The sequence below is a fragment of the Alloactinosynnema sp. L-07 genome, from assembly GCF_900070365.1.
Classification (GTDB): Bacteria; Actinomycetota; Actinomycetes; order Mycobacteriales; family Pseudonocardiaceae; genus Actinokineospora.
This window is the reverse complement of the sequence record NZ_LN850107.1, coordinates 788,143-844,687: the sequence shown is the minus strand read 5'-3', so window position 1 is coordinate 844,687 and position 56,545 is coordinate 788,143. Positions and strand designations below refer to the sequence as shown.

Sequence of the window (56,545 nt, the reverse complement as noted above, 5' to 3'; positions counted from 1 at the left end):
CTGGTCGTAGCTGCCACGACGAAAGGGGATGACCCGAATAGCGATCTCAGGGCGCTTCGCCATGTCGATGAGCCAGCGGATCTGTTCCACCATCGCGTCCCTCCCACCAAACGGCCGCCGCAACGACGCCTCGTCCATGAACGCGGTGTAACGCGGCGGAACGATCCGGTGCAGGGTCGCCTGGCGCTGCATGCGCTCACCTACCCTCCGCTCGACCTCGGTGCGTTCGTAGGGAAACGACCCCATGACGGCCCTGGCATACGCCGGGGTTTGCAATAGCCCAGGTACGGGGCCTGATGAGTAGTTCACGATCGAACTCGCCTGGGACTCGAAGTAGGCCAGCTCATTGACGGGCGTGCCGGTCACACGGTTCAGGTGCCACCAGCCGACTGTGTGCACGTCCTCCGCCATGTCCATGATGCGTTTCTGCTCTGGCCCTACCACTTTGTAGACCGCCAGCAGCGCCGCGACCTGGGTGACCGAGGCCATCCGCCGCCCGGTCTCTCTCCGACTCAGGCTGGCGATGGAGATCCCCACCTGCGCGGCGACTTCATGGAGGTTCAACCCGGATGCCTTGCGCTTCTCTCGCAACTCCCGCGCCAACGCGCGTGACCGTGCCGATCGCTGTTCGCTCATATGACCATGAGACCAGGCTCACCGCGCATCCGGCACTCACTCGATCGGTGGAGCTGTTTCTCCTTGTGAGACACCATCAATCCGAATGCTCGGCGTATCCGGCCACGCGCAGTCGAAAGGATCATCGGCGCCGAACACTTCATCATCAGACTCGCGTTGCCGATACCACCGTTGCGCATCCATAGGCGGCAGCCTGCGGAACGCCGCCTGCGCTTCACCCAGGGTTCGCCGCCTCGGCGCGGCCCCTGCTTCGGGCGGCATGATCTCGGCGTTGGCGTCGCGACCACTGACCGGACTCATGAAACCACCGTAGATGAGCTACAGATGCGCCACCGACGGCAGGTGCACCGTCACGCTCAACCCACCGCCCGGCACCGGCTCAGCGGTCACCTGTCCCCCATGCGCCCTCGCCACCGCCCGCACGATCGACAGCCCCAACCCGGTCCCCGTGTGCGCGGTCCGGTCCACCCCACCCCGACGGAACGGCTCGAACAGCTCCGCCACCCGGTGCGGATCCACCGCCTGCCCCGACGACGTCACCGTCAGCGTCGTCCACTGTGGACCCCGGCTGGTCCGCACGTCGATCCAGCCGCCGTCCAGATTGTGGCGGACCGCGTTCTCCAGCAGGTTCCCCGCGACCCGTTCCAGCAGGGCCGAGTCGCCGATGACCGTCGGGTTGCCGTCGTGGAAGGTCGCGGTGATGCCTCGTTGTTCAGCTTCCGTGCGGGCCGAGCGCCAGGCACCGGCGATGACGGTGGCCAGGTCGACCGGGCCGGTCGCGCCGACGCCCAGGCCGTCGGTGCGGGCCAGGACCAGCAGCGCCTCGACCAGTTCGCCCGCGCGCAGGGTCGCCGCGCGGACGACCTCGGCCATCCGGCGCAGCTCAGCCTCGTCGGCGTCGGGGTCGGCCAGGGTGACGTCGAGTTCGGTGCGGATGACGGCCAGCGGGGTGCGCAGCTCGTGGCTGGCGTTGGCGACGAACTGGCGTTGGGTCGAGAACGCCGCTTGCAGCCGGTCGAGCATGGCGTCGAACGTGTCGGCGAGTTCGGCGACCTCGTCGCGGGCGCCGCGATGCCCAATGCGTTCGCCGAGGGACTCGACCGACAGCCGGTGGGCGGTGGCGGTGACCTCACGCAGCGGCCGGAGCACCCGCCCGGTGACCAGCCACGCCAGCAGGGCCGTCGCGGCGACCACGCACACGAACGCCACCGAGCCCGCCAGCAGAACCCGCTCGCGCGCGTTGTCTGCCAGGACTTCCGCGAGTTGCTCGGCCCGCACCCGCACGCCGTCGACCACCACCGTGGTCCCATCGGGCAGCGACGGAACCGATGCCACCACGCCGCCGGCCAGGAGCCAACCGAGCCACAACAGCAGCACACTGACCACGGCCACCAGCCCAGTGGCGAGCAGGGTGACCCTGGCCCGCAATCCGGGACCGCGACGGCGTCCGGTCACCGCACGGCGGAGGACGGCACGCGGTAGCCGGAGCCGACGACCGTGTCGATCACTCCGGGCTCACCGAGCTTCTTGCGCAGGGTCATGACCGTCACCCGGACCGTCGTGGTGAACGGGTCGGCGTTCTCATCCCAGACCCGCTCCAGCAGCTCTTCGCTGCTCACCACCGACCCGCGCGCCGACAGCAGGACCTCCAGGACCCCGAACTCCTTGCGGGTGAGATCGATCTGCTGCCCAGCCCGCGACACCGTCCGCCGCGCCGGGTCCAGCTCGACGTCGCCCGCCACCAGCACCGGCGGCGTCACCGGCGTCGCCCGGCGGGCCAGGGCCCGGACCCGCGCGACCAGCTCGGGGAACGCGAACGGCTTGGCCAGGTAGTCGTCGGCCCCGATCGACAGCCCCTCGACCCGATCGGCGACGGCGTCGCTGGCCGTGAGCATCAGCACCCTGGTCAACGCCCCGGACGCGACGATCTCCCGGCACAGCTCGTCGCCGTGCATGCCGGGCAGGTCCCGGTCGAGGACCACCACGTCATACCGGGTCACGGACGCCTTCTCATGCCCGTCGTTCCCGTCATAGGCGATGTCGACCGCCATACCCTCCCGCCGCAGCCCACGCGCCACCGCGTCGGCCAGGGGGGCTTCGTCTTCCACGATCAGGATCCGCACCCCTACAACGGTGCCACACCCCCGCCGACAAGGTCGGACAGGCCGTCCTCGGCGGACAGCGAGCACCTGGAAACCGAGGTGCGGGAACAGATCCACCTGAGGCACTGTGAGCTGAGTCCCTCAGCACAGTCAGGTGGTCCGTTGTCCGTCTCGAAGCTGCACGCCGACGAGGTCGAGATCGACAGTTCTCTGGTCGGCGGCCTACTGGCCGCACAGTTCCCGCGGTGGGCCGACCTTTCCCTGACCCTGGTGACCAGCCAGGCCGGGACCTCCAACGTCCTCTACCGCCTCGGCGAAGACATGGTCGTGCGCCTTCCCCGCACCCCAGGCGCGGCCGACAGTGTGGCGCTGGAGTCTCGGTGGCTGTCGCGGCTCGCCCCGGAGCTGCCGTTCGCGGTGCCGGAAGTCCTCGGCGAAGGACTCCCGACAGACGGATATCCGCTTCAGTGGTCGGTCTGTCGCTGGCTCGACGGCGATGACGTCCTCACCAACCCCGACGTGGACGAGCACCACGCCGCGATCGACCTCGGGCGGTTCATCGGCGCCCTACGGAAGGTCGACGCGGAGGGGCCGCCCGCGTTTCGGGGTGGACCGCTGGCGACGCGCGACGCCGGGGTTCGGGCGGCGGTCCGGGATCTGGGCGGCACGATCGACGCGGCGGCGGCGACCGCGGCCTGGGAGAAGGCGCTGGCGACGCCCGAGTGGACGGGCGACCCGGTCTGGCTGCACAGCGACCTGCTGCCCGGCAACCTGCTGGCCCGCGACGGCAGGCTCACCGCGGTCATCGACTTCGGCGCGTGCGGTGTCGGCGATCCGGCGTGCGACACAATGCCCGTCTGGACAGTCCTGTCGGCCGAGACCCGCCCGCTGTTCCGCGCCCAGGTCGACGTCGATGACGCGACCTGGGCGCGGGGGCGTGGGTGGGCGTTGTGCTTCGGGCTGGGCGCGGCGGACTACTACGAGGTACGGAACCCCGTGTTCGCGGCGCTCGGCAGGCGGGTGGTCGGCGAAGTCCTCGCCGACTAGGGCCTAACTCGGCCGGGCTCTTCCTCCGACTCGGCGGTCTCGCTGCCGAGCAGGTCCGACGCCCAGCCGGTGACCCGGCGGGCCACGTCCTGGGCCGTCAGGCCAAGGCGGACCAGGACCTCGTCGCGCGAGCCGTGGGCGTGGAACTCGTTGGGGATGCCCAGGTCACGCAGAGGGACGTCGACGTCGCTGTCACGCAGCAGAGCGGCCAATGCCCAGCCGAAACCGCCGTGGCGGCCACTGTCCTCGACCGTCACCACGAGTCGGTGCTTCGCCGCGAGCTCGACCAGCTCACGCGGGACGGGGGCGACCCAGCGCGGGTCGACCACCGTCACGCCGATGCCCTGGTCAGCCAGGCGCTCGGCCGCGGCCAGGCCCAGTTCGGCGAACGAGCCGACCGTCACCAGCAGCACGTCGGAGCTGTCGCCTCGGCGCAGCACGTCGACCGGGCCGACCCGTTCGACGGCGGTGATGTCGTCGCCGACGGTGGCCTTGGGGAAACGCAGGACCGACGGGCCGTCGTCGATGGCGACCGCCTCCCGCAGCTCCTCGCGCAGCGTGGCGGCGTCGCGGGGGGCGGCGATGTGGATGCCGGGGATGACACCGAGGATCGACAGGTCCCACATGCCGTGGTGGCTGGCGCCGTCCGGGCCGGTGATGCCCGCGCGGTCGAGCACGACCGTGACCGGCTGCTTGTGCAGCGCGACGTCCATCAGCAGCTGGTCGAACGCGCGGTTGAGGAACGTCGAGTAGATCGCGACCACCGGGTGCAGCCCGGCCATCGCCATGCCCGCGGCCGAGGTGATGGCGTGCTGCTCGGCGATGCCCACGTCGAAACACCGCTCGGGGAACCGCTCGGCGAACGGGGCCAGACCCGTCGAGCGCAGCATGGCCGCCGTGATCGCCACGACGTCCTCGCGCTCGGCGCCGATGCGCGCCAGTTCGTCGGCGAAGACGCTGGTCCAGACAGTGCCCTTGGACTTGCGCGGCTTGCCGGTGACCGGGTCGATCGGGTCGGTCTGGTGCATCTGGTCGAGCTCGTCGTTCTCGGCGAGCGGATAGCCGTTGCCCTTGCGGGTGACGGCGTGCACGATCACCGGCCCGCCGAAGTCCTTCGCCCGGCGCAGCGCGGCCTCCAGCGACTCGAAGTCGTGGCCGTCGACCGGGCCGAGGTACTTCATGCCCAAGTCCTCGAACATCGCCTGCGGCGCCAGCGCGTCCTTGATTCCGCGCTTGGCCGCGTGCAAGGCCGCGTAGAGGGGCTTGCCGACGACCGGCGTGCCCTGCAGAACCCGCTTGCCGCCTTCGAGCGCGCGCTCGTAGCCCGGACGCAGCCGCAGCGCGGCCAGGTGGTCGGCGACACCGCCGATGGTGGGCGAGTAGCTGCGGCCGTTGTCGTTGACCACGATCACCACAGAGCGGTCGGTGCCCGCGGCGATGTTGTTGAGCGCCTCCCAGCACATACCGCCGGTCAGCGCGCCGTCGCCGACCACGACCACGACGCTGCGCTTGTCGCCGCGCAGCTCGTAGGCCTTGGCCAGGCCGTCGGCGTAGGACAGGGCCGTCGAGGCGTGGCTGTTCTCGACGTGGTCGTGCTCGCTCTCGTCGCGGCACGGGTAGCCCGAGATGCCGTCCTGCTGCCGCAGGTCGTCGAACCCGTCCCGGCGGCCGGTGAGGATCTTGTGCACGTAGGCCTGGTGGCCCACGTCGAACACGATGGCCTCACGGGGCGAGTCGAACACCCTGTGCAACGCGATCGTGAGTTCCACTACCCCCAGGTTGGGCCCGAGGTGGCCACCGGTCTTGGTGACCTTGTCCACGAGGAAGGAGCGGATCTCGGCGGAGAGCCGGTCCAGTTCCTCCGGCGTGAACCGCATCAGATCAGCCGGTTCGTGCACGGAATCGAGCAGCGTCACCGCGTCGTCACCTCGTCATCGTCGGCTGTTCCCGCTCGATCCAGTCTACGAGTGGGGCTCCGATGATCGCCCGAGGTGTCCGACACATGCACGACACCATCACCGATCGTGCACATGTTCTCCCCCACAGCGGTAGTGTCTCTTCGCAGCCAGGGGGATGTTTGCTAACGGGGGAACGATGACGGAGTCGGTCATGGAACCGGTCGAACAGGACCGACTGACCAAGGAGGTCGGCCGCGCTTTGGTGCGCGTGGCCGGGCAGCACTGGCAGCGCATTCGCGCGTCCTACCGCTCGGCCGGGCGGCATGTCGAGGTCGACGTCACGGTGTTGGGCGCGGATGGTCATGACCACGTCATCCGGCCGCCTGGGGAGGTCGTCTCCGGGTTCGCCCGGCTGCGCGGCGGGATGTACCGGGCGGGCCGGGGAACGTGGATCTCGGCGACGTACTCGATCGAGCCTTCGGGGACTTTCGAGGTCGAGTTCGAGCCGGACGTGGAGCCCGAATGGCGACGGGTGCCGCCGCCGATCGGGTTCCTGGACGAGTTGAGGTTCTTTCCTAGGTCGGACGAGCACATCCCGGACTGGCTGCGGGTTCGGGCGGGGATGCCGCCCGCGGTGACAGCCGAACAGCAGGCTGCCCACACTCCTCCGGGAGGGCTGCCCGCGCAGCCCGCACCACCGCGCTCCGGTCCGGCAACGCCTGGTGGGCTGCCGCCCGTTCCAGGGGGTCCGCCGCCGCATCCGGGTCCGCGGATGCCGCCGCCGGGTCCGCCGCCGCGGCACCCCGCTCCGGGTGGGTTTCAGCCCGGCCGTCCTGGCGCGGTGCCGCCGATGCCCTATCGGGGCGGGCCTCCCGGAGGCCAGCGCTAGCGCTCGAGCAGCGCGACGCTTTCGACATGGTGGGTCATCGGGAAAGTGTCGAAGGCCCTCAGGTTCGTCAGGCGGTATCCGTGGTCGGCGAACAGGGCTATGTCACGCGCCAGGGCCGCCGGATCACAGGCAACGTAGACCACACGTTTTGGTTCTCGGTCAGCGATTGCTTCGACCACCTCGCGGCCCGCGCCCTTTCGGGGCGGGTCCAGGACGACTACGTCCGGGGAGGGGAGGTCGGCGCCCAGTACGTCCTCCACTCGGCCCGAGAACACGCGTACTTGGGGTAGGTCTCGTAGGTTCTCGGCGCCGTCTTCGGCTGCCTTGCGGCCGGATTCGACGGCTACGACTGTCCCTTGTGGACCGACCTGGTCGGCCAGCACGGCCGCGAACAAGCCGACGCCCGCGTAGAGGTCCCAGGCGCATTCGCCGGGGGTGATGCCCGACCACTGTTCCACGACCTCGGCCAGTACATCCGCGGCATCTGGGTGGACCTGCCAGAAGCCCTGGGCGTCGAGTTTCCACTCGCGGCGGGCGGCGCGTTCGGTGACGGTGGCCGAACCGATGACGCGGTGGGCACGGGGTTGTCTGCGGCCCTTTTCCTGAATGAGTTCGCTGACGTGGGTGTAGCCGTTGGCGTCGACAGCGACGTCCAGTTCAGCGCCCGGGGTCCAGCGGTTGGGGACGACAGCGTCGACGGTGCCGGGGGCGGCGATGACGCAGTCGGTGACCGGTACGACCCGGTGGCTGCGGTGGGCACGGAAGCCCGCCTGGCCGCGTCGGTCGACGGCGAGGCGAGCGCGGGTGCGCCAGTGGGTCAGGCCGCCCGCCAGTTCCTCGACCTCTCCATCCCACGAGAGGCCCGCCAGCCGCCGGAGTTGTTCGGCCAGTACCGCCTTCTTCAACGCGCGCTGGGCGTTCGCTGTCGCGTGTTGCCAGTCGCAGCCGCCGCAGCCGCCGGGGCGGGCCAGGGGGCACGGTGGTTCGACGCGGTCCGGGGACGGTGTCTGGATCTCGACGGCGTCGCCGCGGCAGAAGGATCCGCCGCGGTCCTCGGTGATCTCGACGACGGCCCGCTCCCCCGGCAGCGCGTGCCGGACGAACACGACCCGGCCCTCGACCCGCGCGACGCAGTGGCCGCCGTGGGCGACGGCGCCGACCTCGACCTCGACCCGGCGCCCAGTCCAGTCCGCGGCGGGTTCAGTTCCGGTCATCGTCGCTCGGTCTCCTCATCGATTGCCAGGCCGCGCCGGATCAGGCCGGGCGCCACCACCTCGGGCTCGTGCACGCCCTCCGACGACTGCAGCTGCCACGGCACGCTCGTCACCATCACGCCGGGCTGGAACAGCAGCCGCCCCTTGAGCCGCAGCGCGCTCTGGTTGTGCAGGAACTGCTCCCACCAGTGCCCGACCACGTACTCCGGGATGAACACCGTGACCACGTCGCGCGGGTTGTCGGTGCGCATGCGCTTGACGTAGTCCAGGACCGGTTTGGTGATCTCCCGGTAGGGCGATTCGATCACCTTCAGCGGGACCTTGAAGTCCTGCTTGTCCCACTCGGCGACCAGGCGCTTGGTGTCGACGTCGTCGACGTTGACCGTGATCGCCTCCAGCACGTCCGGCCGGGTCGCGCGAGCATACGCCAGGGCTCGCTTGGTGGGCAGGTGCAGCTTGGAGACCAACACGATCGTGTGGATCCGCGACGGCAGCACGAACGGGTCCTTGCCCTCGGCCTTGGCCAGTTCGTCGCTGACCCGGTCGTAGTGGCGGCGGATGCCGGTCATCATCGCGTAGAGCGCGGCCATGGCGGCGATGGCGATCCAGGCGCCGAGCAGGAACTTGGTGACGAGCACGACTACCAGCACCGCGCCCGTCATGGCCAGACCGAAGGCGTTGATGGCCTGCGAGCGGCGCATACGGCGGCGCTCGGCTGGGTCGGTCTCGGTGGCGAGGTGCCGGTTCCAGTGCCGGATCATGCCGGTCTGGCTCATCGTGAACGAGACGAACACGCCCACGATGTAGAGCTGGATGAGCTTGGTGACCTCGGCGTCGAAGGCGATCACCAAGACGATGGCGAACGCGGCCAGGCCGATGATGCCGTTGGAGAAGGCGAGGCGGTCGCCGCGGGTGTGCAGCTGCCGGGGCAGGTAGCGATCCTGGGCGAGGATCGAGCCCAGCACCGGGAAGCCGTTGAACGCGGTGTTCGCGGCGAGCACGAGGATCAGCGCGGTGACGATCGTGATGAAATAGAAGCCCGCCGAGAAGTCGGAGAACACCGCTTGGGCGATCTGGGCGACCAACGTTTTCTGCTCGTAGCCCTCGGGGGCGTTGACCAGCTGAGTGTCCGGGTCCTCAGCCAACTTGACGTCGGTGAGCTGGGCCAGCGTGATCAGGCCCATCAGCATGACCACCGAGATCAGGCCCATCAGCAGCAGCGTCGTGGCCGCGTTCTTCGACTTGGGCTTGCGGAAAGCTGGCACGCCGTTGCTGATCGCCTCGACACCGGTCAGCGCCGCGCAGCCCGACGAGAAGGCGCGCATGATCAGGAAGACCAGGGCCAGGCCCATCAGCTCGCCGTGCTCGGCGTTGATCGTCAGGTTCGCGCTCTCGGCGGGCATCTCCTCGTCGAGCACCAGCCCCCGGAACAAGCCGAAGCCGATCATCACCATCATGCCGGCCATGAACGCGTAGGTCGGCACCGCGAACGCGGCGCCCGACTCGCGGATGCCGCGCAGGTTCATGGCGGTGAGCACGACGATGGCCGCCACCGCGAACCACGTCTTGTGCTCGCCGATGTAGGGCACGGCCGAGCCGATGTTGGCCATGGCCGACGCGATCGACACCGCGACGGTGAGCACGTAGTCGACAAGCAGCGCGCTGGCCACTGTCAGGCCCGCCCGGCGCCCCAGGTTCACGGTGGCGACCTCGTAGTCGCCGCCGCCGGACGGGTACGCCCGCACGTTCTGCCGGTAGCTGGCGACCACGGTGAGCATCACCACCACGACCACGAGCCCGACCCAGGGCGCGAAGACGTAGGCGGACAAGCCCGCCACGGAGAGCATCAGGAAGATCTCTTCAGGCGCGTAGGCCACCGAGGACATCGCGTCCGAGGCGAACACCGGCAGCGCGATGCGTTTCGGGAGCAGGGTGTGCGCCAGGCGGTCACTGCGGAACGGCCGTCCGACGAGCAGCCGCTTGGCCGCCGTTGAGAACTTGGACACGGGTGCACAGCGTAGGCGGTCGCGTCACCGTTTCGGAGCAGGCACCGGTAGGTTCATCAGTGTCGCTCGCCGAGAAGTCGACGGGTGTCCGTTTCGCGTGAATACAGCCAGCGAGGAGGCTGCTCGTGCACGTGGTGATCATGGGCTGCGGACGCGTCGGGGCCTCGATGGCCCACGCCCTGGAGCGCCTGGACCACACCGTCGCCGTGATCGACAAGGACCCGCAGGCGTTCCGGCGCCTCGGTGCCGACTTCCACGGTCAGCAGGTCGTCGGGCCCGGATTCGACCGCCAGGTGATGATCGAGGCGGGCATCGAGCGCGCGGGGGCCTTCGCGGCGGTGTCCAGCGGCGACAACTCCAACATCATCTCCGCCCGCGTGGCCAGGGAGACCTTCGGCGTCGACCACGTCGTGGCCCGCATCTACGACCCCAAGCGGGCCGAGGTCTACGAGCGGTTGGGCATCCCGACCGTGGCGACGGTGCCGTGGACGACCGACCGGCTGCTGCGCACCCTGCTGCCCGACGGCGTGGCGTCGGCGTGGCGGGACCCGTCGGGCAAGGTGGCGCTGCTGCAGGTGCCGGTGCACGAGGACTGGGTGGGCCGCACGGTCCGGGAGTTCCAGTCGGCGACCGGCTGCCGGGTCGCGTTCATCATGCGGTTCGGCACTGGCGTGCTCGCCGAGTCGAAGACCGTCATCCAGGCCGACGACCAGGTCTACGTCGCGGCCCTGTCCGGCACGGTCACCGAGGTCACGACGGCCGCCGCCCAGGCGCCGGAGGAGGGTCACTGATGCGTGTCGCGATCGCCGGGGCAGGCGCCGTCGGCCGCTCCATCGCCGCGGAACTGGTGGGCGGCGACCACCAGGTGATGCTGATCGAGCGTGAGGCCAAGCAGTTCGAGCCGCACACCGTCGAGCAGGCCGAGTGGGTCCTCGCCGACGCCTGCGAGCTGGCGTCGCTGGAGGACGCGGGCATCCAGCTGTGCGACGTCGTGATCGCCGCGACCGGCGACGACAAGGTCAACCTCGTGGTGTCGCTGCTGGCCAAGACGGTTTTCGCGGTCCGCCGGGTGGTGGCTCGCGTGAACGACCCGTCGAACGAGTGGCTGTTCACCTCGGCCTGGGGCGTGGATGTCGCCGTGTCGACCCCGCGCGTGCTCGCGGCGATGGTCGAGGAGGCGGTGAGCGTCGGCGGGCTGGTGCAACTGCTGACGCTGCGCCAGGGGCAGGCGAACCTGGTGGAGATGACGCTGCCGGAGGACACGCCTTGGGCGGGGCGGCCGGTCCGGGAGGTCAAACTGCCTCGGGACGCGGCGTTGGTGACGATCCTGCGGGGCGGGCGGGTGATCGTGCCGCAGGCGGACGATCCGCTGGAGGGTGGGGACGAGCTGCTGTTCGTCGCCTCGGCCGATGTGGAGAACGAGATCCGCAAGGCCCTGGGGCACTAACGCATCTCTCAGTGCGCCGATACCGAAAGTAAGACTCGGCGAGACCTGGGGGACACATGCGGATCAAGCTCGCCCTGGCGACGGTGGCGGCACTCGGCGCGGCGGGCTGCGGCCCGGCCCCGGCTTCGGTGGACACACCGAGCACCACAACACCGGCGAAGACCACTTCGCCGACCCCGTCCAGCCTGGTGGACCCGAACTCGATCAAGGCGGTCGCCGTCGTCGCGGGAGACTTCGTCGACTTCGACATGTGCAGCCTCGTCGACCACCCGACCCTCTCCATCGGCGGGATGGTCCGCCCGGCTCTCGGCCGGTCGTACGACCAGTGTGACGTCCACATCGATGCCGCGGCGCCCGCCTTCGTGGTGATCGGGCCATGGCACCACCCGACTCCTGGCAACTCGAGGCCAGGGGTCACCGGGCTCCCTGGCGGGCTGACCGACAATCGAGTGGACGCCGACCCTGGGGAGTGCGCGCACAGAATCACCTTCACCGACGGTATCGAGCTCGACATCCTGGTGACACCCGAGGCGAACAAGCCCATCGCGGCGTGCGACATCGCCGCCACGGTGGTCACATCGGTGAGTGCGCGGGCGCGCGACGGCAAGGGCGCCAGATTCCCGTCACCGGACCCGAAGTCGCTGCGCGGCGTCGACGCCTGTCAGGTCGTCCCTGCCGGAGTGGTGACGGGTGCGGGCAAACCTGTCGGGCTGTCATCCCACATGTGCGACTGGCGGGACACCGACCTGGACGTACGTCTTGCCTTCACCGAAGGGATGGCGTCGATCTACGGCACCGAGAAGCTTGGGAAGCCGGAGACGATCGCGGGCAGGGCGAGCTTCGTCAACGACTCCCCGAACAACAATCCGCCAGGCGTGATGTGCGAGGTGGCGCTGGAGCACAACCGCGCGAAGGGGCCTCAGTCCTCGATGCCGAACAACGAGTACGCGGTCGTCTCGGTCGAGACGACCGGACCTGACAGAGCCGACCTGTGCACCGTGGCCAGGAAGATCGCGGCCTCCGTCTGGCCGAAGCTGCCCGCGGCTTGACCGCGCGAGCCAGGACAGACCACGGGCCGGGCAGCACCGCTGTGGGTGCGTCCCGGCCCGTGGTGACTGACGAACTACTTGGCGAGCGCCTTCTCGACGCGGAGCTTGTCGATGCGCTGTTCGGTGGGCCAGCGGACGTTGCTCGCCCAGCCGAGCTTCTCGAAGATCCAGATCACCCGAGCCGAGATGTCGAGCTGACCGCGGAGCACGCCGTGGCGGGCCGAGGTCGGGTCGGCGTGGTGCAGGTTGTGCCACGACTCGCCGAAGCTGAGGATGGCCAGGGGCCAGACGTTGGCGGCCTTGTCGCGGGACTTGAAGGGGCGGTCGCCCATCATGTGGCAGACCGAGTTGACCGACCACGTGACGTGGTGCAGCAGCGCGATGCGGACCAGGCCCGCCCAGAAGAACGCGGTCAGCATGCCCCACCATGACCAGGTCAGCAGGCCGCCGAGCAGTGCGGGGACGGTCAGCGACGCCACGGTCAGCGGGATGAACATGCGGTCGACGGCGCGCAGGTCGGCGTCGGCGGCCAGGTCGGGGGCGAAGCGGTCGATGGTGGTGCAGTCGCGGTCGAACAGCCAGCCGACGTGCGAGTGCCAGAAGCCGCGGGCGATGGCGACCGGGCCGGTGCCGAACAGCCACGGGGAGTGCGGGTCGCCCTCCTTGTCGGAGAAGGCGTGGTGGCGGCGGTGGTCGGCGACCCACTCGATGACCGAGCCCTGGGCGGACAGGCCACCGGCGGCGGCGAGGGCGATCTTGAGGCCCCGCTTCGCGCGGAAGGAACCGTGGGTGAACAGGCGGTGGTAGCCGACGGTCACGCCAAGGCCGCTGATCATGTAGAACGCCAGCGCGATGCCCACGTCGACCCAGCCGAGGCCCCAGCCCCAGGCGAACGGCACGGCGGCGCCGACGGCCAGCAGCGGGATCACCACGAAGGCGTAGACGCCGAACTGCTCCGCGCCGTTGCGGCGGCGGTCGGTGAGCGGCTTCGCCCCCGGGGCGAGTGGGGGCTCGAGAGTTGTCGTCACGTGCGGCTACCTCGGATCTCCGGTCGTCTCCCCCAAGACGTCCCTACGGTTACGTAACCGTAAGCCTACGCGAGTACGGAGAGTGCCTGATGACCGAGAGACGAAAGTCTCGGGACGACAAAAGGCCACCATCCGGCATGGATGGTGGCCTTTCGGACCCGGAAGATCAGGAAGTTTCGCCGTACTTGGCCCGCAGCCGGGCCTCCACCTCTTCGTCGCTCTCCACGAGTGCTTCGCGTTCGGCCTGGCGGTGCTTGGCCTTGCGCACGGCCCACACGGTGACCGCCAGCGCGCCGATGAACAGCGGGTAGCCCATCGCGAGTCGGGCCACGGCCAGCCAGCCGGTCTGGTCCTCGTCGTAGAGCCACTTCTGGACGACGTACCGCGCGGCGAACACCGCGACGAAGGTCAGGGTGGCGATGTCGTAGGCCCGCCGGGACACCTTGTCCTCGCGCCAGCTCTGGCCGAGGCCGTTGAGCAGCGACCAGATCACCCCGACCAGCGGCCTGCGCACCAGCACCGAGGCCAGGAAGGCACCGCCGTAGATGAGGCTGGTCCAGATCCCGAGCAGGAAGAAGCCCTTGGCCGACCCGGTCTGGTTGGCGATCAGCGCGGCGATGGCCACGCCGAAGAACCCGGAGATGGCGGGCTGCAGCGGCTCCTTGCGCACGACGCGCACAACCGTGATCAGCACGGCGCACCCGACGGCGCTCCAGATGCCGACGGTGAGCCCGAAGGCCAGGTTGGCGAGCACGAACACGACCACCGGGACGGACGAGTAGATCAGTCCGCTGACCCCGCCCATCTGCTCCAGCAGCGTTGGCTCGGACTTTGGTTCGTTGACCTCGGCGGTCGGTTTCGTCATGTGGTGGTCTGCAACTCGTAGTAGGGGTTGTAGAGAACCTTGCGACCGTCGCGGACCGCGATCCGGCCCTGCGCCTTGACGGTGCGGCCCGGCTCGATTCCCGGGATCCGGCGACGACCGAGCCAGACTAGTGTCACGCCCTCGGTCCCGTCGAACAGCTCGGCCTCCAGCGTGGCCACGGCGTCGCGCGGACACAGCTCGACCGTGCGTAAGCGGCCCAGCACCGTGACCTCGTCACCGGACTTGCAGTCACAGGCCCGGCGCGCGCCTTGCGCCTCGGCCCGTTCGGACAGGTCGTCCGCGTCCAGCTGCGCGACATCGGTCGTCAGCCGTTTGACGAGACGGTGCCAATAGCCGTCCCCCTTGGTGCCCATGTTGTCCCGCTCCTGTGGTGGGGGTCGGCCCCGACGAACGACCCATGCACAATCAGGTTAACCGCGCCAGGTAACCCGAGGACAGGGAACGAGGGGTGAGTGTGACCCAGCCGCCCGCCGCCGCGCACACGGCCGTGCTGCTGCCCGGCACCGCGTCGGACGACGTGTTCGTCCGGGCGGTGTTCGAGGTCCCGCTCGCCGCCGTCGGAATGGCCGCCGTCATGCCCGCACCGGTGCGTGGACCAGGGCATGTGGCCGCCTACCTCGCCGCGTTCGACGAGGCGGCCGAGGCCGGGCAGCCGATCATCGCGGGCGGCATCTCGCTGGGCGCGCACCTGGCCGTCGAGTGGGCGCTGAAGAACCGGGACCGCTGTGCCGGGCTGCTGCTGGCGCTGCCGGGCTGGACCGGGGCGCCCGACGGTGCCCCGGCCGCCGTCGCCGCCCGCTACAGCGCCGCCGCCGTGCGCGAACTCGGGCCGACCGCGGCGACCGAGGCCGCGGTCGCCGGGCTGGACCCGTGGCTGGCCGCCGAGCTGACCCGCGCCTGGTCCGGCTACGGCGACGACCTCGCCGAGGCCCTCGACGTCGCCGCCGACCATGTCGCGCCCACGCTCGATGACCTGGCCACGCTCGACATCCCCTGCGGCGTCGCGGGCTTCACCGACGACGCCGTGCACCCGGTCGAGGTCGCCACCGCGTGGGCCAAAGCCCTCCCCCAGGCCACCCTGTGCACGACCCGCCTCCAGATCGTCGGCGCCGACCCGGAGGCCCTGGGCCGCGCGACGGTGCTGGCCTGGCTGCGGGCCGTCACGCCGTGACTGCCGCAAGTGGGTGACATCGGCTGAAGGCCGCTTGAAGGCGTCGTGAAACTCGCGGGGCGGACAGTTCCTCCCGTGACCACAATGACGACATCGGAGACCCGCGGCGTCGCGCGGGACAGCGTGGACCTGGCCGTGCGCACGCACGAGCTGGTCAAGGTCTTCGGCGACAACCGCGCCGTCGACGGCATCGACCTCGAAGTCCGCCAGGGCGAGATCTTCGGCGTGCTCGGCCCCAACGGCGCGGGCAAGACCACCATGCTGCGGATGCTGGCCACGCTGTTGGAGATCGACGGCGGCCACGCCGAGATCTTCGGCGTGGATGTGCGCGAGCACCCGCACATCGTCCGCCAGCTCGTCGGCGTGACCGGGCAGTACGCGTCGGTCGACGAGAACCTCACCGCCACCGAGAACCTGTGGATGTTCGGCCGCCTGCAGGGCCTGCCGTCGGCCAAGGCCAAGCAGGTGACCGCCGACCTGCTCGGCCAGTTCGGTCTGGAGGAGGCGGCCAACCGGCCGCTGAAGCAGTTTTCCGGCGGCATGCGACGCAGGCTCGACCTCGCGGCCAGCCTGATCACCCGCCCGCCGCTGATCTTCCTCGACGAGCCGACCACCGGGCTCGACCCGCGCACCCGCGGACAGATGTGGGACACGATCCGCGCGCTGGTGTCCGACGGCTGCACCGTGCTGCTGACCACGCAGTACCTGGACGAGGCCGACCAGCTCGCGGGCCGCATCGCGGTGATCGACCGCGGCCGCAAGGTCGCCGAGGGCACGCCGGACCAGCTCAAGAGCCAGGTCGGCAACTCGACACTGCAGGTCCTGCTGACCGACCCGGCCGACCTGGCCGCCGCGACCGACACCATCCGCCGGGTGCTGCGGGAGGAGCCGGTGCTCACCCCGGAGCACGGCCGGATCAACGTCGCGCTCGACCGCGCCGACCAGGCCGCCGACGTGCTCATCGCGCTGCGGACCGCGTCGGTGTCGGTGGCGTCGGTGAGCGTGCAGAAACCCAGCCTTGACGAGGTGTTCCTGGCCCTGACCGGCCACGACACCCAGGACCCGACCGCCGAGGAAGAAGCCTGATGACCACCGTGACCCTGCACCCGGCCGTCGCCGCAGCCAAGCCGCGGGTGACCATGGCCGAGACGTTCAGCCAGACCATGACGCTGGCCTGGCGGGCACTGAAGAAGATGCGCCGCAACCCGGAGCAGTTCTTCGACGTGACCATCCAGCCGATCCTGTTCACCGCGATGTTCGCCTACATCTTCGGCGGCGCGATCTCCGGAAACGTCGCGGCGTACCTGCCGCTGATGATCCCGGGCATCATCGCCCAGACCACGCTCACCGCCTGCATGGCCACCGGGGTCCAGCTCCGCGAGGACATGGAGAAGGGCGTCTTCGACCGGTTCAAGTCCCTGCCCATCGCCAGGATCGCGCCGCTGGCCGGGCCGATGATCGCCGACCTGATCCGCTACGGCGTCGCCGCGGGCCTCACCTTCGGCATGGGCATCCTGATGGGCTACCGCCCCGGCGGCGGCGCGCTGGGCGTGCTCGCGGGCTGGCTGCTCGCCGTGGTGGCGGGCTGGTCGCTGGCGTGGCTGTTCACCTGGTTCGGCACCATCGCTCGCAGCGCCCAAGGCGTGCAGGGCATCTCGCTGATGGTGATGTTCCCGCTGACCTTCATGTCGAACGCGTTCGTGCCGACCGAGTCGCTGCCGGGCTGGCTGGCCGCGTTCGTCCGGGTCAACCCGGTCTCGCATGTGGTGTCGGCGATCCGCGACCTGGCCAACACCGGCACCGTCACCGCTGAGGTCGGCTGGGCGCTGCTGGGCTGCGCAGCGCTGGTCGCGGTGTTCGCGCCGCTGTCGGTGCGCAGCTTCCGCCGCCGGATGTAGCAGCTCTAGTGGCTAGCCGAAGAGGCTGTCGACGACCGCGCGGGCCTCATCGAGCAGCTGAGGCCCGCGGCGGTCGCCGTACTCGGCCAGCCACCGCGCGACCTCGCCTGCCGCCTTCGCCTCGGCGGGGGCGGTCACTGCCTGCCAGGCCATCGTCGGATAGGCCCGGTTGTAGCCGAACCGGTCGGCCAGCGCGAGCAGCCGGGCCGCCTCCGACGCGGGCAGCGTGTCGCGCTGCAACCCCCAAACCGCGAGCCCGACGAGGACGATGCCGATGACCGGGTGGTCCAGGTTCGGCCGAGTCGGGTCCAGGACGCCCTCGACCTTGGCGCTCAGCACGGTGTACAGCTCCGCGCCCTCGGTTCCCTTGCCGAACTGGGCGTGCGCGCCGAGCGCGGCGGCCTCGCCGAACAGGGTCCACGGCTCGAAGCCGGTCGGCTCGCCGAATCCGGGAAAGCGCAGCTCGCGCATCTGCGCGACGACATCGCGGTAGGCCCGCAACCCCTCGGCGTGGTCGCCCCGCACCAGCGCCATCTCCGCCTCGGCGACGGTACGCACCAAGTCGCCGCCGAAGCCCCCATGGGAGCCATCGGCGGCGTCGATCTGCTCGATCCAGTCCTGTGCCTCGGTCAGCCTGCCCGCGCTCATCGCCACGACCGCGAGCAACGCACGCAGCTGGCACGCGTCGTCGAAGGCGCGTAGCCGGTCCAGGACCGGGAGCGCGGCGATGGCGTGCGGTCGCGCGTCCTCCAGCAGCCCGAGTTGTCCGTACAGGTCGGCGACCTGGGTGTGCAGCATCGCCCGGTGCCATGGGCCTTCCTCGTCGCGGGCCAGGGCCAGCGCGCGGGTGGCGTGTTCGAGCGCGCCCTCGGGATCGCCCTGGTTCTCCAGCGCGTGGGCGTACCACTGCAGCGCCAGGCACGCCGTGCGCCGGTCCGGGTGGTCGCACAGCGCCGCCAGCTCGGCGGTGCTGCCGTCGGGGTCGGCGTGGTCGAGCGACAGCACCACCGACACGTGCGCGGCGATGACCGGCGACGCCGTGCCGGGGCCGAGTTCGCGCAGCAGCGCGGTGGCCGCCGCCGAGTCGGCGCCCTGCAGCGCGGCGGCGTTGCTGATCAGCACGGCCATGCAGGTGCGAGCGTGGTCGGCGATGTCCTCCGTGGGCGTCCACCCGAGGATGGCCTGGTCGAGTGCCTCGGCGAGCACGATCACCCTGGGGTGCTCACCACGCACCATCCAGAACGGCCCCAGCGCGGCGAACACCACGATCACTGTGTCCACATCGGACGCGGCGAGCGCTTGGCGCAGCACGTCGGCGAGGTTGGTCTCCTCCAGCAGGACCTCGTCCATCAGCTCGAACTGGGCCGGGGTGAACAGGGAGTCGCCCGCCGACCGGGCGAACCGGCACGCCCACGACCAGTGCGCCGACCTGGCCTGCTCGGTCTCCCCCGCGTCGGCGAGCCGGTCGCGGCCGAACTCGCGGACGGTCTCCAGCATCCGGTAGCGGACCCGGCCCGCGGACTCGAACACGCTCAGCAGGGATTGGTCCACCAGCGACTCGACCGCGTCGATCGCGGCCGGTCCGATGAGCTGCTCGGCGGCGGCCAGGGTGAATCCGTCGTGGAAGACCGACAGCCACCGCAGGCCGCGCCGCTCGCGCTCGGCCAGCAGGTTCCAGGACCAGTCGATGACCGCAAGCAGCGTCTGGTGCCGGTCGGGCGCCGTGCGGTCGCCGCCCCGCAGCAGCGCGAAACGGTCCTCCAGCCTGCGGGCGATGTCTTCCACCGACATCGCCCGGACCCGGGCCGCGGCCAGCTCGATGGCCAGCGGCAGCCCGTCGAGCCGGGTGACGATGTCGGCGACCACAGCCTCGTCCAGGGCCACATCGGGCCGGGCGGCCTGCGCGCGCCTGCCGAACAGCTCCACCGCGTCGCCGGTCCCGAGCTGGCCCAGCGGGTAGACCCGCTCGGCGGAGATGTTGAGCGGGGCCCGGGTGGTGGTCACCACGCGCAGGTCGCGGTCGGCGGAGACGAGGAAGGCGACCAGGTCGGCCACCGCGTCGACCACGTGCTCGCAGTTGTCCAGGATCAGCAGGGCGGGCGACTGGTCGAGCTGCTGGGCGATCCGAGCGCGCACGTCGGCCCGTTGCACCGGGGTCAGCGCCCGCCGACCGGCCAGCGAGTCGCGCACGCCCAGCGCCGAGCCGACCTCGCCGACGACGTCCTCGGCGGCCACCACGCCGACCAGCTCCACGAAGTGCACCACCGGCTGGTCGGCCTCGCGGCCCAGCACGTGCGCCAAGCGGGTCTTGCCCAGCCCGCCCGCGCCGACGATGGAGGTGACCCTGGCGGAGCGGACCAGCGCGCGCATGGCGGCGATGTCGGCGTCGCGGCCGACGAGCTCGGTGTGGTCGAACAGCAGCCCCTGGCGGACCGGTCGGTCCTTGGCGAGCAACTCGGAGTGCAGCCTGCGCAGCGACTCGCCGGGGTCGGTGCCCAGGGTGTCGGCCAGCCGCGCCCGGTAGTCCTCGAAGTGCCGCAGCGCCGCCGAGGGGCCGTGCACGGCGCTCTCGCTGCGCAGCAGGCACGCCAGCAGATCCTCGTCGGCCGGACGCTTGACCACGGCGGCGGCCAGCATCGGCAGGGCGCGCTCGTGCTCGCCGACTCGACTCAGCGCCAGGCCGAGCAGGTCGCGGGCTTCGTCGGCCTGAGCAAGAGCGGCGGCCAGCAGGTCGCCCAGGGCGCCTTCGTCGGTGGAGACAGCGATGGTGCGTCCCAGCTCGACCGCTTCCTCGGCGGCTGATCTCGCTCCGGGGGCGTCACCGGCCGCGAGCCTGGCGCGGGCCTGCTGGACGGCGATGGCGAGTTTCAGTGCGTCGACCTGGTCGGGGGCTATGCCGAGGCGGTAGCCGTTGGAGGACCTGGTGATCACGTGGGTGTCGGTGGCCGCTCTGGTTCGGGAGACCACGACTTGGAGCGCTTTGGTGGGGTGCGACGGCAATGCGTCGGGCCACAGCTCGGCCACCAGCCTTTCGTCGCTCACCCCGTCGCGGGAATGGCGGACCAGTTCGGCTAACAACGTCTGCGAGCGCTCACCGACCACAGGTGTGCCCTGCCAGCGGACACCGTCTAGCAGGATCAGAGGCGGGCGCACACGATCAGCCTAGTGGTGGTCGGCTAGTGGTTTCCGGTCCCGCCCACCCACAGAGCGCAACGGGCCGAACACGACAGCCCAACGGAGTTATGCCTGCTGCTGGTCAGCTTGGGCGATGTGTTCGGCGATGGCTTGCGGCAGGTCGATCTGCAGGGGGGTGCGCACCGGCATCGGCTGGGTGCCGCGTACGACGATCGTGTTGCGGAGCATCGCCCGCAAGGCCTCGGTGCTGGTGTCGGCGAGTTCCGGGGGGCCTGCCACGACGCCGCGCAGCATCCAGCGGGGGCCGTCGACGCCGACGAAGCGCAGGGCGACCTCGTTCAGGGAAGCCGACAGTTCCTGGCCCCACTCGCCGGTCTGGCTGCGGACCGAGGCGCCGTCGGTGCGGAGTTGTTCGGCGAGTTCGCCGCAAACTTCGCGCCAGAGGCCGCCGGAGCGGGGGGCGGCGTAGGCGTTGAGGGTGAGCTGGCCGATGGGGGTGAGCACGTGCACCGCGCGCACCGGGCCAGCCGGGTCCATCTCCACCTGCAGCTGGGCGCCGTCGGGGACCGGGATCCGCAGCGAGCCGAGGTCGAGGCGGGGGGACTCGTCGTCCGGCGCCTCGGACTCGTCGTAGGGGCCGTCAGCGCGGTCGACCTGGTCGACGTCGTCGAGTTCGTCGAAGTCCGGTGACTCGACCTCCTCGACGCGCGGTTCCTCGTCCTTGCGCTTGCGCTTTCCGAACAGTGCCACCTAGTCCTCCGTCCCCGCCGAGCCGGTGAGCACCTCGTGCCCCCCGGTCGACCCGTATCCGCCGGTGCCGCGCTGGGACTCCCCCAGGTCGTCCACCTCGCGGAACACCGCGTGCTCGACCCGCTGCACCACCAGCTGTGCGACGCGGTCGCCGCGGCGCAGGCTGATCGGTGCGGTCAGGTCGTGGTTGATCAAACAGACTTTGATCTCGCCGCGGTACCCCGAATCGATCGTGCCAGGAGAGTTGACCACGCTCAGCCCCGACTTGGCCGCCAGACCCGAACGCGGATGGACGAACCCGGCGTAGCCCACGGGCAGAGCGATCGCGATCCCCGTGCCGACGGTCACCCGGCGGCCCGGCGGAATGATGACGTCCACGGTGGTCACCAGGTCGGCCCCCGCGTCACCCGGGCGGGCGTACGACGGCAGGGGCACGTCCGGATCCAACCGGGTGAGCAGGACCTCCACGCTGGACACGAGCGGCGAGACTACCCTGAGGTGGTGACAGACAGCTCAGGCACGGCCCCTTCGACGACCACCGGCCAACAGTTCGCGGAGCGGCTGTACGTGACGTGGTACTGGTGGCCACTGCCGTTGCTGGCGGCCGGGCTGCTCGCCGCCGAGATCCACATGGGCTATCCGGGCGTGCGCTCGTGGCTGCCCTATGTCGTGCTCCTGCCCATGACGCTGCTGCTGATCGTGCGCTCCGGGCGCACCAAGGTCACGGTGGAGGACGGCGAACTGAAGGTCGGCGACGCGCACGTGCCGCTGGAGTTCCTCGGCACCGTCGAGACCTTCGGCGCGGGCGACAAGCGCAAGGTGCTCGGCCGGAGCCTGGACCCGGCGGCGTTCATGCTGCACCGGGGCTGGGTCGGGCCGCTGGTGCGGGTCCAGATCACCGACCCGGCCGACCCGACGCCGTACTGGGTGTTCAGCACGCGCAAGCCCGCCGCGCTGGTCGCCGCCCTGCGCCAGGACTGACGCACGACGACAGCCGGGCACCCCATCGGGTGCCCGGCTGTTTTGTCGTCGGTGTGGTCAGCCCCTGCCGGGGGCCGCGCGTCGTGGGCTTACGCGCAGTCCCGGCAGACGAAAACGCCGTTGTTGTCCTCGGCGAGTCGGCTGCGGTGATGCACAAGGAAGCACTTCGAGCAGGTGAACTCGTCTGCTTGCTTGGGCACCACGCGGACGGTGAGGTCCTCGCCGGACAACGCCGACAAGTCGGCGCCGGGCAGCTCGAAGCTCTCCGCCGTGTCCGTCTCGTCGACATCGACGACGCCGGACTGGGTTTCGTTCCGTCGCGCCTTGAGTTCCTCTAGGGAGTCCTCCGCGAGATCGTCCGCCTCGCTGCGGCGTGGTGCGTCGTAGTCGGTAGCCATCGTCTTTCACCCCTGCGGTCCATCAGGATGTGGGTCGTGCCGCTGGTCAACGTTCCAGCGCCCCGGTTTGTGCCCGCCAATCGAGTGACGGAGGTCTCGCCGGTCGCGTCAGGGTCAGGCAGCCATCGGAATCGATTCGGCTGGACGTCTTCGGCGACCGGAGCGGGCAGAGGGTAGCTCATCTACGGCCCGTCCCGCACCGCATCACCCGTCTGGGGGTGTTTCGGGCGCGTCGGCCGCCCGGATGCGAAGCTCGAACCCAGGGTTGCGGTCCGGACACGACGGGGGTGTCGGGCTGCGGAATCCGCCAAACCGAATAGGCTGATCACCATCGACTGTCGAGTGAGTCACGCTCACTCCGAATGCCTGCGGGGGTAGGGCATGAAGTCCGTAGAGAGGACCCGCTCGTGCCGGCCGGGAACCTGACGCGGGGTGGGCGTCCGAGCGGGTATCGAAAGCGTCGCCCGCTCCCGGCGCTCATCCTGATCGTGCTGCTAGGCGTTGCCGCGGGCGTCGTCTGGCTCCAGGTGATCAAGACCGACGAGGCGGGCTCGCGCACGATGAGCTGCAACCCGCCGCCCGCTGGGGTTCCGGTGGAGGGCGTTCCCGCTCCGCTGGTCGGTCAACCGATGGACCGCACCAGCCTGGACCGCACCTCGCCCGCGCCCGCGGCCACCGCTCTGGTCCGCGTCCTCAACGCCAGCGGAACCCGACGCCAGGCCACCACGGTCACCGAGACGCTGCGCGAACTCGGCTTCACCCAGATCGCCGCCCCCGGGGACGACACGCTCTATCCCGAGGGTTCGCTGTCATGCCGGACCCAGATCCGCTTCGGCCAGCAGGGGATGGCCGTGGCCCGCACGCTGAACCTGCTGGAGCCGTGCGCGGAACTGGTGAAGGACGACAGGCAGGACGCGACGGTCGACTTGGCCGTGGGCAAGCTGTTCGACCACCTCAAGCCTCGCCCGGAAGCCCGTCGGATATTGGACCTCCTGGCCGAATGGGCACAGTCCAACCCAGACCAAGGCGGCCTGCTCTCGGACGGCTCAAGCGCAGCCCCGATCCCATCAGAACTGATCACCACAGCCCTGGACATCCGCTGTTAGAAGGCCTCCACCAGCACAAACGCAACGGGCCCAGCAGAACGGCCTGTTTGGGTGGTTCGCCTTGATTTGGGGTGAATGGGCCTAAACTTTCGGCGCGGGTGGGCTTCACCTCGCCCACCTTTTTAGCCCGCGCAGGCCCATTCGAGGGGCCCCAAATCAAGGCGAACCACCCAAACAGGCGCCGCAGCACGCCCTAATAGTCCCCGCCCACACCTTCCTCAACCAACACCTGACGCAGCCCATCCACAATCGACGGCGAAGCGGCGAACATCGTGTCCGTGCCCAGTTCCGGCGCGGCGCCGGGAAGAGTGACCACAGCGCCTGCTTCGGCGGCGATCAACGCTCCCGCCGCCCAGTCCCATGCGGACAGCCCGCGCTCGTAGTAAGCGTCAACCCACCCCGCGGCCACCGAGCAAAGGTCCAACGCCGACGACCCTGACCGGCGGATGTCACGAACCCGACCCGCCACCCGCGCCGCCACCGCTGCCTGCGCGATCCGACGCTCCCGCGAGTAGGCGAACCCGGTGGCCACCAGCGACAGCTCCACCGACTCCGGCCGCGACACCGACAGCGGCAGGCCGTCGAGGAACGCTCCCCCGCCGCGCACCGCGGTCCACTGCCGACCGCTGACCGGTTCGATCACCGTGCCCGCCACCGAGACCCCGTCGACCTGGGCGGCGACGGACACGCAGTACCAGGGGTAGCCGTAGAGGTAGTTGACCGTGCCGTCGATCGGGTCGACCACCCAGGTCACCCCGGCCCCCACGGCACCGCCCTCCTCCTCGCCGAGCACCGCGTCGTCCGGGCGCAGGTCGGCCAGCCGGTCGCGAATCAGTACCTCGGCCGCTTTGTCCGCGGCGGTGACGACGTCGGTGGCGGTGGACTTGGTGTCGACGTCCTGGATGGCCTTGGACCGCTCGGTGCGCACGAGGTCGCCCGCCTCGGTCGCGACTGTCACGGCGATCTTCAGCAGGTCGCTGTTGGAATGGCTCACACCACTATCCGACCACAAGCGGACGGCGGCGGCTAATGTCTGCGGCAATGGTTCTGAATCGAGTAGGAAGGTCCGGCATGGGCGCGACTGGCTTCGGCGTGGACATCGGCGGCTCCGGCATCAAGGGCGGCGTGGTGGACCTGGTCACGGGCAGGTTGGACGGCGAACGCCTACGCATCCCCACCCCGAACCCGTCCACCCCGGACGCGGTCGCCGACGTCGTCGCCGAGATCGTCGGCAAGTTCGGCTGGGACGGACCGGTCGGGGTGACGCTGCCCGCGGTGGTCAAGAAGGGCGTCGCGCACACCGCGGCCAACATCGACAAGTCGTGGCTGGACACCGACGCCGCCGCCCTGTTCGGCAAGCGCTTGGAGCGGGAGGTGGTCGTGCTCAACGACGCCGACGCCGCCGGGGTGGCCGAGATCCGCTACGGCTGGCCGGGCGACCGCGACGGCGTGGTCGTGCTGCTGACCTTCGGCACCGGCATCGGCAGTGCCCTGTTCCTCGACGGCGAACTCGTGCCCAACACCGAGTTCGGCCACCTGGAGGTCGACGGCCACGACGCCGAGACCCGGGCCGCGGCCTCGATCAAGGAAGAGGAGAACCTCTCCTGGGGCGAGTGGGCCCACCGGGTCACCCGCTACATCACCAGCCTGGAGAACCTGATCTGGCCGGACCTGATCATCGTCGGCGGCGGAGTCAGCAAGAAGGCGGACAAGTGGCTGCCGCTGCTCGACGTCCGGACCAAGATCGTGGCCGCTGAGCTGCGCAATGACGCGGGCATCGTGGGAGCCGCGGTGGCCGCCGCGGACGGCTGAGGGGTCGACCCCGGCGACTTTCCGGCTTGGCGTGTCCCGACGAAACGCCGCACGTCGCTACAATGGAACACGCCCCTGGCTCAGCAGCCGCAGGGCACTCCCCCGAACTCCGGCGGCGACCAGACGTTTTCCCCTCGGGCGCCGCCGTGATGGACAGTTGTGAAAGGGCGTACGTGGCAGCCGCACGAACCGCAACCCGACGCTCCACCACGTCGGCGAGCGCCGCGAAGACGGCCACCGGCGAGCCGTCGGAAGAAGACCTGACCGCCACCGGGACCAAGACGACGGCCAAGAAGGCGGCGGGCGCCAAGACCGCGCGCGCGCCCAAGAAGGCCCCCGCGGCCAAGGCCGCCCCGAAGAAGGCGGGCGAGGGTCCCGAGGGCGAAGAGCCGGAGGACTCGGAGAACCCCGACCTGTCCGACCTGGAAGAGGTCGAGGTCGAGCCGGTCGAGGAGCCGGTCGAGGAGCCCGAGGAGAAGGACCCGAAGGAAGCGGGCAAGGACGGCGACTTCGTCTGGGACGAAGAAGAGTCCGAGGCGCTGCGCCAGGCCCGCAAGGACGCCGAACTCACCGCCTCCGCCGACTCGGTGCGCGCCTACCTCAAGCAGATCGGCAAGGTCGCCCTGCTGAACGCGGAGGAGGAGGTCGAACTCGCCAAACGGATCGAGGCGGGCCTCTACGCCGCGGAGCGGGTGCGCAAGTCCGAGGACGAGTCCGAGAAGCTGCAGCCGCAGATGCGCCGCGACCTGCGGTGGATCGTGCGCGACGGTGAGCGGGCCAAGAACCACCTGCTGGAGGCCAACCTGCGCCTCGTGGTGTCGCTGGCCAAGCGCTACACCGGCCGCGGCATGGCCTTCCTCGACCTGATCCAGGAGGGCAACCTGGGTTTGATCCGCGCGGTGGAGAAGTTCGACTACACCAAGGGCTACAAGTTCTCCACGTACGCGACGTGGTGGATCCGCCAGGCGATCACCCGCGCGATGGCCGACCAGGCCCGCACCATCCGCATCCCGGTGCACATGGTCGAGGTCATCAACAAGCTCGGCCGCATCCAGCGTGAGCTGCTCCAGGACCTGGGCCGCGAGCCCACCCCGGAGGAGCTGGCCAAGGAAATGGACATCACCCCGGAGAAGGTGCTGGAGATCCAGCAGTACGCCCGGGAGCCCATCTCGCTCGACCAGACCATCGGCGACGAGGGCGACAGCCAGCTCGGCGACTTCATCGAGGACTCCGAGGCCGTGGTGGCCGTGGACGCGGTGTCGTTCACCCTGCTGCAGGACCAGCTCCAGTCGGTGCTGGCCACGCTGTCCGAGCGCGAGGCGGGCGTGGTGCGGCTGCGCTTCGGCCTCACCGACGGCCAGCCGCGCACCCTCGACGAGATCGGCCAGGTCTACGGCGTCACGCGTGAGCGCATCCGCCAGATCGAGTCGAAGACGATGTCGAAGCTGCGCCACCCGTCGCGCTCGCAGGTCCTGCGCGACTATCTCGAGTAAGCCACGGGATTTACGACGCCGCTCGTGCCTTCGTGGCGCGGGCGGCGTCTTTCTTTACACAGAGCGACGATCGGATGTGGCAGGCGTCACGTTCCCGAGTCGTGGACGTGTTCGCCCGTGGTGAACAAGGGGCAGCGACCGGGCGTTTTGACCATGGACTCGTTGATCGATATGCCCTGCTCCCAGTCGATTTCGGGGCGAATGGCTAGGCCGACCGGGTTAATCCAGGGTTACCTGATTGCTATGTGGGCGCGGGAACACTGCTATTCGCTCGCGCGTCTGTAAGAGTAGGAATCGTGAACACGGCGGAGTCACCAGCCACCGGGTTCACGGCCGATGAGGGCGCCGGGCCATCCGGTGCCGGGACGGAGGGAGAACTCCCATGACGACAACGACGCTCACCCGCCCCGAGCTGACCGCTGCCGATCGGTGCGACCGCTGCGGCGCCGCCGCACAGGTTCGCGCCGTACTTCCCTCCGGAGGAGAGCTACTGTTCTGCGGCCACCACGCCCGCGCGCACGAGGTGCGACTGCGCGAGCTGGCGGCCGAGCTCCAGAAGGGCTGATCCCACGTCCTGATCCGTCAAGCGGGCGGCACCCCTCAAGGGTGCCGCCCGTTCTCTTTCCCGAGGCGACCTGACGCGTCAGACGGTGCCCAGGACCGGCTCGAAGGCCAGTTCCGCGGCCCCGATCAGTTTCCCGTCCGCGCCGAGGGTGGACGGGAGGATGCGGGTACCGCCGATGGCGCGGCTCACCAGGCTGCGCTTGCCCACCTCCAAGCCGACTGCGTCGACCAAGTCTCGGGGCAACGCGGTGAACAGGTCGCCCAGCACGACCAGCTCCGGGCTGAACGCGTTGACGATGTTGATCACGCCGATGGTGAGCCACCGCCGGAACTCGGCAAGCGTGTCGTCGCCTGGCCGCAGTGCCCGCAATTCGGCCACCACGGCCCCGCGCGGAGAACCCTCGGGCAGCGACAGCGCGCGGCACATGGCCAGCTCGCCCACCTCGGTCTCCCAGCACCCGCGGCTGCCGCAGTGGCAGTCGCGCCCGGCCGGGTTGACCACCATGTGGCCGAGTTCGCCGATGTATCCGCCGGTCCCCCGCAGCGCCGCGCCGTCGGAGATCACGCCCGCGCCGACACCGATGTCGGCGGAGACATAGACGACGTCCTCGGAACCCCGCGCCGCGCCGCGCAGGTGCTCGGCCAGGGCGCCGATCTCGGCGTCGTTGCCGACCCGGATCGGCACACCCAGCGTGGCACCGAGGCGGTCGCCCAGCGGCACGTCGCGCCAGCGCAGGTTGGGCGCCTCGTGCACGAAGCCGTCGGACCGGCGGACCACGCCGGGCACCGAGACGCCGACACCGAAGGTCTTCACGTCCAACTCCTCGGCCAGCACCCTCGTCGACTCGACGATGTGGGTGATCACCTCGTCGGGTTCGCGGGTGCGGCCGTGCAGGTTCCACCGGTTGCGGCCCAGCATCTCCCCGCCGAGCCCGACCAGCGCGATGGCGACCTGCTCGACCCGGATGTCGACGGCGAGCACCACCGCGGCCTGCGGCTGCGGCAGCACCAGCAGCGAGGGCCTGCCCGCCCCCGACCGCGCCCGCGGCACTCGTTCCTGCACGATCCCCGACTCGGCCAGGCCGTCGACCAGCGCCTTGATCGTGCTGCGGTTGAGGCCCAGTTCCGTGGCCAGCTCGGCCCGGGTGCTCGGCCCGTCGACGTGCAGGCGGCGCAGCAGAGCGGTGCGGTTGTGCCTGCGCACCTCGTCGGGCCGCGCGCCCGCCGTCGGTGTGCTCACCAGCCCTCCCCTACCTGCCCGCCACCGCCGCCCGCCTGCGGGACAGCGCGTCGACCGTCGCGGCCAGCAGGAGAACCAGCCCGGTGACGATGTTGACCACCGCGGCGGGTTGCTGCAGCAGGCCGAGACCGTTCTCCACCACGGCGAGCACCAGCCCGCCGATCACCGCGTGGATGACCTTGCCCCGACCGCCGAACAGCGACGTCCCACCGATCACCGCCGCGCCCACGGCGAACAGCAGCGTATTGAGACCACCCGCTTGGGGGTCGACCGACCCTACCTTCGAGGAGTAGACGATGGCACCGATCGCGGCCACCGACGAGCAGACGATGAACACGCTGGCCCGGATCTTGGGCACGTTGATGCCCGCACGGCGGGCCGCCTCGGCGTTGCCGCCGACGGCGTAGATGTGGCGGCCGTAGCGGGTCCGGTTGAGCACGTAGGTGCCCGCGACCAGCAGGACCAGGACGATCGGGACCACGTACGGCACGCCTTGGATCACCACGAAGTCGTTGGGCGACCGGTTGACCGTCAGCGCGAAGGTGGCCAGCGCGGCGAGCACGGTGATCCCGGCCACCTTGGCCAGCACGATCGGCGTCGGCGCGGTCACCAGCCCCTTGCTCAGCCGGATGAAGTGCTCGCCGAGCACCACGCCCCCATAGCCGACGGCGATCACCGCGAACAGGATCCAGCTGCCCAGCACCGACAGGTTGCCGTTGGCGACGTTGAACAGCACCGGCTGGGTGCCGATGCCGAGTACCCCGCCCTGGCCGATGAACTGCAGGATCACGCCCTGCCAGGTGATGAACAGTGCCAGGGTCACCACGAACGACGGCATGCCGATCTTCGACACCAGAAACCCGGTGATCACACCGATCGCGGTGCCGACGCACAGGGCGAGCAGCATCTCGATCCACGGGTTCGGCGCCGCGCCGATCATCGCGATCGTGACCGCGACCATGGCCAGGACCGCGCCCGCCCAGATCCGCATGAACACCGCGAGCAGCGCGGCGACGACCATGCCGCCGACGAAGACGTAGAACACCGTGGAACCCATGCCGCCCAACAGGTTCCCGGAGCGCACGTAGTGCATCGCCATCACCGCGGCGCACACACCCGACGCGGTACCGGCCGACAGGTCGATCTCGCCGAGCAGCAGGACGAAGACCAAACCCATGGCGATGATCATCTTGCCCGCGCCCTGGGCGATCAGGTTCGCGGTGTTGTCCAGGGTCAGGAAGTTCTCGGACTGGGTCCAGAAGTAGACGACGAGCGCGGCCAGGCCGAGCACGGCGGGCATCGAGCCGAGGTCGCCGCCACGCAGGCGGGCGAAGAAGTCACGCACCGCCTCACCCGTGGACTGGGTGGTGGTGTCGATGCCGAAGTCGGAGATCGCGCCGCCGGAGTCGGTCCGCGCGGCCGCTGGAGTGTTGGTCATGGTGTTCCTCAGACGGTTGCGGTCTCGGGGCGGGCGAGGCCAAGGTCGCCGGAGCGGCCCGCGGTGATCAGCTCGACCACCTGGCCGTGGGTGACCTCACGGGTCGGCACCTCGGCCACCATCCGGCCCAGGTAGAGCGTGGCGATGCGGTCGGCGACCTCGAACACGTCGGCCATGTTGTGACTGATCAGCACCACGCCGAGGCCCTGTTCGGCCAGCCTGCGGACCAGGTCGAGCACCTGCCGGGTCTGCGCGACACCGAGCGCGGCGGTCGGCTCGTCGAGGAGCACGACCTTGCTCTCCCACAGCACCGCCTTGGCGATGGCCACGGTCTGCCGCTGCCCGCCGGACAGCGAGGAGACGGGCGTGCGCACGGACTTCACCGTGCGGACCGACAGCGACGCGAGGGTGTCGCGCGCGGCCTTCTCCATCGACGCCTCGTCGAGCAGCCACCCGCTGCCGCGTTCGCGGCCGAGGAACATGTTCTGCACGATGTCGAGGTTGTCGGCGAGGGCGAGGTCCTGGTAGACGACCTCGATGCCCAGCCGGGCCGCGTCCCGGGGGCCGTGGACATGCACGGGTTCGCCGTTGAAGGCGACCTCGCCGGAGTCCATCGGGTGGATGCCCGCGACACATTTGACCAAAGTGGACTTCCCGGCGCCGTTGTCGCCGACGAGCGCGGTGACCTCGCCCGCGCGCACGGTGAAGTCGACGTCGTGCAGCACGTGCACAGGTCCGAAGCTCTTGTTGAGTTTACGAACTTCGAGAATGGGATCGCTCATGACGCCCCCTCGCAGGCTCCGTGGCGCCACTCGTGGTCGCCCTGTGACATTGATTCACTCGCAAGCTCGTTCATGGCGGAAACTCCTGGGCAAGGCCCCGGCGCGACCCGTTCAGGCCGCGCCGGGGGCGAAGGATCGTCAGCTGATGCCGAGCTGCGTGCAGACCGCGGCCAGGTCACCGGTGCAGATCTCGGTCGCCTTGACGTAGCCCTCGGAGACGACCTCCTTGACCCCGTCCTTGGTGGTCAGCTTCGGCTCCAGGAGCAGGGACTTGACCTTGCGGCCGGACTTGGTGTCGTCGGTCGAGCCGGAGGCGATCTTGTCCGCCGCCGCCGTGTCGCCCTTGGCCAGCGCCGCGGCGAGCTTGGCCGCGCCCTGGGCCTCGGCCTTGATCGGCTTGAACACCGTCATGTACTGGTCGCCGCGCAGGACCGCCATCAGGCCGTCCGGGGTGGCGTCCTGACCGGTGACCGGGACCTTGCCGTTGAGCCCGTTCTTGCGCAGCACGGTGATCACCGCGCCCGCGAGGCCGTCGTTGGCGGCCACCACGCCGTCGACCTTGCCGCCGTTGGCGGTCAGGATCTGCTCGAAGGTCACGCCGCCCTTCTGGTTGTCCCAGCCGTCGATCGGCTGGCTGCGCACCAGCTTGAGCGCGCCCGAGTCGTAGAGGGGCTTGAGGACCTTCTGCTGTCCGTTGTAGAAGAGCGTGGCGTTGTTGTCGGTCGGGGCGCCCTCGATCTCGATGACCTGGGCACCGGCCTTGTCCTTCAGCGCCGTGGCCAGACCCTGGCCCTGCAACTCGCCGACCTTCACGTTGTCGAAGGAGACGTAGTACTCGGAGCTGCCGCCGAGGTTGAGCCGGTCGTAGTCGATCGTCGGAATCCCACGGGCCTTCGCCTTGGCCGCCACCGCGGCCCCGACCTCGCTGTTGATCGCGGCGATGACCAGGACCTTCACGCCCTGGCTGATCATGCCGTCGGCCAGCGTGCTGAACTTCTGCACGTCGCCCTGGGCGTTCTGGATGTCGGGCGAGAGGCCCTCGGCCTTCATCGCGGCCTCGATCATCGGCTTGTCGAAGCCCTCCCACCGGGCCGAGGTGGCGGTCTCGGGCAGGATCACGCCCACCTTGATCCCACCGGCACCCGTCGCCTGGGTCTGCCCGGAACCGCCGGAGGGGGTCTCCTGGTTGGCACCACAGGCCGTCATGGCGAGGGAGACACCCACACCTGCGGCGAGCAGAACCAGCTTCTTGCTGCGCATTGGTCGTCCCTTTCAAGAACGGTCGACGCGTCGCCTGGGCCCGGGCGGCAGTCGTCTCGGTTAAATGTTGTGGCTCACAACATATGCCGGACACACCGGTGATGTGAACCACACTGGATCGATCCAGAGCCAATCAAGTGGACACATTTTGGCAACGGGACGGACATGAGCTGGACGTGCGCGCGCCGGAATCGCAGGCAGGCCATGCTTGCTGACCGGCCGAAATGGACGTTCGCGTGATCGACTACCAGGAGCGCAGCGTGGCGATCCGCTCTTCCAACTGCTCCATCGACGCCATCGCCGTCGGCGGTCCGCCGCAGGTGCGGCGCAGTTCGCCGTGGATCATGCCGTGGGCCTTGCCCGTGCGGTGGTGGGCCATCCCGACCAGCGCGTTCAACTCCTTGCGCAGCGCGGCCAACCGTTCCTGCACCGTCTGCGACTTCGGCGCGACCGGCTCGGCCGGGCCCTGCTGGGCGGCCTTGCGGGTGCGCTGTTCGAGCTGGCTGTCCTGCCGCTTGCGCAGCAGCTCGCGAACCTGGTCGGGCTCCAGCAACCCCGGCAGCCCCAGGTACTCCTGCTCCTCGGCCGACCCGGCGAACGCCGCCGTGCCGAACGACGAGCCGTCGAAGATCACCTGGTCGAGCTCGGCCGAGGCGCCCAGCGAGGTGAACGCCTTCTCCTCCTCGCCCAGCTCGTCCTTGGTCCGGTTGGCGTCGGCGAGGAGGTCGTCCTCCCAGCCCTCCTTCTCCCGGTGCGGCTTGCCAAGGACGTGGTCGCGCTCGGCCTCCAGCTGGCTGGCCAGGTCGAGCAGCACCGGCACCGACGGCAGGAAGATGCTCGCGGTCTCCCCCGTCTTGCGCGCCCGGACGTACCGCCCGATGGCCTGGGCGAAGAACAGGGGCGTGGACGCGCTCGTCGCGTAGACCCCGACGGCCAGCCGGGGCACGTCGACGCCCTCGCTGACCATCCGGACCGCGACGAGCCAGCGGTCGGTCGAGTCGGCGAACTCCTGGATCCGGCCCGACGCCTTGGGATCGTCGGAGAGAACCAGGGTCGGCTCGTCGCCGGTCAGCGTGTAGAGGATCTTGGCGTAGGCCTTGGCGGAGACGTGGTCGGAGGCGATCACCAGCCCGCCCGCGTCCGGCATGCCGCCCACACGCAGCTGCGTCAACCGCATGTCGGCGGCGCTGAGCACGGCCGGGACCCACTCGCCCTCCGGGTCCAGGGCGGTGCGCCAGGCGCGCGCTGTCTGCTCGGCGGTGAGCGGCTCGCCCAAGCGGGCGGTGAACTCCTCGCCCGCGCTGTTGCGCCAGCTCGCCTCACCCGAGTAGGCCAGGAAGATCACCGGCCGGACGACACCGTCGCGCAGCGCGTCGGCGTAGCCGTAGGTGTGGTCGGCCTTGCTGCGCAGGAAGCCCGCGCCGTCGGGCTCGTAGTCGATGAACGGGATCGGCGAGTCGTCGCTGCGGAACGGGGTGCCGGTCAGGCTGAGCCTGCGCACGGCCGGGGTGAACGACTCGCGGACCGCGTCGCCCCAGCTCTTGGCGTCACCGCCGTGGTGGATCTCGTCGAGGATGACCAGGGTCTTGCGCTGCTCGGTGCGCACTCGGTGCAGGCTCGGGTGGGCGGCGACCTGGGCGTAGGTCACCGCGACGCCGACGTACTCGCTGGAGGTCTGGCCCATCGAGTTGGTGAAGTTGGGGTCGATGGGGATGCCCGCCATCGTCGCCGACGCCGCCCACTGGTGCTTGAGGTGCTCGGTCGGGGCGACGATGGTCAGCCGCTCGACCGTGCGGTCGGCCAGCAGTTCGGCGGCGACCCTCAAGCCGAAGACGGTCTTGCCCGCGCCGGGCGTCGCGACCGCGAGGAAGTCCTTGGGCCTGCGGGTCAGGTACTTGGTGAGCGCCCGCCGCTGCCAGTCGCGCAGGGGTCGGGCCGCTGGGGACTCGGGGGTCGCCGATGAGTCCGGATGCACCTCGGCCCGCGTCACGAGTCCCCCCAGCCCCTTTCCCAAAATACCTGGACAAGCGAATGCCCCCAAGCGTCGACGTTGAGGGCGAAGGCGAGGATACCGCCCGCCCGATCAAGATCGCTGCGCGGCGCGACACGCGGTGAGATCAACGGGCGTGCGCACGTACCGGGGAGTCATGGACCATGCTTATGCATGTCATGACTGACCAGGCGACCTCCCAGACCGGCGACACCGCCGCGCCCCGGCGCGGGCCGTGGCGGCTGGTCTCCCGCACGATGTCCAAGGCGTGGGAAGGCAACCTGTTCTCCGAGGCGGCGGAGGCCGCGTTCTGGCAGGTCCTGTCGCTGCCGCCGCTGCTGCTCGGACTGCTGGGCAGCCTCGGCTTCGTGGCCGACTGGTTCGGCAAGGACGTGATCGCCGCCGTCGAGGCCGACATCATCGACATCTCGCGCACCGCGTTCAGTGAGAGCGTGGTGACCCAGATCATCCAGCCGACGGTGTCGGACATCCTGACCGTCGGCCGCGGCGAGATCGTCTCCGTCGGCTTCCTCATCTCGCTGTGGGCGGGGTCGTCGGCGATGTCGTCCTTCGTCGACGCCATCACCGTGGCGCACGGCCAGTACGGAGTGCGCAACGAGGTGTGGCAGCGGATCTTCGCGCTGCTGCTGTATGTGCTGAGCCTGGTACTGCTGGTCATCGGTCTGCCGGTGCTGGCGCTGGGCCCGGATCTGCTGCCCAAGCTGTTCCCGGTGCCCTGGCGCGACACGGTCACGTCCTGGGTGGATGTCACCTACTACCCGATCATCGGCCTGCTGCTCGTCCTGGCGCTGGCGACGCTCTACAAGCTCGCCCTGCCGCGCAAGCTGCCATGGCACCGCGGCCTGCCCGGCGCGTTCCTGGCGATGATCGTGTTCCTGCTCTCCAGCATCGGCCTGCGCCTCTACATCGGCTGGATCACCACCACCGGCTACACCTACGGCGCGCTGGCCACCCCGATCGCGTTCCTGCTGTTCGCCTTCTTCATCGGCCTGGCCATCGTGATCGGCGCGTACTTCAACGCCGCCATCCAGGACATGTGGCCCGCCAGGATGACCCGCAGGCAGCGCCGCCGCTGGCGCAGGCTGGAGATCGAACGCGCCGCCGAGCAGATCCGGTCCACCGATGACGAGGGCGACTGGAAGACGCTGGAAGACCCCGACCGTCAGACCTCTGACGATCATCAGCCCTCAGATGGTCGTAGTCCTAAAGTATGAGATGACTTCAGACCCTGGACCGAATCGGTCCAGCGCGGTTCGTGCTTGGATGGAAAGTGCTACCGACGCGGGGGCGCCGGTCCACATCCGAGGGGAAACGCAAGCCAATGTCAGTGCTGGCTCGTCTGAGCCTTGCCAATCGCGGCCTGATCGGGCTGCTCAGCCTGCTGATCGTCGGCTTCGGCGCCTTCGCGCTGCCGTCGCTCAAGCAGCAACTGCTGCCGTCGATCCAACTGCCCGCCGCCGTAGTGATCGCGCCGTATCCGGGCGCTTCACCCGATGCCGTCGACAGCCAGGTCGCCGAACCCATCGAGAGTGCGCTGCGCGGGCTCGCGGGCGTCGACAACATCACCACCAGATCCGCGGAGAGCTCGGCCACAATCCAGGTCCAGTTCACGTACGGCACCGACATCGACGCCGCGGTCAGCCAAATGCAGCAGGCGGTCAACCGCCTGCGCCCGACGCTGCCGCAAGGCGTCGAGCCGACCGTGGCGCAGGGCAGCACCGACGACATCCCGGTGGTGATCCTCGCCGCGCAGACCGGCGCCGACGAGACCGCCACGGCCAACCGGCTGCGCACCGAAGTGGTGTCCGAACTCGAAAGCATCACCGGAGTCCGCGCCGCCACGATCACCGGCACCCGCGCGCAGACCGTCACGATCACCCTCGACTACGCCAAGCTCGCCGCCGCCGGGGTCGACCCGACCGCGCTCGCGGGCACGCTGGGCGGCGCGGGCACCCCGATTCCGGCGGGCACCGTCACCGACGGCACCCGCAGCCTCACCGTGCAGGTGGGCGGCCCGATCAAGTCGGTCGACGACCTGCGCGCCATGACGCTGCCCTCGCGCGGCGCCCCGGTGAAGCTCGGCGACGTCGCCACCGTCGAGGCCGGGCTGGCCGACACCACCGCGATCACCCGCACCGACGGCAAGCCGACGCTGGGGATCATGGTCACCATGTCCCAGGACGGCAACGCCGTCGAGATCTCCAAGACGATCAAGGACAAGCTCGGCGAGCTGAGCAAGGACGCCCAGACCGAGCTGACCGTGGCCTACGACCAGGGTCCCGAGGTGCAGAAGGCCATCGGCGGGCTCACCTCCGAGGGGCTGCTGGGCCTGCTGTTCGCCGTCGCGGTCATCCTGCTGTTCCTGCTGTCGCTGCGCTCCACGCTGGTGACGGCGGTGTCCATCCCGCTGTCGGTGCTGGTGGCGCTGATCGCGCTGTGGATGGGCGACCTGTCGCTCAACCTGTTGACGCTGAGCGGTCTGACCATCGCCATCGGGCGCGTGGTCGACGACTCGATCGTCGTGCTGGAGAACATCAAACGCCACCTGAGCTACGGCGAGGAGAAACAGCGCGCCGTCCTCGACGGCACGCGGGAGGTGTCGGGCGCGGTCACGGCGTCGACGCTGACCACGGTCGCGGTGTTCCTGCCGATCGCGTTCCTCAGCGGACTCGCGGGCGAGTTCTTCGGGCCGTTCGCCATCACGGTGACGGTGGCGCTGATCGCTTCGCTGCTGGTGTCGCTGACGATCGTGCCCGTGCTGGCCTACTGGTTCCTGCGACGCCCGCCGGTCTCGGCCGACCCGGAGGCCGCCGAGGCCGCTCGGGTCGCCGCCGTGGAGAAGGAGCGGCGCAGCCCGTTGCAACGGGCGTACGTGCCGGTGCTGGAGTTCGCCACGAAACGTCGCGCCGTCACGCTGCTGATCGCCGTGCTGATCTTCGGCGGCACGATCGGCCTCGCGTCCCGCCTGGAGACCAACTTCCTCGACGACTCCAACGCGGCGACCCTGCAGATGTCGCAGGAGCTGCCGCCGGGAGCATCGATGCGGACGCGCGACGAGGCGGCCAAGAAGCTGGAGCAGGTACTGGCGCGCACCGACGAGATCGAGGTGTACCAGGTCACCGTCGGCACCGACGACACCTTCGCCGGGTTCGGCTTCTCCAGCAACGGCACCAACACCATCAACGCGACGGTCAAGGAAGGCACCAACGTCGCCGACCTGCGCGCCAAGCTCGGCGACCAGTTCAAGGCCGACCCGTCCATGGGCGTGGTCAAGCTGGGCGCGGAGGCCAACGGCTTCGGTGCCAGTGGCGTGCAGGTCATCGTCACCGCGCCGGACGGCGAGTCGCTCACCAAGGCCGCCGACACGGTGCAGAAGGCCGTCGAGCAGGTGCCCGGCCTGGCCGAGGTCGACAACGACCTGGCCAAGAGCAGCCCGCGCGTGCAGGTCGTGGTCGACCAGCAGGCCGCGGCGGCGCGCGGGCTGAGCAGTCAGGCCATCGGCCAGTTCGCCACCCAGGCCTTGCGCGGCACCCCGGTCGCCGAACTGCCCATCGGCGGGGCCAGGCACGACATCGTCCTGCGCACGGGCGCGGCGCCCGCCGACGTCGCGGCGCTCAAGGCGCTGCCGCTGCCCAGCGCCACCGGACCGGTCACCCTCGGCGAGGTCGCCCAGGTGTCCACTGTGGACGGACCGGTGCAGGTACGCAGGACCGGCGGCGACCGCAGCGCCACCGTCTCGGCCAAGACCACCGGCTCCGACCTCGGCAAGATCACCCAGGACCTGACGAACAAGCTCAACGGTGTCAACCTGACCGGCGGGGCCAAGTGGGAGATCGGCGGCGTCAGCGCCGAACAAGCCGAGACCTTCGGCGACCTGGGCCTGGCGATGCTGGCCGGTATCGTGATGGTCTTCCTGATCATGATGGCCACCTTCCACAGCCTCATCCAGCCGCTGATCCTGCTGGTCTCCATCCCCTTCGCCGCCACCGGTGCGATCATCCTGTTGCTGGTCACCGGCACGCCGCTCGGCCTTCCCGCCATGATCGGCATGTTGATGCTCATCGGCATCGTGGTGACAAACGCGATCGTCTTGATCGACCTGATAAACCAATACAGATCCGACGGAATGAGCGTCCGCGACGCGGTGATCGAGGGCGGGCGCAGGCGCCTGCGGCCCATCCTGATGACCGCCGCCGCCACCATCTTCGCCTTGGTGCCCATGGCGTTGGGCATCACCGGCGAAGGCGGCTTCATCGGAAAGCCGCTGGCCCTGGTCGTCATCGGCGGCCTGATCAGCAGCACCCTGCTCACCCTGGTCCTCGTCCCGACCCTCTACACCATGGTCGAGAACCGCAAGGAACGCCGGAACGCCAAGCGCACGGCCAAGCACGCACTTGCCGAGGATCCACAACCTGTCAACGCGTAATGAGATCGAACGGGCCCCGGGGAATGAACCGGGGCCCGTTTCGTTCTCAGAGTTCCCGACGCATGATCACGCGCGGGAACCCGCCGGACACCGACGTGGTGTCGCTCGCGAAGGTGAACCCGGCCGACTCGAAGAGCGTGCGTGTGCCGACGTAGGCCATCACCAGGTCGACCTTCTCCCCCTTGTTGTCGACCGGATATCCCTCAAGAACCGGCGCCCCGTGTTCCCGGGCGAAATCGACAGCGCCGTCAAGCAGCGCGTGGGCGATGCCGCGACCTCGGTGCCCTGGCCGGACCCGGAAACACCACACCGACCACGCGGGCTGGTCGTCCACATGCGGAATCTTGCGCGACCGCGCGAACGGCAACTCCACCCGCGGCGCGACCGCGGCCCAACCCACGACGTCGTCACCGTCGTAGGCGAGGACGCCTGGCGCGACCTCGCGCCGAGTCAGGTTCTTGACGTACTCCCCGCGCTCCGGCCCGAGCAACGACCTGTTGGTCTTCGCGTCGACCCGGTGGCTCAGGCACCAGCACACCGAGGACCGCGGATTCTTGGGCCCAAGGATCGTGGCGACGTCGCCGAACGAACTGGCGGGCCGGATCGAGAAACTCACGAGCCGACCATACTTGCCTGCACCGACGATTCGCGGCCGTGTAGAACCGGGCCATGCAGTGGATCACCGTGTGGGAGAACGACGTCAGCGAAGCCCTCAATGCCGGCCTGGCCGGGCTCTTCGCCGACGCCTACCCGCGCAGCGCCCACAAGTTCCGGGACGGGCGGAGTTGGTCGGGAGCGCGGCCCGAGGTGCGGGTCATCGGCCTCGACGGCGGCAGGCCGATCGCCCACCTGGGCATCCTGCGGCGGTTCCTGCGGACTCCACCCGACGCAAGCCTGCTGGTCGGCGACGTCGGACTCGTCGCCGTCCACTCCGAGTGGCGTGGAACCGGCGTGGGCAGGCGGTTGCTCGCCAGCGCCGCCGACGAGCTCAAGGCCTTGGGGGTGCCGTTCGGCTATCTGACCTGTGGCACGCACGTCATCGGCTTCTACGAGTCCGGCGGTTGGCACCACGTCGACGGGCAGGTCACCCGGATGATCGACAACCATCAGCGGCCCGAGGTCTACACCGGGCCGACGATGGTGCTGCCGGTCCGCGCCGCCCTGGCCGACTGGCCGCACGGGCAGACGGTCGACCGGAACGGGTGGGAGATCTAGCCCTTGAAGCTTTCGTAGATCTTCTGGCAGTCGGGGCAGACCGGTGAACCGGGCTTGGCGGCCTTCGTCACCGGGAACACCTCACCGCACAACGCCACGACCATGGAGCCCATGACGGCGCTCTCCACGATCTTGTCCTTCTTGACGTAGTGGAACATCTTGGGGGTGTCGTCGGTGGTGGTGTCGGTGCCCTCGGGACGGGTATCGACTTCCGGCAGTGTCTGGGTGGGTGCGCTCACCTGTCCATGATGCAACATCGCCCCGAAAACGTGCCGCCGTGGGCGTCGGGCCGGCAGGATGCGCCCATGTTCCAGAAGGTGTTGGCCAGCTTGGGCTCGGGCGGGGCGAAGGTGGACGCCCGCATCATCGACCGCGCGGTGAGGCCGGGCGGGACCCTGCGCGGCGAGGTGTTGCTCACCGGCGGGCAGGTCGACCAGGAGGTCGACTCGCTCGGGGTGAGTGTCCTGGCCCGTGTGCAGACCGACGGCGACAAGGTCGCCGACCTGCCGATTCAGACGGTGAACCTGGCCGGACGCGAGCTCATCCGGGCGGGTGCGCAGGTCACGGTGCCGTTCGAGGTCCAGTTGCCATGGGAGACGCCGATCACCTCGGTGTTCGGCAAGTACCTCACCGGCATGGCCGTGGGCCTGCAGACCAACCTCGACCTCGCGGGCAGCGTCGTCGACCCGCAGGACGTCGACGCGATCGCGATCGAGCCGCTGCCGGTGCAACACCGCATCCTCGACGCGATGAGCAGGATCGGGTTCCAGTTCCGGGCCGCGAACCTGGAGAAGAACCGGCTCGACGGGGTCGACCAGCAGCTCCCATTCTTCCAGGAGATCACCTTCGCCCCCTCCCCCGCGTTCGCGGCGGCGTTCACCGAGGTCACGGTCACCTTCCTGGCCCGGCCGAACGACGTGCAGGTCGTGCTCGACGTGCTCAAGAAGGTCCGGGTCGCCAAGGGCGGCGGGCTCGGCGCACGTGGGCAGGCGTATCTCGGCTCGTTCGTGGTGCAGAACGCGACGATGGCGCAGAACAACTGGGAGCAGCAGATCGAGGGCTGGCTCCGGCAGGTCGCCGCCCCACGCGGGATCTTCGACTGACAGCCACGCGGCTGGTGGGACGGAAGTGCATTCTGGTTCTCCTCGGGCATCCACTCCCGCAAGGCCCGCAACATCGCGGCGGGGTCGGCGGTGTCGGTGTCCCCTCCCGGACCCGCTGGACCCGGTGATCTTGGAGGGCACGGCCGAGATCGTGGGCCTTCGATCCGCCGCTCTGAACATCGCTCGGCCGCGGTGACGAGTCGCACGGCCGAAGGCCGTGCCAAATTACAGCCGTGCCATATTACAACCGTGAACACCGATCACCTCGCCATGACCCCGGAGGTCGCCGACGCGCTGGCGACCGGCCGCCCCGTCGTCGCCCTGGAGAGCACGCTGCTCGCCCACGGCCTGCCCTCGGGCCGCAACCACGAGGTCGGCGTCCGGCTGGAAGAAGTGGTCCGAGCAGCGGGCGCGGTACCCGCGACGATCGCCGTCCTCGGCGGCAAGGCCCACATCGGACTCACCGGCGCTGAACTGGACCAGGTCTGCTCAGGCGGCCTGACCAAGCTGTCCCGCCGCGACCTCGCCCCCGCTCTGGCCCTGAGCCGCGACGGCGCCACCACCGTCGCGAGCACCGCCACCCTGGCCCACCAGGCAGGCATCCAGGTCTTCGCCACCGGCGGCCTGGGCGGCGTCCACCTGACCCTCCCCCGAGGCGCAGCCGCATGGGACGTCTCCGCCGACCTCGACGTACTGGCGTCGACCCCCGTGACGGTCGTGTGCTCCGGGGTGAAATCGGTCCTCGACATCGCCGCGACCGTCGAGGTCCTGGAGACCCGCTCGGTACCTGTCCTTGGCTACCAGACGGACTCCTTCCCCGCCTTCTACCTGCGCGTTTCCGCCTTCCCAGTACCGTGGCGGGTGGACACCCCGGCGGCGGCCGCGGCGGTGATCGACACCCACAACACCCAGATCCCCGGCAACTCGGGCGTACTCCTGGTCAACCCGATCCCGGTCGAACACGAACTCGACCGAGCCCTGCACGACCGCCTGCTGCAGGAGGGCATGGACCTGCTGCGCACCCGCGACATCCGAGGCAAGGACGTCACCCCTGTGCTCTTGGAGCACTTCCACACCGCCAGCGAAGGCGCCAGCCTCACCGCCAACATCGAACTGGTAGCCGACAACACCAGGGTCGCCGCCGAGGTGGCAGTAGAACTGGCACAGCGCCGATAGCCCGCGGGGCACCGCTCAGTGCTCACCCCGATAGAGCCGGGCGATCACATCCTCGATCTGCGGCTCCCGAAGCGAGAGATCCACCAACGGGACCGCCCGAGCCAATGCGGCGATGACCTCCCCCGCCGCCACCCCGTCAAGCTCCAAGGTCACCCGCCGCCCCTCCACAGAAACCACCGACGCACCGGGCAAAGCGAGATCAGGCCAAGGCGCATCAAGGTCAGCAACCAGAGTCCGACGAGAGCCATAACGCGCATGCAGGGCATCAAGGCTGCCGTCGTGGACAACGCGGCCGTGGTCGATCACCACAAGGCGTTTGCACAGTTTCTCGATGTCGGCGAGGTCGTGCGTGGTCAGCACGACAGTGGTGTCGCCGCGCGCGTCCAACTCGGCGAGGAACGTGCGGACGGCCTGCTTGCTGAGCACGTCGAGCCCGATCGTTGGCTCATCGAGAAACAACACCTCCGGCCCATGCAACAACGCCGCAGTCAACTCCCCGCGCATCCGCTGGCCCAGCGACAACTGCCGGACAGGCGTCTGAGCGAACTCGGCCAGCCCGAGCAGGTCGGAACACCGCGCCAGCCGGGTCGCGTGGTCGCCCGAGGGCACCCGATAGATATGCCGAAGCAGTTCGAACGACTCCGCCAGCGGCAAGTCCCACCACAGCTGCGAACGCTGCCCGAACACCACCCCGATCCGCCGAGCCAACGTAGTCCGGCTGGCCACCGGCTCCAACCCACACACCCGCACAGACCCCGCGCTAGGCGTCAACACCCCCGTCAACATCTTCAACGTGGTCGACTTACCAGCCCCATTAGGCCCGATATACCCCAGCAACTCCCCCGTACTCACCCGCAAATCGACCCCGTCGACCGCGGACACCACGTGCCGCGATCGGCGAAACCGGCCAGTCTTGCGGCTGACCGTGAAGTCCTTCCGCAGCCCCTCAGCTGAAATGATCATGATCCTGTGCTCCGGTAGTGACGGACGCCGATTCGCCAGAACGTTCCCGCCGCGCAGGCCGCGACCAGTGCGGTGACCGGCGAGCACCACCGCAGCCAGTCCGGGGTGCCGAGCGGGTCCGCGCGGTCGATCAAGGCGAGCGTGGGCAGGTAGGCGACGAAGCTGAACCCCAGGACGCTGCCGAACACCGTCCGAAACCAGTCACCGAACATTGTGGACGGATACAGGGTGAAGTCGTTGCCGCCGTAGGTGAACGCGTTGGCGACCTCACCCGACTCGACCCACCAGAACGCGACCGTGGCGCCCGCGATGAACAGGCTGCCGAAGAACACCGCGCCCGCGATCGGCGCTCCGACCGCCAGCACGATCCTCGGCGCGTCCCAGTCGATGTCGGCTACCGCCAGCGCGACGACGTAGAGGATTCCGCCTTGGATGGCGCGGCCGACCCGGCGTGGGGCGAAGTTGACCGCGAGCAACTGCCACAGCGAGGACAGCGGGCGCAGCAGCAGCGTGTCGAACAGGCCGGTGCGGACGTAGTCACGCAGCTTGTCCGCGTTGCCCACGACCAGGTCCGCGGTGGAGAAGGCGAACGCCGACAGTGTCGCGATGAGGAACACCTCGGTGCCCGCGAACCCGCCGAGACTCCCCGCGACGGAGAACAGCACGAACACCGTCGCCAGGTCGAGTCCGTTGATGATCACGCTGCCGATCAGCTCGAACGCGAACGACACGCGGTACTGGGTCTGGCTGCGGATCTGGGCCCGCACGACCTTCGCGTAGACACTAGCCACCCTGCACCACCAGTTTCGCGACAGCCCTGGTCTGCACGACGCGGCACGCCACGAGCAGCACGGCCGCCCACGCGGCCTGGCCGCCGATCACCGCGGCGGCGTGCCAGAGTCCGCCCCGCTCGACGGCCACGTCCAGCGGGGCCTGGAGCAGCGACGGGAACGGGGTGGCCGTCCACAGGACCGTGGTCAGCCACTCCGGCAGGATCGCCAGCGGGAAGTAGAGCCCGCTGCCCGCCCCGGACGCGAAGACCCAGAACATCGACACGCCCCGGATGTCCAGCAGCCAGAACGATGTCAGCCCGACGAGGTAGCGGCAGGCGAAGCCGACCACGACCGCGAGCACGATCGACACCGCGGTCAGAAGGTACGTCGCGGCATGGGTGGGCAGGTAGAGGCCGAACGCGAGCGCGCCGACCAGCAGCGGCACGCTGAACCGGGTCAGCAGCGAGAAACCCGCCCGGCCCAGGTCCGTCCACAAGTATGTCCACAGTGGATCTATCGGTCGCAGCAGGTCGGCCACGATGTCACCGGAGCGCACCCGTTCGGCGAGGTCGAGCATCGTCCAGCTGTTGACCACGGCCAGCATTCCCTGACCCAGCCACACATAGGTGGCCAGCTGCGGACCCGAGTATCCGGCGACGGTTCCGCCCGCGGCGACGGCCAGCAGGACGTAGCAGCGCAGGAAGCCGAACACCGAGTTGGTGAAGATGCCCGCGATGGTCGCCTGCCGATACGTGGCGTAGCGGCGGAAGCCCGCGACCATCAACGCCCACGGCGCGCGCGGCATGGGCCGACCTCCTTGAGGCGGTGGGATGGATGGCGGGATGAGCTTTCTACTCTATCCACGGACAGGCGCGCGACTCGTTTCCAAGGAGAGCAACATGACGGTGGTGGTCCTCGGCGACGCGGCGCTGGACGTGGTGGTCCGGCCGAGTGGTCCGATCGCGTTCGGCGACGACACCCGGGCCTCGATCACCCGGTCGATGGGCGGCGCGGGCGCCAACACCGCCGCGTGGCTGGCCCACCTGGGCACCGACGTCGTGCTGGTCTCACGGGTCGGCGCCGACAGCGCGGGCGCGCAGTTGGAGGCGACCTTGACCGCGGCGGGGGTCCGCTGCGCGTTCACCGTCGACCCGGAGGCCGCGACCGGCGGCGTCGTGGTCTTGATCGACGAAGAAGGCCGTCGGACCATGCTCTCCGACCGCGGCGCCAACGCCCGGCTCCAGGCCGCCGACCTCGACCCTGCTCTCCTGGCGGACGCCCGCCACCTGCACTTGTCCGGCTACGTCCTGCTCGACGAGTCGTCCCGGCAGGCGGGCGTCGACGCGCTCGCCGCCGCCAAGTCCGCCGGGCTCACGACCTCCGTCGACCCGCAGGCCGCCGCGATGATCGACGACGCCACGGTATTCCTCGACTGCCTGCGCGGGGTGGACCTGCTGCTGCCCAACGCCGACGAACTGCGGGCGCTGGGCGGGCAGGCCGTGCTGCGGGTGGTGGGCGCGGTCGCGGTCACCGACGGGGAGCACGGCGCGTCGTGGCTGTCGCCCGACACCACGGAATCGGTGGCCGCGCCCGCGGTCGAGTGCGTGGACTCGACCGGCGCGGGCGACGCGTTCGACGCGGGGGTGCTCACGGCGTGGCTGGGCGGGGCGTCGCCGAGGGAGTCCCTGTTGGCGGGGGTGGCCGCGGGAAGCGAGGCGGTGCGCCGGATCGGCGCCCGGCCGCCCGGTCAGCCGTCGATCACCTGACGGGTCGCGGGCTCGATGGCGGTGCGGTCGTGCTCGTAGCGGTTGACGTGCTCGGCCTTGCGCGGCGGGCGGTCGTTGGCGATCAGCACCGCGACCCAGGGCAGCGGGATCGACAGCACGACGAAACCGAGCGCCAGCCACCACGTCTCGTGGAACATGCCCGCGAGCAGCAGACAGGGGATGCGGAGCCCCATCATGATCATGTACTTGCGTTTGCGCGCGGCGAACTGGTCCTCGTATGACGGCTCGGCCTCGGTGATCAGAACCGGCGTGTCGTCCCGCTCGGTGCCCTTCACGACACCACCTCCAACACCCATCCTCCCACCGCCGGGACCCAGTTGCGCCATCCGGGTAGAAGTCGGTGAGGATTTATCCTGCCGCCGGTAGAAAGAAACGCATGACGGTTCATGGCGTCGAATTCCTGCCGGGCGCGCGGGACGGTCGGGAAGCCACCGACGCCGTCCGGCGCAGGCACGCGGCGACCGAGGCCAACCTCGTCCGCCACCTCGACGGACCCCAGCGGGTCCTCGACGCGGCGGGCGGCACCGGCCGCGACGCGGTGCGCCTGGCGATGCGCGGCCACGACGTGACCGTTCTCGACCCGGCCGGGGCGATGCTCACCACCGCCATGGCGTGCGCCGACGACCACGGCGTCGCCGACCGCGTGCACGTGGTGCAGGCGATGGCCGAGGACGCCCCCGACCTGTTCGGCCAGAACGACTTCGACGTGGTGCTGTGCCACAACCTGCTGCACTTCGCCGAGGACAGGGTCGGGCTGCTGCGCGCGCTCACCGCTCCACTGCGCCCGGGTGGGCTCCTGTCCGTGGTCGGCCCGGCGACCGGCACGTTCATCTGCCCGGCGTCGGCCGTGGTCGACGACCTGCGCGCCGCCGGGGCGGAGATCCTGGCCCACTACGGCGTGGACGAGTCGCCCGCGGGCCCGCTGCCGTACTTCCAGATCATCGCGCGCAACGTCTGATCGAAACGCCCACCGGATTGAAAACGGTGTGATCCAACAGAGCGGCCGTGGAGCCGCCGTGAAAGCATTCCCGGGTGCTTCCCCGCCTGACCGACCAGTTCTGTGACCGCCTCCGCGACTCCTTGCACGCCGCCGGGTACACCGCCGACGGGGTGGTGGCCGTGCTGGGCGACCAGGCGCACGCCGCCCTGGGCCGCGGCGAGCCAGAGCCCGCCCGCCGGGCCACCCGCGGCGACTCGGCCCGCGAGACGCTGGTGCGGATGTTCCTCGTCGGCGACGCCGTCCCCCGCGACCACGCCGACCGGGCCCTGGGCGGTGTCGACGAGGCGGTGGCCGAGGGGCTGGTCCGGGTCGACGGCGACGACGTGCGCGCCGCGCTCGATCTGCGGCCCTACGGTGACGACGAGGGCTCATGGTGGGTGCTGGCCGACCTCGACGCCGAACAGTTGGGCGGGCCGGTCGGACCCGATCACGTCCTGGGCATCGGGCACGCGTCGCTGAGCCTGGCCAGGGCCACCGTCCGGCGCAAGGTCGGCTCCGTGCTCGACCTGGGCACCGGCTGCGGCATCCAGGCCCTGCACGCCGCCCGGCACGCGGACCGGGTCACCGCGACCGACCTGTCGGAGCGGGCGCTGAAGCTGGCCGAGGCGACGTTCCGGCTCAACGACCTGCGGGTGGAGACCGCTCGCGGGTCCTGGTTCGAGCCGGTCGCCGGACGCCGGTTCGACCAGGTCGTGTGTAATCCGCCGTTCGTGGTCGGACCGCCGCGGGTCGACTACGTCTACCGCGACTCCGGCCTGGCCGGTGACGACGCGAGCGCGCTGGTCGTGCGCGGGCTGCCCGCGGTGCTGGCCGAGGGCGGCGTCGGGCAGCTGCTGGCCTCCTGGCTGCACCGGCGCGGCGAGGACTGGTCCGAGCGGGTCGCGTCGTGGCTGCCCGACGAGGGCGTCGACGCGTGGTTCGTCCAGCGCGACATCGCCGACCCCGCGCTGTATGTGGGCACATGGCTGCGCGACACCGGGGTCGACCCGCGCTCGGCGGAGGGGTCGGCCAAGGCATCGGCGTGGCTGGACTGGTTCGACGCCAACGACGTGGTCGGCGTCGGCTTCGGCTTCGTCACCCTGCGCGCAACCGACCGCGACACCGAGGTCGCCTGCGAGGACCTGCGCCACGCCTACGACGACCCGCTGGGTCCCGAGACCGGCGCCTGGCTCGACCGGGTCGCCTGGTTGCGGGCCAACTCCGACCCCAAGGTGCTGCTGTCGACGCGGCTGATCGTGCCGCCGACGGTGGTGCTGGAGCAGGTGTCCGAACCCGGTGACGTCGGCTGGTCGGAGCTGGTGCGCAGGCTGCACCGCACCGACGGGCCGGGCTGGCAGCAGGAGACCGACGAACTGGTGTCGTCGCTGCTGGCGGGCTGCCGCGGCCACCTGTCGCTCGGCGAGGTGCTGGCCATCCTCGCCGCGGCCAACGAACTGTCCGCAGAAGAGGTCGTCAACGCGGCGTTGCCGGTGATCAGCGAGCTGATCCAGCACGGCATGGTGCTGCCGATGGAGCCGGCATGAGGGCGGTGGCGGCGCGCGTGCTGCGCGCGAGCGTGGTGGTCGAGGGCGAGACCGTCGGCGCTATCGATGAGCCGGGACTGCTCGTCCTGCTCGGCGTGCACACCGACGACACCCCCGCGCAAGCAGCGACAATGGCGCGCAAGCTGCACGAACTTCGCATACTTCGCGACGAGGGTTCGTGCGCGTCGACCGGGGCACCGCTACTCGTAGTGAGTCAATTCACACTCTACGGAGACACGCGCAAAGGCAGGCGTCCGACATGGACCGCGGCCGCCCGGCCGGAGACCGCCGAGCCGCTCGTGGAGGCGGTGGTCGCCGAGCTGCGGGCGCGCGGCGCGAAGGTCCAGACCGGCAGATTCGGTGCCATGATGGCGGTCGAGAGCGTCAATGACGGGCCGTTCACCGTGCTGGTGGAAACCTGATCCCACCGTCGCCGTAGGACACTCGCCGGGTTCTCAGGGAAACCTCAGGTAAGCCTGAGCAACGTTTTCTTCTTCCAGGGCGTCTTCCAGTTGTCAGACCGGGAACGAATCGCTTCGTACCGACGTTTGGCAGTGCAGAAGACAGCGACAGGGGGAGGAGCACCATGACGGTCCCGCAGCAGCGAGAACCCGAGCAGACCTATGAGGCGGACCTCGACGCCCAGGGGCCAGCGGCCGACCTGGTTCGGGTCTACCTCAACGGGATCGGGCGCACCGCCCTACTCAGCGCCGCGCAGGAGGTGGAGCTGGCCAAGCGCATCGAGGCGGGGGTCTTCGCGCAGCACATGCTCGACACCTCGCCGCAGCTCTCCCACGCCCGCCGCGCCGAACTGCGCGCCCTTGTCGTTGACGGCCACACCGCCAAGAACCACCTCCTCGAAGCCAACCTGCGCCTGGTGGTGTCGCTGGCCAAGCGCTACACCGGTCGGGGGATGCCGCTGCTCGACCTGATCCAGGAGGGGAACCTGGGTCTGATCCGCGCGGTGGAGAAGTTCGACTACACCAAGGGTTTCAAGTTCTCGACCTACGCGACGTGGTGGATCCGCCAGGCGATCACCCGCGGCATGGCCGACCAGGGCCGCACCATCCGGCTTCCGGTCCACCTGGTGGAACAGGTCAACAAGCTGGCCAGGATCAAGCGCGACCTGCACCAGCAGTTGGGCCGCGAGGCGACCAAGGACGAGCTGGCAAAGGAAGCGGGCCTCACCACGCAGAAGGTCGCCGACCTGCTCGATCACGCGCGTGACCCGGTGAGCCTGGACATGCCGGTCGGCGCCGAGGAAGACGCCCCGCTGGGCGACTTCATCGAGGACGGCGAGGCCACCGACGCCGAGAGCGCGGTCATCTCCGGCCTGCTGCAGGACGACATGCGCCGCGTGCTGTCAACTCTCGACGACCGGGAGCAGTCGGTGATCCGCCTGCGCTACGGCCTCGACGACGGCCAGCCGCGCACCCTCGACCAGATCGGCAAGCGCTTCGGGCTGTCCCGCGAGCGCGTCCGCCAGATCGAGCGCGAGGTCATGTCGAAGCTGCGTCAGGGCGAGCGGGCCGAGAAGCTGCGCGCGTACGCGAGCTGATCTCCAGGGTTGCTCGAAGAATTCCGACCACTCCGAGCAACCCTTTCGGCCGCCGGTACGTCACCTAGATAGCAGCGTTGACATGTGACCTGAGTCACGGCACCGTCATGCTCAGACCGCGCGAGGCGGGAGAGATCCCGCGCTCGCTTTCGACGGGAGGTCGGGACGGCCGGGGGCCGCCCCGGCCTTCCGGCTTTCCAGGGTCTGTTCACGGCGCCAGGATCTTTGTCACGGGGCCAGGATCACAGCGTTGGACCGGGAGTTCAGCGGGCGGGGCGAGTAGGTTCCTAGGGAATTGGACGCGCGCAAGGGAGCCCGCAGATCGTGACCGCCACCACGAATTTCGAGTACACCGACGTGCTGCCGCTCGGCCCGGACCACACCACTGAATACCGGCTGGTCACCGCCGAGGGTGTGCGGGTCGTCGAGGCCGCTGGACGCCGGTTCCTCGAGGTCGACCCGGACGTGCTGACCCTGCTGGCCAAGGAGGCCGTCAAGGACATCCAGCACCTGCTGCGGCCGTCGCACCTGGCGCAGCTGCGCGCGATCGTCGACGACCCGGAGGCCAGCGCCAACGACCGGTTCGTGGCCACCGACCTGCTGCGCAACGCGTGCATCTCCGCGGGCGGCGTGCTGCCGATGTGTCAGGACACGGGCACCGCGATCGTCATGGGCAAGCGCACCGAGACCGTGCTGACCGGCGGCGCCGACGAGCAGGCACTCTCGCGCGGGGTGTTCGAGGCCTACCAGGAGCTGAACCTGCGGTACTCGCAGATGGCCCCGGTGACGTTCTGGGACGAGAAGAACACCGGCACCAACCTGCCCGCGCAGATCGACATCCACACCAAGCCCGGCACGGACCCGTCCTACGAGTTCCTGTTCATGGCCAAGGGCGGCGGTTCGGCGAACAAGACGTTCCTGTACCAGGAGACCAAGGCCGTCCTGAACCCGACGCGGCTGGCCAAGTTCCTCGACGAGAAGCTGCGCGGCCTGGGCACCGCGGCCTGTCCGCCGTACCACCTGGCCATCGTCGTCGGCGGGCTGTCGGCCGAGCAGAACCTCAAGGTCGCCAAGCTCGCCTCCGCCCGCTACCTCGACACCCTGCCCACCTCGGGCTCGGCGGCGGGCCACGCCTTCCGCGACGTCGACCTCGAGCAGCAGGTGCTGGAGATGACCCGCCAGTTCGGCATCGGCGCCCAGTTCGGCGGCAAGTACTTCTGCCACGACGTCCGGGTCATCCGGCTGCCCCGCCACGGCGCGTCCTGCCCGGTCGGCCTCGCGGTGTCGTGCTCGGCCGACCGCCAGGCCAAGGCGAAGATCACCCCCGACGGCGTCTACCTGGAGCAGCTGGAGCGCGACCCGGCCCGGTTCCTCCCGGAGATCACCGGCGAGGACCTGTCCGACGACGTGGTCAGGATCGACCTGACCCGCCCGATGGACGAGATCCGGGCCACCCTGGCCGCGCTACCGGTCAAGACCCGCCTGTCGCTGACCGGCCCGCTGGTCGTGGCTCGCGACATCGCCCACGCCAAGATCAAGGAACGCCTCGACGCGGGCGAGCCGATGCCGCAGTACCTCAAGGACCACCCGGTGTACTACGCCGGACCGGCCAAGACGCCCACCGGCTACGCGTCTGGATCCTTCGGCCCGACCACCGCGGGCCGCATGGACTCCTACGTCGAGCAGTTCCAGGCCGCGGGCGGGTCGATGGTCATGCTCGCCAAGGGCAACCGCTCCATGCAGGTCACCGACGCCTGCCAGACCCACGGCGGCTTCTACCTCGGCTCCATCGGCGGCCCGGCCGCGCGGCTGGCCCAGGACTGCATCAAGAAGGTCGACGTCCTGGAGTACGCGGAGCTGGGGATGGAGGCGGTATGGAAGATCGAGGTCGAGGACTTCCCCGCGTTCATCGTCGTCGATGACAAGGGCAACGACTTCTTCGCAGGCACCTCGGCGCCGACCCTACAGATCTCGTTCCGCCGCTGATCACCCCAGATCGCCGCCACCACAGCAGCGGCAGATGAGCAGAGAAGGGCGACCGCAGCTTGGCCGGCGGGGGTCGTGGAACTTCGTGAAACTCGCCAACGACGCTCGGCCGCGGTGACGGTTTCGGGCGCCACGGGCACGCGACGCAGTCGTCGTGTTCGTGGCGCCCGAAACCGTCACCTGAAGGCGGCCGAGCCGCACGGCCGGAGGCCGTGCCATGTCACAGCCCGACGCCGCGCTGGCGTAGCCAGGCGATCGGGTCGGTCTTCTTCGAGCCGCCCAGCCACACCTCGAAGTGCAGGTGCGGGCCGGTCGACTGGCCGCGGTTGCCCACGGTCGCGATCTTCTGGCCCGCGGTGACCCGGGTGCCGGTCTTGGCGATGATCTCGTTGACGTGGCCGTAGATCGTCACGGTGCCGTCGTCGTGCTGGACGCGGACCCAGAGGCCGAAGCCGCTGGCCGGACCCGCCTCGATCACTGTGCCCGCCGCGACGGACACGATCGGGGTGCCGATGCTGTTGGCGATGTCGATGCCGTAGTGGGTGGTGCCCCAGCGGGCACCGAAGGTCGAGGTGAGCCTGCCTTCGACCGGACGCACGAAGCCACGGGCGGCCTTCTCGGCCGCGGCCTTCTGCTTAGCCGCCTGCTGCTCGGCGGCCCGCTGCTCAGCGGCTTTCTTCTCGGCGGCCTGCTGCTCGGCCAGGCGCTGCTGCTCGGCCGCGGCGGCCTGGTCGCGCTTGCGCTGTTCGAACTGGGCGGCGAGGTCAAGCTTGCGCGCCTCGGCAGCCGGGTCGATGGCGACCGGGCGCGGGGCGACCAGCGCGGGCTGGTTGCCCGCCTTGGCCAGCGGAGTGGAGTAAGCCATCCGCAGGACTTCCTGGACCCGGCTGTCGGGCTCAGCGGCGGGCGAACCCGCGACGAGGGGGGCGCCCACGGTGAGGACCGCTCCCGCGGCGAGAACCGCCGCCATAAGGTGCTTGCGCGGCGTGTGCCGCGTGGGCAGGAACCCGGCCGGTGCCGGGAGACGTTTACTGCCGTCTGTGGCCGTGCAGGACATAGCGATAGTGCCTTCCGTCTCGGGGAGATCCGGTCGGGCCCCGGGCGGGGGATCCCGGTTGGCCAGGTGGCCATGCCCTCGTAACCGAACCGTGACGTTCCCAGCGACGTTAACCATGAGCAACCAAAGAAGGCAAAGGCGTGTGATCTGGGTCTATTTCCCCAGGACGGCCTCGCGTAACACTTACCCAGGGTGACAACAAGATCGGCGACTCATGATCGGATCACGATCGACTGCCCATCCGACCTGGGAGGTTCAAATCGCAAGCCGACCCGGTAAATTACTTACCGGTAACACCGTGAAGCCCGGAATTCGCCGCGATCAAGCCGGAAAACCCGGCGATCCGCGTGACGAAGGGCACCGTTCACGACAACGCGGGCGCAGCCCCGAAGGACCACGCCCGCGCTCACCGAACGGAGAAGGTCTAGATGTCGGCGGTCACGATGACCGTGCGCTTGCCCAGCGGCTCGCGCAGCGGCACGGTCACCGGCTTCGGGGTGATGACCATGGCGCACGCCTGGCCCTCGGGCCCGCCCTGTGGCTGCGCCATGGGCCGCAGCGCGATGCGAACGGTCGTGGCGGAGAACTCCTCGACCACTCCCTCGATCACCTCGCACGCGTCCCGCGCCATGCCGATCAGCTGCAACGTCTTACCGTCCGGCGACGACCAGACCCGCCGCTCGTTATAGGTGTCGGGCAGCGACTTCGACTCGACCTGCCCCGCGGGCAGCGGCGCGAACTCGGCCGGGACACCGGTGACGGGCGGCTCTGTGGGCTTACCCGGGGCGGGGGTGGTGGCCGGAGCCGTCGGACTCACCGACGACGGCGCCGTGGTGGGCGCGGCCGTGGTGGTGGAACTCGGCGGGGACGTCGTCGACGATCCCGCGCCGGTGGCCTGGTCGGCCTGCTGGCCACACGCTGTCAGGGCGAGCAGGGCCAGGGCTGCTCCAGCGGCGAACATCGAGGTCTTCATGGTGAAAGGACGGTACTAGGCCCACAGCGGGTTGCATCGGGACACCCGCCCTACTGCAGCACTCCCGCAAGGGGCCCAGCAGAACGGGCAGCCAAAGCAGGCCGTCCTAAGCGGTCCGCCGCTCGGCACGCAACACCACAGTGCGCTCCCCCAGCGGCTTGTCCAGGTCGACCCGCAGCTCCGGGAACCGAATGTCCAACGTGCACTGTCGCGGCTCGGACGGCGTGGTCTCGATCAAGGTCAGCGCGACCCTGGCCGCCGACTGCTCAGCCACCTCGACACTGGCCTTCCCACAGCCGCCCTCCTGAGCGACAACCCGCAACGTCGCCCCGCCTTCCTCGGTCCACACGGTCCGCGGAAACCCCTCAGGCAAGGCACCCCCGTCGACCCGGTTCGCGGGCACTGGGGTGCCCTGCGCCGGTGGGGTGACCCCGGGCTGCACGTTCGGCGCGCTCGACGCGGGCGGGAGTTCTGGACCGGCCGACCGCGGGGTGCCGCAGCCCGCCAGCGCGATCAACACGGCTATGGCGATTCCGAAACGGTTCATGGAAGGGGGACGGAGCGGGCGGCTAGCCAGGTTGCACCGTCACCTCGATGTCGCGCCCTGCCAGCGGTTCCGCGCAGCCCGGGCACACCAGCCGCAGGGTGAACCGGTGGTCGGTGCCGCGGTGGGCGAAGTCGATGGCCGGGCCCTCCGGCGCGACGAACCACTCGCGGCACCACTGCAGGCCGGACAGCACCACCGGGAAGAACTCGCGGCCCTTCTCGGTGAGCTTGAACGTCGCACGGTCCGGCGGGTCCTGCTCGCCGGTCGCGGTGAGCACGCCGATCTCGCGGAAGACGCGCAGCCGATCGGCGATCACTGTGGCGGGAGCGCCGACCTGGCGGTGGAACTGGGAGAACCTCGTCGCGCCGAGGAAGATCGAGCCGAGCATCGCCGCCGACCACCGGTTGCCTATGAGCGCGCGGCTGTGCGGGTAGAACGCGGGTCCGAGGCTGGCCGATCCCCCTGGCTGCCGCCGGGTCGCGGCGCTGGGCGCCGACCGCGGCCACGAGCCGCTGGGGCCGAACTCGCCGACCACGTCCTGCCTGGCCACCGACTCACCGCAGGTCCCGCAGGCCATCCGGGGTTTCACCTGGGTGCCGCACGGGCGGTGCCACAGCAGCGGCAGTGGCTCGGCGTGGTCGTCGCCCCAGTCGCCCTCCCAGGCGACCACGCTGACGATGAGCGGCCACAGCGCGACGCCGCGGCGGGTCAGGAGATGGCGGTCGTCGACCGGGACCACCAAGCCGAGTTCGGTCATGCGGCGCAGCCTGCCCGCGAGCAGCGACGGGGTGATCGGCAGCAGCTCCAGCCACTGGTCGAACCGGTCGACGCCCCGCACGGCGTGGCTCAGGATCAGCATCGTCCACTCGTCGGCAAGGACGCCGATGAGGTACGCGATCGAGTTGTCGCCACCGGGATGCAGGGCGGTGGGCGTGTCCGGCGGGTGGATCATGCCGTGGGCAGGCCGATCGCGCTCGCCGGGTGGTCGGCGTCGCGCCAGCCGGGCAGGTCCGCGCCAGCCGCCCACGTGCTGTGGGTGCCGCTGGAGACCCGCTCGGGCAGCCGGAGCCGGGCGACCGGTCCGTCGGCGACCCGGCGGGCGTCGAACACCAGGCATTCGGACAGGTCCGAGGTCATGTCAGTGGTCATGGTGATCAGGTAGCCGTCGTCCTCGTCTTGGGCGCCCGCCCTGGGCGCGAACGCGGTCTCGCTGCCGTAGACGCCCGGCCCGTAGCGGTAGCGCTCCTCGCGGCCGGTGGACAGGTCGTGTTTGACCAGACCGTCGAACAGGAACCAGCCCGGCTCCCCCGTCGAGGCGTACGCGTAGCGGTAGGGACGTCCCGCGCTGCCGGAGTTGATCATACCGAACTCGGTGATCGACTCGGTCATTCGTTCCTCGACGGTGGTCCCCGTGCGCAGGTTCAGCCGCCAGCGGTGCAGCCGCGTCTGCATCCCGTCGAGGGAGAGCATGCGGAACATCCGCGCGTAGCGCCGGTCGCCGGGGAACGATCCGCGCTGCCCTTCCGGGTCGCCCTGGAAGAACCCGTCGACGACGATCGACTCCCCATCCTCGTACGCGTTGACGAAGTGCAGCACGAATGTCGGCTCGGCCTCGAACCACCGCACGTCGCCGCCGCGGCGCGGGACCACGCCCAGCCGCAGCGGGAGTTCGGGGTGGAACCGGGCGGCGTGCTTGCCTTCGGCGAGCAGGTCCGGCGACCAGAACAGCGGGCAGTCGTTGAGGATCGCGTAGTTCTCGGTGAACGCCATGTCGTGCGGCAGGCGGGGTCCGGGCAGGTCCACCTCGACGTAGTGCGCGAGCCGGTTGTCGGAGTCGACCACACCGTAGTTCAGATAGGGTTTTTCCTTGCTGTAGTTGAAGAACAGCAGCTCACCGGTCGCCGGGTCGACCTTGGTGTGCGCGGACACTCCGCAGGCCGGGAACTTACCGTCCCAAGTGGACTTGCCGAGCGTGTCGAGGGTCAGCGGGTCAAGCCGGTAGAGCTCGCCGCACTGGTAGAAGCTGGTCAGCGCGACGCCCGCGTGCACCACGATGTCGGTGCTGGACGCGTCTTTGAGCCCGCCGCGGGCGCCCCAGCCCGGTCGCAGCGCACACTCCGGCGGCTCGGCGATGCCCGCCCACAGCGGACGCGCGGCGGCCTGTTCGGCCAGGAAGCCGTCGGTGCGCACGAAGCGGTTGCGGTAGAACGCCTTGCC

General features: G+C 69.9%; 55 protein-coding genes (2 of these 55 running past the window's edge). 24 read left to right on the top strand and 31 right to left on the bottom strand.

Going from position 1 to position 56,545, the window contains the following annotated elements; genetic code table 11:
* The 4 genes in view from BN1701_RS04165 to BN1701_RS04155 are tightly spaced (at most 36 nt apart) and all read right to left on the bottom strand, a layout consistent with a single transcriptional unit that may run on beyond the window.
* Positions 1-636, bottom strand: the 5' portion of a protein-coding gene (locus tag BN1701_RS04165) for a helix-turn-helix transcriptional regulator (RefSeq protein WP_067520513.1). The gene continues 204 nt to the left of window position 1, outside the view; the window shows 636 of its 840 coding nt (coding positions 1-636); the start codon lies at positions 634-636; its stop codon lies beyond the left edge, outside the window.
* Between the two features lie 36 nt (positions 637-672).
* Positions 673-936: a hypothetical protein gene (locus BN1701_RS33910; RefSeq protein WP_197672041.1), complete on the bottom strand. Its 264-nt coding sequence runs from the start codon at positions 934-936 to the stop codon at positions 673-675.
* A gap of 18 nt (positions 937-954) precedes the next feature.
* The gene (locus tag BN1701_RS04160; RefSeq protein ID WP_054045662.1) at positions 955-2,091 is read right to left on the bottom strand and encodes a cell wall metabolism sensor histidine kinase WalK; all 1,137 of its coding nucleotides are present in this window, start codon (positions 2,089-2,091) and stop codon (positions 955-957) included.
* Positions 2,088-2,759: a response regulator transcription factor gene (locus BN1701_RS04155; protein WP_054045660.1), complete on the bottom strand. Its 672-nt coding sequence runs from the start codon at positions 2,757-2,759 to the stop codon at positions 2,088-2,090. The genes BN1701_RS04160 and BN1701_RS04155 overlap by 4 nt, the downstream gene beginning before the upstream one ends.
* Before the next feature lie 141 nt (positions 2,760-2,900).
* Here BN1701_RS04155 and BN1701_RS04150 point away from each other — a divergent pair, with 141 nt between their 5' ends.
* Positions 2,901-3,785, top strand: a complete 885-nt coding sequence (locus BN1701_RS04150) for an aminoglycoside phosphotransferase family protein (protein ID WP_054045659.1) — start codon at positions 2,901-2,903, stop codon at positions 3,783-3,785.
* Here the strand turns inward: BN1701_RS04150 and dxs are convergent.
* Entirely contained in the window at positions 3,782-5,701 is a 1,920-nt protein-coding gene (gene dxs / locus BN1701_RS04145; RefSeq protein ID WP_054045656.1) for a 1-deoxy-D-xylulose-5-phosphate synthase, read from the bottom strand. The two genes, BN1701_RS04150 and dxs, sit on opposite strands and share 4 nt — an antisense overlap.
* Before the next feature lie 193 nt (positions 5,702-5,894).
* Between dxs and BN1701_RS35215 the strand changes: the two genes are divergently transcribed.
* Positions 5,895-6,572, top strand: a complete 678-nt coding sequence (locus BN1701_RS35215; protein ID WP_157367755.1) for a hypothetical protein — start codon at positions 5,895-5,897, stop codon at positions 6,570-6,572.
* Here the strand turns inward: BN1701_RS35215 and BN1701_RS04135 are convergent.
* On the bottom strand, positions 6,569-7,786 hold the full coding sequence (locus BN1701_RS04135) for a class I SAM-dependent RNA methyltransferase (RefSeq protein WP_054045651.1): 1,218 nt from the start codon (positions 7,784-7,786) through the stop codon (positions 6,569-6,571). The genes BN1701_RS35215 and BN1701_RS04135 overlap by 4 nt on opposite strands.
* The gene (locus BN1701_RS04130; RefSeq protein ID WP_054045649.1) at positions 7,783-9,792 is read right to left on the bottom strand and encodes an APC family permease; all 2,010 of its coding nucleotides are present in this window, start codon (positions 9,790-9,792) and stop codon (positions 7,783-7,785) included. Before BN1701_RS04130 ends, BN1701_RS04135 begins: the two co-directional genes overlap by 4 nt.
* Positions 9,793-9,917: 125 nt before the next feature.
* Here BN1701_RS04130 and BN1701_RS04125 point away from each other — a divergent pair, with 125 nt between their 5' ends.
* From BN1701_RS04125 to BN1701_RS04115, 3 genes are read left to right on the top strand one after another with little or no spacing between them, the layout of a single operon-like run.
* Positions 9,918-10,583, top strand: coding sequence for a TrkA family potassium uptake protein (locus BN1701_RS04125; protein WP_054045647.1), 666 nt, complete (start codon positions 9,918-9,920; stop codon positions 10,581-10,583).
* Positions 10,583-11,239, top strand: a complete 657-nt coding sequence (locus BN1701_RS04120) for a TrkA family potassium uptake protein (protein ID WP_054045645.1) — start codon at positions 10,583-10,585, stop codon at positions 11,237-11,239. The genes BN1701_RS04125 and BN1701_RS04120 overlap by 1 nt, the downstream gene beginning before the upstream one ends.
* A gap of 56 nt (positions 11,240-11,295) precedes the next feature.
* Positions 11,296-12,288, top strand: coding sequence for a hypothetical protein (locus tag BN1701_RS04115; RefSeq protein ID WP_054045643.1), 993 nt, complete (start codon positions 11,296-11,298; stop codon positions 12,286-12,288).
* Positions 12,289-12,362: 74 nt separating this feature from the next.
* On the opposite strand, the gene BN1701_RS04110 is transcribed toward BN1701_RS04115, so the two are convergent.
* From BN1701_RS04110 to BN1701_RS04100, 3 genes are all read right to left on the bottom strand, one after another.
* Positions 12,363-13,316: an acyl-CoA desaturase gene (locus BN1701_RS04110; protein WP_054045640.1), complete on the bottom strand. Its 954-nt coding sequence runs from the start codon at positions 13,314-13,316 to the stop codon at positions 12,363-12,365.
* Positions 13,317-13,482: 166 nt separating this feature from the next.
* A complete protein-coding gene (locus tag BN1701_RS04105) occupies positions 13,483-14,181 on the bottom strand; it encodes a DUF3159 domain-containing protein (protein WP_054045637.1) in 699 nt (232 codons plus the stop codon).
* Positions 14,178-14,555 carry an OB-fold nucleic acid binding domain-containing protein gene (locus BN1701_RS04100; protein WP_054045635.1) on the bottom strand — a complete coding sequence of 126 codons (378 nt, stop codon included), beginning with the start codon at positions 14,553-14,555 and terminating at the stop codon, positions 14,178-14,180. The genes BN1701_RS04105 and BN1701_RS04100 overlap by 4 nt, the downstream gene beginning before the upstream one ends.
* A 95-nt stretch (positions 14,556-14,650) precedes the next feature.
* Here BN1701_RS04100 and BN1701_RS04095 point away from each other — a divergent pair, with 95 nt between their 5' ends.
* From BN1701_RS04095 to BN1701_RS04085, 3 genes are all read left to right on the top strand, one after another.
* Entirely contained in the window at positions 14,651-15,373 is a 723-nt protein-coding gene (locus tag BN1701_RS04095; protein ID WP_054045633.1) for an alpha/beta fold hydrolase, read from the top strand.
* An 84-nt stretch (positions 15,374-15,457) separates the two neighbouring features.
* The gene (locus BN1701_RS04090; RefSeq protein WP_054045631.1) at positions 15,458-16,459 is read left to right on the top strand and encodes an ATP-binding cassette domain-containing protein; all 1,002 of its coding nucleotides are present in this window, start codon (positions 15,458-15,460) and stop codon (positions 16,457-16,459) included.
* Positions 16,459-17,271 (top strand): ABC transporter permease, encoded by an 813-nt coding sequence (locus tag BN1701_RS04085; RefSeq protein ID WP_054045629.1) that lies wholly within the window; start codon positions 16,459-16,461, stop codon positions 17,269-17,271. The genes BN1701_RS04090 and BN1701_RS04085 overlap by 1 nt, the downstream gene beginning before the upstream one ends.
* Before the next feature lie 12 nt (positions 17,272-17,283).
* On the opposite strand, the gene BN1701_RS04080 is transcribed toward BN1701_RS04085, so the two are convergent.
* The 3 genes from BN1701_RS04080 to dut all read right to left on the bottom strand — a co-directional run bounded on the left by BN1701_RS04080 (position 17,284) and on the right by dut (position 21,633).
* Positions 17,284-20,424 (bottom strand): BTAD domain-containing putative transcriptional regulator, encoded by a 3,141-nt coding sequence (locus tag BN1701_RS04080; protein ID WP_054045624.1) that lies wholly within the window; start codon positions 20,422-20,424, stop codon positions 17,284-17,286.
* 87 nt (positions 20,425-20,511) lie between these two features.
* Entirely contained in the window at positions 20,512-21,156 is a 645-nt protein-coding gene (locus tag BN1701_RS04075) for a DUF3710 domain-containing protein (protein ID WP_054045623.1), read from the bottom strand.
* A complete protein-coding gene (dut, locus tag BN1701_RS04070; RefSeq protein ID WP_054045621.1) occupies positions 21,157-21,633 on the bottom strand; it encodes a dUTP diphosphatase in 477 nt (158 codons plus the stop codon).
* A 24-nt stretch (positions 21,634-21,657) separates the two neighbouring features.
* Between dut and BN1701_RS04065 the strand changes: the two genes are divergently transcribed.
* Positions 21,658-22,137, top strand: coding sequence for a DUF3093 domain-containing protein (locus tag BN1701_RS04065; RefSeq protein ID WP_054055600.1), 480 nt, complete (start codon positions 21,658-21,660; stop codon positions 22,135-22,137).
* Positions 22,138-22,226: 89 nt separating this feature from the next.
* On the opposite strand, the gene BN1701_RS04060 is transcribed toward BN1701_RS04065, so the two are convergent.
* The gene (locus BN1701_RS04060; RefSeq protein WP_054045619.1) at positions 22,227-22,535 is read right to left on the bottom strand and encodes a DUF4193 domain-containing protein; all 309 of its coding nucleotides are present in this window, start codon (positions 22,533-22,535) and stop codon (positions 22,227-22,229) included.
* Positions 22,536-22,897: 362 nt separating this feature from the next.
* Between BN1701_RS04060 and cei the strand changes: the two genes are divergently transcribed.
* The gene (gene cei / locus BN1701_RS04055) at positions 22,898-23,641 is read left to right on the top strand and encodes an envelope integrity protein Cei (RefSeq protein ID WP_082859644.1); all 744 of its coding nucleotides are present in this window, start codon (positions 22,898-22,900) and stop codon (positions 23,639-23,641) included.
* Between the two features lie 193 nt (positions 23,642-23,834).
* On the opposite strand, the gene BN1701_RS04050 is transcribed toward cei, so the two are convergent.
* On the bottom strand, positions 23,835-24,635 hold the full coding sequence (locus tag BN1701_RS04050) for an inositol monophosphatase family protein (protein ID WP_054045615.1): 801 nt from the start codon (positions 24,633-24,635) through the stop codon (positions 23,835-23,837).
* A gap of 77 nt (positions 24,636-24,712) precedes the next feature.
* Here BN1701_RS04050 and ppgK point away from each other — a divergent pair, with 77 nt between their 5' ends.
* From ppgK to BN1701_RS04035, 3 genes are all read left to right on the top strand, one after another.
* Entirely contained in the window at positions 24,713-25,453 is a 741-nt protein-coding gene (ppgK, locus tag BN1701_RS04045; RefSeq protein ID WP_054045613.1) for a polyphosphate--glucose phosphotransferase, read from the top strand.
* 173 nt (positions 25,454-25,626) lie between these two features.
* A complete protein-coding gene (locus BN1701_RS04040; RefSeq protein ID WP_054045611.1) occupies positions 25,627-26,946 on the top strand; it encodes an RNA polymerase sigma factor in 1,320 nt (439 codons plus the stop codon).
* Positions 26,947-27,328: 382 nt separating this feature from the next.
* Entirely contained in the window at positions 27,329-27,511 is a 183-nt protein-coding gene (locus BN1701_RS04035) for a hypothetical protein (RefSeq protein WP_054045609.1), read from the top strand.
* Between the two features lie 78 nt (positions 27,512-27,589).
* Here BN1701_RS04035 and BN1701_RS04030 read toward each other — a convergent pair whose 3' ends face one another.
* The 5 genes from BN1701_RS04030 to BN1701_RS04010 form a co-directional block, all read right to left on the bottom strand.
* Positions 27,590-28,750 carry an ROK family protein gene (locus BN1701_RS04030; RefSeq protein ID WP_157367754.1) on the bottom strand — a complete coding sequence of 387 codons (1,161 nt, stop codon included), beginning with the start codon at positions 28,748-28,750 and terminating at the stop codon, positions 27,590-27,592.
* Between the two features lie 10 nt (positions 28,751-28,760).
* On the bottom strand, positions 28,761-30,188 hold the full coding sequence (locus BN1701_RS04025; RefSeq protein WP_054045607.1) for a sugar ABC transporter permease: 1,428 nt from the start codon (positions 30,186-30,188) through the stop codon (positions 28,761-28,763).
* A gap of 8 nt (positions 30,189-30,196) precedes the next feature.
* On the bottom strand, positions 30,197-30,970 hold the full coding sequence (locus tag BN1701_RS04020; protein ID WP_054045605.1) for an ATP-binding cassette domain-containing protein: 774 nt from the start codon (positions 30,968-30,970) through the stop codon (positions 30,197-30,199).
* 138 nt (positions 30,971-31,108) lie between these two features.
* On the bottom strand, positions 31,109-32,230 hold the full coding sequence (locus BN1701_RS04015) for a sugar ABC transporter substrate-binding protein (protein WP_054045602.1): 1,122 nt from the start codon (positions 32,228-32,230) through the stop codon (positions 31,109-31,111).
* A 244-nt stretch (positions 32,231-32,474) separates the two neighbouring features.
* Positions 32,475-34,220: a DEAD/DEAH box helicase gene (locus BN1701_RS04010; RefSeq protein ID WP_172803181.1), complete on the bottom strand. Its 1,746-nt coding sequence runs from the start codon at positions 34,218-34,220 to the stop codon at positions 32,475-32,477.
* Between the two features lie 179 nt (positions 34,221-34,399).
* Between BN1701_RS04010 and BN1701_RS04005 the strand changes: the two genes are divergently transcribed.
* Positions 34,400-35,455 (top strand): YihY/virulence factor BrkB family protein, encoded by a 1,056-nt coding sequence (locus tag BN1701_RS04005; RefSeq protein ID WP_082860256.1) that lies wholly within the window; start codon positions 34,400-34,402, stop codon positions 35,453-35,455.
* 107 nt (positions 35,456-35,562) lie between these two features.
* Positions 35,563-38,667: an efflux RND transporter permease subunit gene (locus BN1701_RS04000; RefSeq protein ID WP_054045598.1), complete on the top strand. Its 3,105-nt coding sequence runs from the start codon at positions 35,563-35,565 to the stop codon at positions 38,665-38,667.
* Between the two features lie 46 nt (positions 38,668-38,713).
* Here the strand turns inward: BN1701_RS04000 and BN1701_RS03995 are convergent, their stop codons facing one another.
* Positions 38,714-39,283, bottom strand: a complete 570-nt coding sequence (locus tag BN1701_RS03995) for a GNAT family N-acetyltransferase (protein WP_054045596.1) — start codon at positions 39,281-39,283, stop codon at positions 38,714-38,716.
* A 53-nt stretch (positions 39,284-39,336) separates the two neighbouring features.
* On the opposite strand from BN1701_RS03995, the gene BN1701_RS03990 reads away from it, so the two are divergent.
* The gene (locus tag BN1701_RS03990) at positions 39,337-39,882 is read left to right on the top strand and encodes a GNAT family N-acetyltransferase (protein WP_054045594.1); all 546 of its coding nucleotides are present in this window, start codon (positions 39,337-39,339) and stop codon (positions 39,880-39,882) included.
* Here BN1701_RS03990 and BN1701_RS03985 read toward each other — a convergent pair.
* On the bottom strand, positions 39,879-40,121 hold the full coding sequence (locus BN1701_RS03985) for a DUF3039 domain-containing protein (protein ID WP_231949474.1): 243 nt from the start codon (positions 40,119-40,121) through the stop codon (positions 39,879-39,881). The two genes, BN1701_RS03990 and BN1701_RS03985, sit on opposite strands and share 4 nt — an antisense overlap.
* A gap of 66 nt (positions 40,122-40,187) precedes the next feature.
* Here BN1701_RS03985 and BN1701_RS03980 point away from each other — a divergent pair, with 66 nt between their 5' ends.
* Positions 40,188-40,985 (top strand): sporulation protein, encoded by a 798-nt coding sequence (locus tag BN1701_RS03980; RefSeq protein WP_054045589.1) that lies wholly within the window; start codon positions 40,188-40,190, stop codon positions 40,983-40,985.
* Positions 40,986-41,255: 270 nt separating this feature from the next.
* A complete protein-coding gene (locus tag BN1701_RS03975) occupies positions 41,256-42,161 on the top strand; it encodes a pseudouridine-5'-phosphate glycosidase (RefSeq protein WP_054055598.1) in 906 nt (301 codons plus the stop codon).
* A gap of 15 nt (positions 42,162-42,176) precedes the next feature.
* On the opposite strand, the gene BN1701_RS03970 is transcribed toward BN1701_RS03975, so the two are convergent.
* From BN1701_RS03970 to BN1701_RS03960, 3 genes are read right to left on the bottom strand one after another with little or no spacing between them, the layout of a single operon-like run.
* Entirely contained in the window at positions 42,177-43,124 is a 948-nt protein-coding gene (locus tag BN1701_RS03970; protein WP_157368383.1) for an ATP-binding cassette domain-containing protein, read from the bottom strand.
* Entirely contained in the window at positions 43,121-43,915 is a 795-nt protein-coding gene (locus BN1701_RS03965) for an ABC transporter permease (RefSeq protein WP_054045587.1), read from the bottom strand. Before BN1701_RS03965 ends, BN1701_RS03970 begins: the two co-directional genes overlap by 4 nt.
* Positions 43,908-44,702: an ABC-2 family transporter protein gene (locus BN1701_RS03960; RefSeq protein WP_054045585.1), complete on the bottom strand. Its 795-nt coding sequence runs from the start codon at positions 44,700-44,702 to the stop codon at positions 43,908-43,910. Before BN1701_RS03960 ends, BN1701_RS03965 begins: the two co-directional genes overlap by 8 nt.
* A 94-nt stretch (positions 44,703-44,796) precedes the next feature.
* Between BN1701_RS03960 and BN1701_RS03955 the strand changes: the two genes are divergently transcribed.
* A complete protein-coding gene (locus BN1701_RS03955; RefSeq protein WP_054045583.1) occupies positions 44,797-45,663 on the top strand; it encodes a carbohydrate kinase family protein in 867 nt (288 codons plus the stop codon).
* Here the strand turns inward: BN1701_RS03955 and BN1701_RS03950 are convergent.
* Positions 45,645-45,980, bottom strand: a complete 336-nt coding sequence (locus BN1701_RS03950) for a DUF3099 domain-containing protein (RefSeq protein WP_054045581.1) — start codon at positions 45,978-45,980, stop codon at positions 45,645-45,647. The genes BN1701_RS03955 and BN1701_RS03950 overlap by 19 nt on opposite strands.
* Before the next feature lie 80 nt (positions 45,981-46,060).
* On the opposite strand from BN1701_RS03950, the gene BN1701_RS03945 reads away from it, so the two are divergent.
* The 5 genes from BN1701_RS03945 to BN1701_RS03925 all read left to right on the top strand — a co-directional run bounded on the left by BN1701_RS03945 (position 46,061) and on the right by BN1701_RS03925 (position 51,751).
* The gene (locus BN1701_RS03945) at positions 46,061-46,642 is read left to right on the top strand and encodes a bifunctional 2-polyprenyl-6-hydroxyphenol methylase/3-demethylubiquinol 3-O-methyltransferase UbiG (RefSeq protein ID WP_054045579.1); all 582 of its coding nucleotides are present in this window, start codon (positions 46,061-46,063) and stop codon (positions 46,640-46,642) included.
* A gap of 74 nt (positions 46,643-46,716) precedes the next feature.
* The gene (locus BN1701_RS03940) at positions 46,717-48,207 is read left to right on the top strand and encodes a methyltransferase (protein ID WP_054045577.1); all 1,491 of its coding nucleotides are present in this window, start codon (positions 46,717-46,719) and stop codon (positions 48,205-48,207) included.
* Positions 48,204-48,629 carry a D-aminoacyl-tRNA deacylase gene (gene dtd / locus BN1701_RS03935; RefSeq protein WP_054045575.1) on the top strand — a complete coding sequence of 142 codons (426 nt, stop codon included), beginning with the start codon at positions 48,204-48,206 and terminating at the stop codon, positions 48,627-48,629. Before BN1701_RS03940 ends, dtd begins: the two co-directional genes overlap by 4 nt.
* A gap of 164 nt (positions 48,630-48,793) precedes the next feature.
* A complete protein-coding gene (locus BN1701_RS03930) occupies positions 48,794-49,765 on the top strand; it encodes a sigma-70 family RNA polymerase sigma factor (protein WP_054045572.1) in 972 nt (323 codons plus the stop codon).
* 324 nt (positions 49,766-50,089) lie between these two features.
* Positions 50,090-51,751 carry a fumarate hydratase gene (locus BN1701_RS03925; RefSeq protein ID WP_054045570.1) on the top strand — a complete coding sequence of 554 codons (1,662 nt, stop codon included), beginning with the start codon at positions 50,090-50,092 and terminating at the stop codon, positions 51,749-51,751.
* Between the two features lie 220 nt (positions 51,752-51,971).
* On the opposite strand, the gene BN1701_RS03920 is transcribed toward BN1701_RS03925, so the two are convergent.
* The 5 genes from BN1701_RS03920 to BN1701_RS03900 form a co-directional block, all read right to left on the bottom strand.
* Positions 51,972-52,685, bottom strand: a complete 714-nt coding sequence (locus BN1701_RS03920) for a M23 family metallopeptidase (RefSeq protein ID WP_231949473.1) — start codon at positions 52,683-52,685, stop codon at positions 51,972-51,974.
* A 547-nt stretch (positions 52,686-53,232) separates the two neighbouring features.
* Complete coding sequence (locus BN1701_RS03915) at positions 53,233-53,781, bottom strand: hypothetical protein (RefSeq protein ID WP_054045566.1); 549 nt, start codon at positions 53,779-53,781, stop codon at positions 53,233-53,235.
* Positions 53,782-53,887: 106 nt separating this feature from the next.
* Positions 53,888-54,328, bottom strand: a complete 441-nt coding sequence (locus BN1701_RS03910; RefSeq protein WP_067520503.1) for a hypothetical protein — start codon at positions 54,326-54,328, stop codon at positions 53,888-53,890.
* Positions 54,329-54,350: 22 nt separating this feature from the next.
* A complete protein-coding gene (locus tag BN1701_RS03905; protein ID WP_054045562.1) occupies positions 54,351-55,280 on the bottom strand; it encodes a helix-turn-helix domain-containing protein in 930 nt (309 codons plus the stop codon).
* Positions 55,277-56,545, bottom strand: partial view of a carotenoid oxygenase family protein gene (locus tag BN1701_RS03900; protein WP_054045560.1) — the 3' portion only. Its footprint extends 249 nt past the window's final position; 1,269 of the gene's 1,518 nt are visible here — the last part of the coding sequence; its start codon lies off the right edge, out of view — the gene reads right to left on this strand; its stop codon occupies positions 55,277-55,279. Before BN1701_RS03900 ends, BN1701_RS03905 begins: the two co-directional genes overlap by 4 nt.

Excerpts from the sequence above, each read along its gene's own strand:
- BN1701_RS33910 (WP_197672041.1), bottom strand. The coding sequence starts at position 936 with ATGAGTCCGGTCAGTGGTCGCGACGCCAACGCCGAGATCATGCCGCCC.
- BN1701_RS35215 (WP_157367755.1), top strand. The coding sequence starts at position 5,895 with ATGGAACCGGTCGAACAGGACCGACTGACCAAGGAGGTCGGCCGCGCT.
- BN1701_RS04135 (WP_054045651.1), bottom strand. The coding sequence starts at position 7,786 with ATGACCGGAACTGAACCCGCCGCGGACTGGACTGGGCGCCGGGTCGAG.
- BN1701_RS04120 (WP_054045645.1), top strand. The coding sequence starts at position 10,583 with ATGCGTGTCGCGATCGCCGGGGCAGGCGCCGTCGGCCGCTCCATCGCC.
- BN1701_RS04115 (WP_054045643.1), top strand. The coding sequence starts at position 11,296 with ATGCGGATCAAGCTCGCCCTGGCGACGGTGGCGGCACTCGGCGCGGCG.
- BN1701_RS04105 (WP_054045637.1), bottom strand. The coding sequence starts at position 14,181 with ATGACGAAACCGACCGCCGAGGTCAACGAACCAAAGTCCGAGCCAACG.
- BN1701_RS04100 (WP_054045635.1), bottom strand. The coding sequence starts at position 14,555 with ATGGGCACCAAGGGGGACGGCTATTGGCACCGTCTCGTCAAACGGCTG.
- BN1701_RS04090 (WP_054045631.1), top strand. The coding sequence starts at position 15,458 with ATGACGACATCGGAGACCCGCGGCGTCGCGCGGGACAGCGTGGACCTG.
- BN1701_RS04085 (WP_054045629.1), top strand. The coding sequence starts at position 16,459 with ATGACCACCGTGACCCTGCACCCGGCCGTCGCCGCAGCCAAGCCGCGG.
- BN1701_RS04060 (WP_054045619.1), bottom strand. The coding sequence starts at position 22,535 with ATGGCTACCGACTACGACGCACCACGCCGCAGCGAGGCGGACGATCTC.
- cei (WP_082859644.1), top strand. The coding sequence starts at position 22,898 with ATGCCTGCGGGGGTAGGGCATGAAGTCCGTAGAGAGGACCCGCTCGTG.
- ppgK (WP_054045613.1), top strand. The coding sequence starts at position 24,713 with ATGGGCGCGACTGGCTTCGGCGTGGACATCGGCGGCTCCGGCATCAAG.
- BN1701_RS04035 (WP_054045609.1), top strand. The coding sequence starts at position 27,329 with ATGACGACAACGACGCTCACCCGCCCCGAGCTGACCGCTGCCGATCGG.
- BN1701_RS04025 (WP_054045607.1), bottom strand. The coding sequence starts at position 30,188 with ATGACCAACACTCCAGCGGCCGCGCGGACCGACTCCGGCGGCGCGATC.
- BN1701_RS04020 (WP_054045605.1), bottom strand. The coding sequence starts at position 30,970 with ATGAGCGATCCCATTCTCGAAGTTCGTAAACTCAACAAGAGCTTCGGA.
- BN1701_RS04015 (WP_054045602.1), bottom strand. The coding sequence starts at position 32,230 with ATGCGCAGCAAGAAGCTGGTTCTGCTCGCCGCAGGTGTGGGTGTCTCC.
- BN1701_RS04005 (WP_082860256.1), top strand. The coding sequence starts at position 34,400 with ATGACTGACCAGGCGACCTCCCAGACCGGCGACACCGCCGCGCCCCGG.
- BN1701_RS04000 (WP_054045598.1), top strand. The coding sequence starts at position 35,563 with ATGTCAGTGCTGGCTCGTCTGAGCCTTGCCAATCGCGGCCTGATCGGG.
- BN1701_RS03990 (WP_054045594.1), top strand. The coding sequence starts at position 39,337 with ATGCAGTGGATCACCGTGTGGGAGAACGACGTCAGCGAAGCCCTCAAT.
- BN1701_RS03980 (WP_054045589.1), top strand. The coding sequence starts at position 40,188 with ATGTTCCAGAAGGTGTTGGCCAGCTTGGGCTCGGGCGGGGCGAAGGTG.
- BN1701_RS03975 (WP_054055598.1), top strand. The coding sequence starts at position 41,256 with ATGACCCCGGAGGTCGCCGACGCGCTGGCGACCGGCCGCCCCGTCGTC.
- BN1701_RS03970 (WP_157368383.1), bottom strand. The coding sequence starts at position 43,124 with ATGATCATTTCAGCTGAGGGGCTGCGGAAGGACTTCACGGTCAGCCGC.
- BN1701_RS03960 (WP_054045585.1), bottom strand. The coding sequence starts at position 44,702 with ATGCCGCGCGCGCCGTGGGCGTTGATGGTCGCGGGCTTCCGCCGCTAC.
- BN1701_RS03955 (WP_054045583.1), top strand. The coding sequence starts at position 44,797 with ATGACGGTGGTGGTCCTCGGCGACGCGGCGCTGGACGTGGTGGTCCGG.
- BN1701_RS03950 (WP_054045581.1), bottom strand. The coding sequence starts at position 45,980 with ATGGGTGTTGGAGGTGGTGTCGTGAAGGGCACCGAGCGGGACGACACG.
- BN1701_RS03945 (WP_054045579.1), top strand. The coding sequence starts at position 46,061 with ATGACGGTTCATGGCGTCGAATTCCTGCCGGGCGCGCGGGACGGTCGG.
- dtd (WP_054045575.1), top strand. The coding sequence starts at position 48,204 with ATGAGGGCGGTGGCGGCGCGCGTGCTGCGCGCGAGCGTGGTGGTCGAG.
- BN1701_RS03930 (WP_054045572.1), top strand. The coding sequence starts at position 48,794 with ATGACGGTCCCGCAGCAGCGAGAACCCGAGCAGACCTATGAGGCGGAC.
- BN1701_RS03915 (WP_054045566.1), bottom strand. The coding sequence starts at position 53,781 with ATGAAGACCTCGATGTTCGCCGCTGGAGCAGCCCTGGCCCTGCTCGCC.
- BN1701_RS03910 (WP_067520503.1), bottom strand. The coding sequence starts at position 54,328 with ATGAACCGTTTCGGAATCGCCATAGCCGTGTTGATCGCGCTGGCGGGC.
- BN1701_RS03905 (WP_054045562.1), bottom strand. The coding sequence starts at position 55,280 with ATGATCCACCCGCCGGACACGCCCACCGCCCTGCATCCCGGTGGCGAC.